Annotated in this window: 48 protein-coding genes, 1 tRNA gene and 4 pseudogenes (1 of these 53 cut by a window edge); 26 read left to right on the forward strand and 27 right to left on the reverse strand. The window is 70.4% G+C overall.

Annotation, left to right across the window (positions count from 1 at the left end; translation table 11 throughout):
• Nucleotides 1-291 carry the final stretch of a sensor histidine kinase gene (locus AB0B76_RS16020; protein ID WP_360375209.1) on the forward strand. The gene continues 912 nt to the left of window position 1, outside the view, so 291 of the gene's 1,203 nt are visible here — the last part of the coding sequence; its start codon lies beyond the left edge, outside the window; the stop codon is at nt 289-291.
• A 1-nt stretch (nt 292) separates the two neighbouring features.
• On the forward strand, nt 293-952 hold the full coding sequence (locus tag AB0B76_RS16025) for a response regulator transcription factor (protein ID WP_360375481.1): 660 nt from the start codon (nt 293-295) through the stop codon (nt 950-952).
• Nucleotides 953-1,221: 269 nt separating this feature from the next.
• Here the strand turns inward: AB0B76_RS16025 and AB0B76_RS16030 are convergent, their stop codons facing one another.
• The 5 genes from AB0B76_RS16030 to AB0B76_RS16050 form a co-directional block, all read right to left on the reverse strand.
• A complete protein-coding gene (locus AB0B76_RS16030) occupies nt 1,222-2,613 on the reverse strand; it encodes an ABC transporter permease (RefSeq protein ID WP_360375211.1) in 1,392 nt (463 codons plus the stop codon).
• Nucleotides 2,610-3,287 carry an ABC transporter ATP-binding protein gene (locus AB0B76_RS16035; protein WP_360375213.1) on the reverse strand — a complete coding sequence of 226 codons (678 nt, stop codon included), beginning with the start codon at nt 3,285-3,287 and terminating at the stop codon, nt 2,610-2,612. Before AB0B76_RS16035 ends, AB0B76_RS16030 begins: the two co-directional genes overlap by 4 nt.
• Nucleotides 3,284-4,237 (reverse strand): efflux RND transporter periplasmic adaptor subunit, encoded by a 954-nt coding sequence (locus tag AB0B76_RS16040; RefSeq protein ID WP_360375215.1) that lies wholly within the window; start codon nt 4,235-4,237, stop codon nt 3,284-3,286. Before AB0B76_RS16040 ends, AB0B76_RS16035 begins: the two co-directional genes overlap by 4 nt.
• Nucleotides 4,238-4,468: 231 nt before the next feature.
• Entirely contained in the window at nt 4,469-6,784 is a 2,316-nt protein-coding gene (locus AB0B76_RS16045) for an AbfB domain-containing protein (protein WP_360375217.1), read from the reverse strand.
• A 121-nt stretch (nt 6,785-6,905) separates the two neighbouring features.
• A complete protein-coding gene (locus tag AB0B76_RS16050; protein WP_360375219.1) occupies nt 6,906-9,734 on the reverse strand; it encodes a PQQ-dependent sugar dehydrogenase in 2,829 nt (942 codons plus the stop codon).
• Between the two features lie 553 nt (nt 9,735-10,287).
• Between AB0B76_RS16050 and AB0B76_RS16055 the strand changes: the two genes are divergently transcribed.
• The 3 genes from AB0B76_RS16055 (at nt 10,288) to AB0B76_RS16065 (ending at nt 13,410) form a co-directional block, all read left to right on the forward strand.
• Nucleotides 10,288-10,932: a DUF6230 family protein gene (locus tag AB0B76_RS16055; RefSeq protein ID WP_360375221.1), complete on the forward strand. Its 645-nt coding sequence runs from the start codon at nt 10,288-10,290 to the stop codon at nt 10,930-10,932.
• A gap of 70 nt (nt 10,933-11,002) precedes the next feature.
• A complete protein-coding gene (locus tag AB0B76_RS16060) occupies nt 11,003-12,568 on the forward strand; it encodes a DUF6114 domain-containing protein (protein WP_360375223.1) in 1,566 nt (521 codons plus the stop codon).
• Between the two features lie 149 nt (nt 12,569-12,717).
• The gene (locus AB0B76_RS16065) at nt 12,718-13,410 is read left to right on the forward strand and encodes a DUF899 family protein (protein ID WP_360375225.1); all 693 of its coding nucleotides are present in this window, start codon (nt 12,718-12,720) and stop codon (nt 13,408-13,410) included.
• Between the two features lie 51 nt (nt 13,411-13,461).
• Here AB0B76_RS16065 and AB0B76_RS16070 read toward each other — a convergent pair whose 3' ends face one another.
• On the reverse strand, nt 13,462-14,148 hold the full coding sequence (locus AB0B76_RS16070) for a hypothetical protein (protein ID WP_360375227.1): 687 nt from the start codon (nt 14,146-14,148) through the stop codon (nt 13,462-13,464).
• A gap of 333 nt (nt 14,149-14,481) precedes the next feature.
• Nucleotides 14,482-14,871 carry a VOC family protein gene (locus AB0B76_RS16075; RefSeq protein ID WP_360375229.1) on the reverse strand — a complete coding sequence of 130 codons (390 nt, stop codon included), beginning with the start codon at nt 14,869-14,871 and terminating at the stop codon, nt 14,482-14,484.
• A gap of 338 nt (nt 14,872-15,209) precedes the next feature.
• On the opposite strand from AB0B76_RS16075, the gene AB0B76_RS16080 reads away from it, so the two are divergent.
• The gene (locus AB0B76_RS16080; RefSeq protein ID WP_360375231.1) at nt 15,210-17,240 is read left to right on the forward strand and encodes a glycosyl hydrolase 53 family protein; all 2,031 of its coding nucleotides are present in this window, start codon (nt 15,210-15,212) and stop codon (nt 17,238-17,240) included.
• A gap of 110 nt (nt 17,241-17,350) precedes the next feature.
• Here AB0B76_RS16080 and AB0B76_RS16085 read toward each other — a convergent pair whose 3' ends face one another.
• Nucleotides 17,351-19,021: a DUF885 domain-containing protein gene (locus tag AB0B76_RS16085; RefSeq protein WP_360375233.1), complete on the reverse strand. Its 1,671-nt coding sequence runs from the start codon at nt 19,019-19,021 to the stop codon at nt 17,351-17,353.
• Between the two features lie 158 nt (nt 19,022-19,179).
• Here AB0B76_RS16085 and AB0B76_RS16090 point away from each other — a divergent pair.
• A pseudogene (locus AB0B76_RS16090) lies at nt 19,180-19,917 on the forward strand (DMT family transporter); the annotation flags it as partial.
• A gap of 72 nt (nt 19,918-19,989) precedes the next feature.
• Here AB0B76_RS16090 and AB0B76_RS16095 read toward each other — a convergent pair.
• A complete protein-coding gene (locus AB0B76_RS16095) occupies nt 19,990-21,033 on the reverse strand; it encodes a PHP domain-containing protein (RefSeq protein WP_360375235.1) in 1,044 nt (347 codons plus the stop codon).
• Nucleotides 21,034-21,123: 90 nt separating this feature from the next.
• Between AB0B76_RS16095 and AB0B76_RS16100 the strand changes: the two genes are divergently transcribed.
• On the forward strand, nt 21,124-21,498 hold the full coding sequence (locus tag AB0B76_RS16100; protein WP_360375237.1) for a hypothetical protein: 375 nt from the start codon (nt 21,124-21,126) through the stop codon (nt 21,496-21,498).
• A gap of 42 nt (nt 21,499-21,540) precedes the next feature.
• Complete coding sequence (locus AB0B76_RS16105) at nt 21,541-22,131, forward strand: winged helix-turn-helix domain-containing protein (protein ID WP_360375239.1); 591 nt, start codon at nt 21,541-21,543, stop codon at nt 22,129-22,131.
• 569 nt (nt 22,132-22,700) lie between these two features.
• Here the strand turns inward: AB0B76_RS16105 and AB0B76_RS16110 are convergent.
• The 6 genes and pseudogenes from AB0B76_RS16110 to AB0B76_RS16135 all read right to left on the reverse strand — a co-directional run.
• The gene (locus AB0B76_RS16110; protein ID WP_360375241.1) at nt 22,701-24,446 is read right to left on the reverse strand and encodes a hypothetical protein; all 1,746 of its coding nucleotides are present in this window, start codon (nt 24,444-24,446) and stop codon (nt 22,701-22,703) included.
• Between the two features lie 271 nt (nt 24,447-24,717).
• Nucleotides 24,718-25,428 carry a UTRA domain-containing protein gene (locus AB0B76_RS16115; RefSeq protein ID WP_360375483.1) on the reverse strand — a complete coding sequence of 237 codons (711 nt, stop codon included), beginning with the start codon at nt 25,426-25,428 and terminating at the stop codon, nt 24,718-24,720.
• Nucleotides 25,429-25,455: 27 nt separating this feature from the next.
• Nucleotides 25,456-25,647, reverse strand: a pseudogene (locus AB0B76_RS16120) (helix-turn-helix transcriptional regulator); the annotation flags it as partial.
• 1 nt (nt 25,648) lies between these two features.
• Entirely contained in the window at nt 25,649-26,557 is a 909-nt protein-coding gene (locus tag AB0B76_RS16125; RefSeq protein ID WP_360375243.1) for a DMT family transporter, read from the reverse strand.
• Between the two features lie 14 nt (nt 26,558-26,571).
• Nucleotides 26,572-27,129 carry a UTRA domain-containing protein gene (locus tag AB0B76_RS16130; RefSeq protein ID WP_360375485.1) on the reverse strand — a complete coding sequence of 186 codons (558 nt, stop codon included), beginning with the start codon at nt 27,127-27,129 and terminating at the stop codon, nt 26,572-26,574.
• Nucleotides 27,130-27,186: 57 nt separating this feature from the next.
• A pseudogene (locus tag AB0B76_RS16135) lies at nt 27,187-27,351 on the reverse strand (winged helix-turn-helix domain-containing protein); the annotation flags it as partial.
• Between the two features lie 90 nt (nt 27,352-27,441).
• On the opposite strand from AB0B76_RS16135, the gene AB0B76_RS16140 reads away from it, so the two are divergent.
• The 10 genes from AB0B76_RS16140 (at nt 27,442) to AB0B76_RS16185 (ending at nt 36,105) form a co-directional block, all read left to right on the forward strand.
• On the forward strand, nt 27,442-27,756 hold the full coding sequence (locus AB0B76_RS16140) for a DUF6284 family protein (protein WP_360375245.1): 315 nt from the start codon (nt 27,442-27,444) through the stop codon (nt 27,754-27,756).
• A complete protein-coding gene (locus AB0B76_RS16145) occupies nt 27,753-28,451 on the forward strand; it encodes an ABC transporter permease (protein WP_360375247.1) in 699 nt (232 codons plus the stop codon). The genes AB0B76_RS16140 and AB0B76_RS16145 overlap by 4 nt, the downstream gene beginning before the upstream one ends.
• Before the next feature lie 18 nt (nt 28,452-28,469).
• Nucleotides 28,470-28,628, forward strand: coding sequence for a hypothetical protein (locus AB0B76_RS16150; protein WP_360375249.1), 159 nt, complete (start codon nt 28,470-28,472; stop codon nt 28,626-28,628).
• A gap of 75 nt (nt 28,629-28,703) precedes the next feature.
• The gene (locus AB0B76_RS16155; RefSeq protein ID WP_360375251.1) at nt 28,704-30,794 is read left to right on the forward strand and encodes a cell division protein FtsK; all 2,091 of its coding nucleotides are present in this window, start codon (nt 28,704-28,706) and stop codon (nt 30,792-30,794) included.
• A 152-nt stretch (nt 30,795-30,946) separates the two neighbouring features.
• On the forward strand, nt 30,947-31,186 hold the full coding sequence (locus AB0B76_RS16160) for a hypothetical protein (RefSeq protein WP_360375253.1): 240 nt from the start codon (nt 30,947-30,949) through the stop codon (nt 31,184-31,186).
• Nucleotides 31,183-31,431, forward strand: coding sequence for a hypothetical protein (locus AB0B76_RS16165; protein ID WP_360375255.1), 249 nt, complete (start codon nt 31,183-31,185; stop codon nt 31,429-31,431). The genes AB0B76_RS16160 and AB0B76_RS16165 overlap by 4 nt, the downstream gene beginning before the upstream one ends.
• Before the next feature lie 29 nt (nt 31,432-31,460).
• A complete protein-coding gene (locus AB0B76_RS16170; RefSeq protein WP_360375257.1) occupies nt 31,461-33,407 on the forward strand; it encodes a DUF3987 domain-containing protein in 1,947 nt (648 codons plus the stop codon).
• 209 nt (nt 33,408-33,616) lie between these two features.
• A complete protein-coding gene (locus tag AB0B76_RS16175) occupies nt 33,617-33,826 on the forward strand; it encodes a helix-turn-helix domain-containing protein (RefSeq protein ID WP_360375259.1) in 210 nt (69 codons plus the stop codon).
• An 11-nt stretch (nt 33,827-33,837) separates the two neighbouring features.
• Nucleotides 33,838-35,058 (forward strand): site-specific integrase, encoded by a 1,221-nt coding sequence (locus AB0B76_RS16180; RefSeq protein WP_360375261.1) that lies wholly within the window; start codon nt 33,838-33,840, stop codon nt 35,056-35,058.
• A gap of 60 nt (nt 35,059-35,118) precedes the next feature.
• Nucleotides 35,119-36,105: a hypothetical protein gene (locus tag AB0B76_RS16185; RefSeq protein WP_360375263.1), complete on the forward strand. Its 987-nt coding sequence runs from the start codon at nt 35,119-35,121 to the stop codon at nt 36,103-36,105.
• Nucleotides 36,106-36,191: 86 nt separating this feature from the next.
• On the opposite strand, the gene AB0B76_RS16190 is transcribed toward AB0B76_RS16185, so the two are convergent.
• Nucleotides 36,192-36,278: transfer RNA gene (locus AB0B76_RS16190), tRNA-Ser, on the reverse strand.
• A gap of 67 nt (nt 36,279-36,345) precedes the next feature.
• Between AB0B76_RS16190 and deoD the strand changes: the two genes are divergently transcribed.
• On the forward strand, nt 36,346-37,053 hold the full coding sequence (deoD, locus tag AB0B76_RS16195; protein WP_360375265.1) for a purine-nucleoside phosphorylase: 708 nt from the start codon (nt 36,346-36,348) through the stop codon (nt 37,051-37,053).
• A 61-nt stretch (nt 37,054-37,114) separates the two neighbouring features.
• Here the strand turns inward: deoD and AB0B76_RS16200 are convergent, their stop codons facing one another.
• The 4 genes from AB0B76_RS16200 to AB0B76_RS16215 are packed head-to-tail and all read right to left on the reverse strand — an operon-like array spanning nt 37,115 to nt 40,438.
• Entirely contained in the window at nt 37,115-38,281 is a 1,167-nt protein-coding gene (locus AB0B76_RS16200; protein WP_360375267.1) for an ABC transporter permease, read from the reverse strand.
• Nucleotides 38,278-38,928, reverse strand: coding sequence for an ABC transporter ATP-binding protein (locus tag AB0B76_RS16205; RefSeq protein WP_360375269.1), 651 nt, complete (start codon nt 38,926-38,928; stop codon nt 38,278-38,280). Before AB0B76_RS16205 ends, AB0B76_RS16200 begins: the two co-directional genes overlap by 4 nt.
• Nucleotides 38,925-39,953 (reverse strand): peptidoglycan-binding domain-containing protein, encoded by a 1,029-nt coding sequence (locus tag AB0B76_RS16210; RefSeq protein WP_360375271.1) that lies wholly within the window; start codon nt 39,951-39,953, stop codon nt 38,925-38,927. Before AB0B76_RS16210 ends, AB0B76_RS16205 begins: the two co-directional genes overlap by 4 nt.
• Nucleotides 39,950-40,438, reverse strand: coding sequence for a hypothetical protein (locus AB0B76_RS16215; protein ID WP_360375273.1), 489 nt, complete (start codon nt 40,436-40,438; stop codon nt 39,950-39,952). The genes AB0B76_RS16210 and AB0B76_RS16215 overlap by 4 nt, the downstream gene beginning before the upstream one ends.
• A gap of 88 nt (nt 40,439-40,526) precedes the next feature.
• Here AB0B76_RS16215 and AB0B76_RS16220 point away from each other — a divergent pair, with 88 nt between their 5' ends.
• The 4 genes from AB0B76_RS16220 to AB0B76_RS16235 are packed head-to-tail and all read left to right on the forward strand — an operon-like array spanning nt 40,527 to nt 43,417.
• A complete protein-coding gene (locus tag AB0B76_RS16220; protein WP_360375275.1) occupies nt 40,527-41,183 on the forward strand; it encodes a response regulator transcription factor in 657 nt (218 codons plus the stop codon).
• On the forward strand, nt 41,180-42,298 hold the full coding sequence (locus AB0B76_RS16225; RefSeq protein WP_360375277.1) for an ATP-binding protein: 1,119 nt from the start codon (nt 41,180-41,182) through the stop codon (nt 42,296-42,298). The genes AB0B76_RS16220 and AB0B76_RS16225 overlap by 4 nt, the downstream gene beginning before the upstream one ends.
• A gap of 43 nt (nt 42,299-42,341) precedes the next feature.
• Nucleotides 42,342-42,971, forward strand: a complete 630-nt coding sequence (locus AB0B76_RS16230) for a TetR/AcrR family transcriptional regulator (RefSeq protein WP_360375279.1) — start codon at nt 42,342-42,344, stop codon at nt 42,969-42,971.
• Nucleotides 42,971-43,417: a thioesterase family protein gene (locus AB0B76_RS16235; protein ID WP_360375281.1), complete on the forward strand. Its 447-nt coding sequence runs from the start codon at nt 42,971-42,973 to the stop codon at nt 43,415-43,417. Before AB0B76_RS16230 ends, AB0B76_RS16235 begins: the two co-directional genes overlap by 1 nt.
• Here AB0B76_RS16235 and AB0B76_RS16240 read toward each other — a convergent pair.
• From AB0B76_RS16240 to AB0B76_RS16260, 5 genes are all read right to left on the reverse strand, one after another.
• The gene (locus AB0B76_RS16240) at nt 43,376-43,822 is read right to left on the reverse strand and encodes a nucleoside deaminase (protein ID WP_360375283.1); all 447 of its coding nucleotides are present in this window, start codon (nt 43,820-43,822) and stop codon (nt 43,376-43,378) included. The genes AB0B76_RS16235 and AB0B76_RS16240 overlap by 42 nt on opposite strands.
• Entirely contained in the window at nt 43,822-44,343 is a 522-nt protein-coding gene (locus AB0B76_RS16245) for a tRNA adenosine deaminase-associated protein (RefSeq protein ID WP_360375285.1), read from the reverse strand. Before AB0B76_RS16245 ends, AB0B76_RS16240 begins: the two co-directional genes overlap by 1 nt.
• A 382-nt stretch (nt 44,344-44,725) precedes the next feature.
• Entirely contained in the window at nt 44,726-44,929 is a 204-nt protein-coding gene (locus AB0B76_RS16250) for a hypothetical protein (RefSeq protein WP_360375287.1), read from the reverse strand.
• 95 nt (nt 44,930-45,024) lie between these two features.
• The gene (locus AB0B76_RS16255; RefSeq protein ID WP_360375289.1) at nt 45,025-45,534 is read right to left on the reverse strand and encodes a hypothetical protein; all 510 of its coding nucleotides are present in this window, start codon (nt 45,532-45,534) and stop codon (nt 45,025-45,027) included.
• A 22-nt stretch (nt 45,535-45,556) separates the two neighbouring features.
• Nucleotides 45,557-46,069: a hypothetical protein gene (locus AB0B76_RS16260; RefSeq protein ID WP_360375291.1), complete on the reverse strand. Its 513-nt coding sequence runs from the start codon at nt 46,067-46,069 to the stop codon at nt 45,557-45,559.
• A gap of 238 nt (nt 46,070-46,307) precedes the next feature.
• Here AB0B76_RS16260 and AB0B76_RS16265 point away from each other — a divergent pair, with 238 nt between their 5' ends.
• Nucleotides 46,308-47,312, forward strand: a complete 1,005-nt coding sequence (locus tag AB0B76_RS16265; RefSeq protein ID WP_360375293.1) for a prephenate dehydrogenase/arogenate dehydrogenase family protein — start codon at nt 46,308-46,310, stop codon at nt 47,310-47,312.
• 111 nt (nt 47,313-47,423) lie between these two features.
• Here AB0B76_RS16265 and mtnA read toward each other — a convergent pair whose 3' ends face one another.
• A complete protein-coding gene (mtnA, locus tag AB0B76_RS16270) occupies nt 47,424-48,389 on the reverse strand; it encodes an S-methyl-5-thioribose-1-phosphate isomerase (RefSeq protein WP_360375295.1) in 966 nt (321 codons plus the stop codon).
• A gap of 111 nt (nt 48,390-48,500) precedes the next feature.
• Here mtnA and AB0B76_RS16275 point away from each other — a divergent pair, with 111 nt between their 5' ends.
• Nucleotides 48,501-48,944, forward strand: coding sequence for a hypothetical protein (locus AB0B76_RS16275; protein WP_360375297.1), 444 nt, complete (start codon nt 48,501-48,503; stop codon nt 48,942-48,944).
• Nucleotides 48,945-49,020: 76 nt separating this feature from the next.
• On the opposite strand, the pseudogene AB0B76_RS16280 reads toward AB0B76_RS16275, so the two are convergent.
• Nucleotides 49,021-49,942, reverse strand: a pseudogene (locus AB0B76_RS16280) (hypothetical protein); the annotation flags it as partial.

The following is a 49,942-nucleotide window of genomic DNA, read 5'->3' on the forward strand; positions in this document are numbered from 1 at the left end:
AAGCACGCGCCGGGGGCGGCGGTCGTGGTGGACCTGCGCTACGAGCCGGCCGCCCTGCGTATCCGGATCGACAACGGGCCCGCGCCTCCGCCGTCCACCGAGGGGGCCGTGGTGCCGGGGCTCGGGCTCCTGGGGATGCGGGAGCGGGTGGTGGCCCTGGGCGGATCCCTCGCGGCCGGGCCGCGACCCGACGGCGGGTATCGCGTCGAGGTCTTGCTGCCGCGCTCGGTCTCGCCGCCGGGGGTGTGGGACTCGGGCGGGTCGTCGGGTTCGGAGGTGGGGCTTGGGTGACGTGATCCGGGTCGTGCTCGCCGATGATCAGGCGCTCATTCGCAGCGGGTTCAAGGTGTTCGTCGAGGCGGCCGCGGACGTGGTCGTCGTGGGGGAGGCGGCCACCGGGCGGCGGGCGGTCGAGCTGGTGCGGGACCTGCGGGCCGATGTCGTGCTCATGGACATCCGGATGCCCGATCTCGACGGGCTCGCGGCCACGCGGCTCATCACCGCCGATCCCGCCCTCGCCGGGGTGCGGGTACTGATTCTGACGACGTTCGAGGTCGACGAGTACGTGTTCGAGGCTCTGCGGGCCGGGGCCAGCGGGTTTCTCGGGAAGGGGGCGGAGCCGGAGGAGCTGCTCGCGGCGATCCGTACCGTGCACCGGGGCGACTCGCTGCTCTCGCCCGCCGCGACGCGCAGCCTCATCGCGCGGTTCCTGGCCGAGCCCGTGCCCAGCGTGGTGCCGCGCGGGGACGGGCGGCTCGTGGGGCTGCTCACCGAGCGGGAGCGGGAGGTGGTCGGGCTGGTCGCGACCGGGATGTCCAACGAGGAGATCGCGGCGCATCTCGTGGTCAGCCCGCATACCGCCAAGACTCACGTGAACCGGGCCATGACCAAGCTGGGGGCGCATGATCGGGCTCAGCTGGTCGTCATCGCGTACGAGTGGGGGCTGCGTTAGGAGTCGAGAATTCGTGACGCCGGAGGTCGGGGGCCTGCGGAGGCCTGACCGCCGGTGTTGTGGGGCGCGCGCGGAGCACCATTTCGCGACGCCAAGGCTGGCGTCGGCTCAGTCACGGCGGCGCGTGCGTTCCGTGGACGCTTGGCTACCGGTGTTGTTACCCGGCAGAGATGGGGGTGCGCAGCGCACTGGGCGGGGCCGGCCTGGTCCAGCGTGCCGTCTCGCGGCGCCGAGGCCGGCCCAGCCAAGGTGGTGCGTGTGCGCCGGGCCTACGCGCGCATCACCGTGGCGATCGGGATCTTGGCCGCTCGCAAGGCCGGGATCGCGCCGCCCAGGATGCCCGCCACCAGGCCCGCGATCACGCCCGCCACGCCGGCCTGCCAGGGGAAGGAGACGTCCTGGAGCTGGGGTATTCGGTCGCCCAGGACCCGCGTGGCCACGCTGACGCCCGCCGCGGCCGTGGCGATAGCGGCGCCCGCGGTCAGGAGGCCCGTCAGCAAGGTTTCGGCCAGGACGATTCCTGCCAGGAGCACGCGCGGTGTGCCTACGGCGCGGCGCAGGGCGAACTCCTCCACCCGCTCGCCCACGGTCGCCAGGCCCACGTTGAGGATGCCGGCCACGCCGATGAGCAGGACCAGGCCGGCCATGCCCAGGAAGATCGCGTTCAGGATCGCCAGCTGCTGCTCGAAGTCCTTGCGGGCGTTGCGCACGTCGACGTTGAGGGCCTCGCGCGGCACGCCCGCGGCGATCAGTTTGCGGATCAGCAGCGCCTCCAGCTCGCCGTTGCCCGGGGCGAAGCTCACCTCCAGCGGCGGGCCGCCCGAAATCATCTTGCGGAACGCCGGGCCGGCGGAGGGTTGGGCGTCGGCGGGGGGTTCGGCGGCGTCCGGCGGGAGGAGCCAGTTGTCGATCTCGTCGGCCCGGGCGTACGCGGTCGGCTGGGAGCTGCCGTCGTCGATCACGCCGATGATGCGCGGGGTCGGGTTGGCCACGGCGCCGTCGAGGCGCATCTCGGCGGGGATCGTGTACTTGGCGAAGCCGACCGCGGCCGCCTTGTTGATCACGAGGCGCGGGGAATAGGACGGCGCGCCCGCGAAGTCGAGGAAGGTGCCCGAGACCGGGCGGAAGGGGCGGAACTGGCGCACGTCGTTGATCAGGGCGACCAGCTGCACCTCGATCGCGGCGCCCTTCGGGGCCGGGGCGGACGCGTTCACCGGCACGGCGCGACAGTTGCCCGCGTCGTCGCACTGCATCTCGAACTTGGTGTCGGGGCCGTACACGGTGCCGTCGCCCATCTCGTCGAGGTGCTCGAACGGCGCCGCGCCCGGGTTGATCGGGCGGACCTTCGGCTCGCCGATGATGGCCTGCAGGCCGTAGTTCGCCGCGACCCCGGGACGGCCCTGGATGGTCTCCTTCGTGACCTTGCCGGCCTCGGCGATCGGCGGGATGTACATGACCCGGGTCCCGTCGCGGCCCTGCTGCAGCTCCACGTCGGCGAGCTGGAGGGTGCGGACGGTCTCGGCGCCCGCCTGCACGGTGACGACGGCGAGCACGCCGAGGAACAGCGAGATCATCGACAGGAACGTGCGCGTCTTGCGGGCCCGGATGCCCTGGAAGCCGATGATGAGCGCGGACCGGAACCGCCCCGAGAGCCGCATCATGCGGCGTCCTGCAGGACGCCGTCGGACAGGCGCAGGACCCGCTGCATCTTGGCCGCGTGCCCCTGGTCGTGCGTGACCAGGATGAGCCCGCAGCCGCGGTCGGTGGCCGCGCGCATCACCTCGATCACGAGGTTGCCGGTCTCGGTGTCCAGTGCGCCGGTCGGCTCGTCGGCCAGGAGCAACCGCGGCTGCCGTACCAGGGCCCGCGCGATCGCCACCCGCTGCTGCTCGCCGCCGGAGAGCTTCGCCGGCCGGCTGCGCGCGAGGTGCGCGACGCCGACCAGGTCGAGGGCCTCCATGGTGCGGGCGCGCCGCTTGCGCCGCGGCAGCCAGCCCTGGCCGTTCACGAGCGCCATGGCCACGTTCTGCGCGGCGGTCAGGTGCTTGAGCAGGAAGAAGCGCTGGAACACGAAGCCGAACTCGGCGCTGCGCAGGGCGGCCGCCTTGCGTTCGGAGATGCGCGCCAGGTTCCGGCCGCCCATGTGGTACGTCCCCGAGTCCGGCCGGTCGAAGAGCCCGATGAGGCTCAGCAGCGTGCTCTTGCCCGAGCCCGAGCGGCCCAGGATCGCCACCGACTCGCCCTCGTCCACGGTCAGGTCGACGCCGGCGAGGATGGTGCGCGGCTGCGACTGCCCCTTGAGCGTCTTCGTGATGCCCGCGAGCTCGATGATCACTTCCCGGCCCCCTGGCCGGCGCCGCCCTTCGCGTCGGGGATGCTCGGCCCCGGCACGGAGACGGTCTCTTCCTCGGTCAGGCCGGTCTTGATCTCGATGACCTTGCCGTCCGTGAGCCCGAGCGTCACCTCGCGGATCTCGCGCGTCTGGTCGGCCTTGACCACCTCGACCTTGCCCTTGCCCTGGGACCCGGCGACCGCCTCGACCGGCAGCACCAGCACCCCGGCCGCCTTCGCGGTGATGATCTCCACCGTGGCGGTCGCGCCGTTGATGAGCTTCACCTCGGCCGGGCCGATGCAGACCAGCCGCATCCCGGTCGCCTCCGAGGGCTGCTGCGGCTGGCCCTGGGTCGGCTGCGCGACCGGCGCCGCGCTCCCGGTCGGGTTGGCCGCCGGCGCCTTGGGCTCGGGGATCGTCCCGCCCGGCAGCGCGGCGAGCGTGCCGAGCACGGCGCACGGGAACGGGCCGGGGCCGCTCTTGATCTGCGCGGTGACCGACTGCAGGGAGTCCGACACCTGGTACGCCTGCGAGCCGTCGATGTCGGCGACGATCCCGTATCCGGCGTGGCGCGCCGAGACGATCGGCATCCCGGCGGTGACCTTGGAGCGGTCGTCGACGAGCCGCCCGGCGAACACGGCGCCGGCCGGGACCTCGACCGCGGTCGCCTTGCCGCCGGCCCAGATGTTGGCGACCTTGGTCGGCTTCGTCGGCGTGCCCGTCGGCGCCTTGACGTCGAGGTAGCGCACCTCGCCGTCGATCGGCGCGACGAGGCCGAAGGTCGGGCCCAGTTGGACCTTGCCGCTCAGGCTCACCTTGTTGGTGAGGTCCTGGCGGGTCGGCTTGGCCGTGGTCACCGCGGTGCCGCGGTCGGCCAGCCCGGGCGGCGGCTGCTGCGCGGCCCCGGTCGCGGTGCAGCCGGCCAGCAGGCCGAGCACTGCCAGTACAGGCATGATCCGTCGCACTCGGGCAACCCCCGGGTTATCGAAGTTGGGCACAGGCTAGCCGCCACTGGTATGACGCCGATGCCCCTTTCGGGGGATGCACGGAAAAAGACGGAAAAGGCCCCGCCCCCGGAAAAGGGGACGGGGCCGTGAGCCTGGGTCAGGCCTTGTAGGCGGTCGCGACGAGCGTGGTGCTGCCGTTCCCCTCCGACCTGGTGAACGGCCGTTGCTACCGGTTCGCTACGGAGCCCACGGCGCGTCGACGGACCACGTGGTGTCCGCGACGAAGGACCCGGCGCCGTCGTACGCCGACGGGCCGCCCGGCGTCGCGAGCCACAGCTCCGCGTTGTAGTGCCGCAGGTACTGACCGGGGAAGTTCCAGGCCGTCAGCCGCACGCCGCCGGAGCCCTGCTGGGCGCACCAGGTCGCGTCGGCCTTGAACAGCGCCGAGTTGTCGCTCGCGTCCTTGCGCACCCGGAACGCCTGGTGCCGCAGGTACTGGCCCGGGTAGTTGCGCGACTCGAACGAGTAGCACGACGAGTCGGCGAGGCCGGGCACCACGCGCCAGGTGGCGTCCTGCTTGAGCAGTGCGGTGCTGTTGGCGTCGACGACCTCGGTGTACCCGAGGCTGTCGCGGTGCCGCACGTACCGGTTGGTGCAGCAGGCCGTCGTCGCGCGCAGCGACTTGTAGACGCCGGTCGGCAGCGTCGCCGAGCCGACCGGGCTCGACGAGGCGCCGATGAGCGCCTGGTTGCTCGCCCGGAGCCGGGCCGCGTCCACCTTCACCACCTGCCGGTCGTAGGTGAGCAGCCCGTTGCTCTCGTTCTCGACGTCGGTGATCTCGGTGTACACCGAGGCGGAGAGCCCCTGCGGCATCCCGCCGGTGCGGATCTGCTCGTAGAGCCCGTTGAGCCGGTCGTCGAGCCGGGCCGCGCTCGCCTGGTCCTCGTAGGAGAAGCCGTTGCCGGGCGACCATTCGTGGCCCGCGACCCGCAGCCCGAGGCCGCCGAACTCGCCGAGCACCGCGGCGCGGGTGCCGGACGGGCGGGTCGCGCCCGGGCCGACGTAGATGTGGTTGTCGAGCACGTCGCCGTTGCCGCCGTCGACCGCGCCGCAGCAGTTGATGCCGCTCATGTTGTCGACCAGCCGCGACGGGTCGTAGGCCTTGACGTCGCCCGCGATACGGGCCTGGTCGTACTGCCCCCAGCCCTCGTTCTCGTCGACCCACATGACCAGCGCGGGGGAGCTGCGGTGCTGGTCGATGACGCGGTGGAACTCGGCCTCCCACTGGGTGCGCGCCGCCGTGTCCGGGTTCTTGCCGGTCGGCATGGCCGGCATGTCCTGCCACACGAGCAGGCCGAGCTGGTCGGCGGCGTAGAACCAGCGCTGCGGCTCCACCTTGATGTGCTTGCGCACCATGTTGAAGCCCAGGCTCTTGTGCTGCTGCAGGTCGGAGCGCAGCGCGGCGTCGGTCGGCGCGGTGTAGATGCCGTCCGGCCAGTACCCCTGGTCGAGGGTCCCGCTCTGGAACACGAACTGCCCGTTGAGCAGGATCCGCAGCTTGCCGTTGACGCTGCCGATCGAGATGGAGCGCATGCCCGCGTAGCTGCCGATCGAGTCGACGACCGTCGAGCCGCTCCTGAGCTCGACCTTGACGTCGTAGAGGAACGGGTCGTCCGGGGTCCACCGGTGCGCGTTCGGGACCGGCACGCTGAATGCGGTACCGACGCTGCCGCTGGAGCTGCCCACGGCCGTGCCGCCCGACGACACGGTGGCGGTCACCGTCTGGCCGGACAGACCCGCGCCGAGCGCGGTCACCGAGAGCGTGTTGTTGCTCAGGTTCGGCACCAGGTCGACCCGGGTGATGCGCGCCGTCGGCGTCGGCTCCAGCCACACGGCCTGCCAGATGCCCGACGCGCCGGTGTAGAAGATGCCGCCGCCGGCGTGCGGCAGGACGTCGTTGCGCCGCTGCTTGCCGACGGCCTGGCTGCCGGCGTCCGTGGGGTCGTACACCCCGACGACGATCGTGTTCGTACCGCCGTTGAGCAGCGGGGTGATGTCGTAGGTGAAGGCGTCGTAGCCGCCGCTGTGCACCGCGCCCGCCTGGGTGCCGTTGACCCAGACCGTGCTCTGCCAGTCGACGGCGCCGAAGTTGAGCTGGACCCGCCGGCCGGCCCAGCCGGCGGGGATCGTGAAGCTGCGGCGGTACCACATCCGGTCGTTCTCGGTGATCCGGCGCTGAATGCCGGACAGCGCCGACTCGACCGGGAACGGGACCCGGATCTGCTCGCCGAACGTGCCCGGCGGAGTCGTCTGGGCACTGTCGGTGACGGCGAAGTCCCAGATGCCGTTGAGGTTCTGCCAGTCCGTGCGGGTCAGCTGCGGCCGGGGGTAGTCCGGCAGCGGGTTGGTCGTGGACACCGAGTTGGTCCACGGCGTCGTCATGGGCGGGGTCTTGGGGGTCCAGGCGCTGGCCGGCTGCGCGGAGGCGACCAGCAGGCCGGTGGTGGCGATGAGCGGGGCGAGCGCGAGCGCGACCCGTCCGGAGAGCTTCATGCGAACACTCCTCGAGGCAACGGTGGCGGCCGTAGCCGGTCCGTGAGGGCCTCCTAGACCCCCACGGACCAACACATCCACTCATATTCCAACGAGAAGTGTCAACATACAGTCGCACGTACTACTGGACGAGTGTGAATTTCTCCCACGGGCCGATGGCCGTCCGGTTGGCGATCAGCGGCTGGGTGCCGCTGTTCTCCGCGGTGACGTACTTGCCGTTGGCCTGGGCCAGGAGGCTCACGGTGCCGTCGGCGTTGCGGACCAGGGTGTACGTCTCCCAGCTGCCCGCGCTCGCCCGGTTGGCGACCAGCGGCTGGGCGCCGCTGTTCTCCGCGCACACGAACTGCCCGTTGGCCTTCGCCTTCAGGGCCACCTTGCCGCCGCCGAGGTCGACGACGTCGAACTGCTGGGCGGGGCCGATCGACGCCGAGTCGGCGATGAGCGGCGTGGTGGCGTCGAGCGCGGTCACGTACTGGTTGTTCGCGCCCGCGCGCAGGCTCGTCCCCGAGCCGGCGAACGTGAACGCGTCGAGGTCGAACAGGTTGCCGGCGCCGCCCTTGAACACCAGGTACAGCGTCGTCGCCGTCGCCGGCGCGCCCGAGATCGCCGCGGTGACGTTGGCGAACGTCTCCCAGCCGCCGGTCGGGGCGACCGCGGCCGAGCCGAGCAGCGTCCCGGTCGGCGAGCCGGCCCGGACCTCGATCGTGCCGCCGGCGCCGGCCGACGACACGCGGGCGGTGAACTGGTTGACGCCGGTGAGCAGGTACGGCGAGAAGGAGACCCAGTCGCCGTTGTCGATGAAGCCGACCGTCGCCCCGCCCTCGGCCGTGCCGTGGGTCGCGACCTGCACCCCGCCCGACTGGGCGCCGAAGTGCTCGCCCTGGCGGTGGCGCGGCTGCAGCGTCGAGACGCCGTGCCCGGTCAGGCCGCCCTTGTCGGTGTAGGACGCGTCGAAGACCCCGAAGATGTTGGCCGCGGCGTCGTGCTCGCCGTCCACCGGCACCGCGATCGAGCCGGTGCAGCCGGTCTTCGAGGTGATCTGGTGGGAGTGGCTGTCGTGGCCGAGGAGGTACGTCACGGTGACCTTCGAGCAGTCGACCGCGCCGTCCTCGGGGTCGGTCACCGTGACCGAGAACGGCACAGTGTCACCGAAGCCGAACAGCTGCCCGTTGCCGGGAAGGTTCAGCCGTACCGTCGGGGCGGTGTTGCCCACCGTGACGACGGTGCTCGCGGTGCCGGTCAGCCCCTGCGGGTCGCGCACCGTGAGCGTCGGCGTCTTGGTGCCGTTCGAGGTGTACGTGAAGGTCGGGTTCGCCGCCGTGGAGTCGGTCGTGCCGTTGCCGTCGAAGTCCCACGCGTACGTGAGCGCGCCGCCCTCGGGGTCGGACGAGCCGGCCGAGGAGAAGGCCACCGTGAGCGGGCTCGGCCCCGACGTCTTGTCGACCCCGATCTTCGCGACCGGGGCCCGGTTGGCGCCGCCGACGTACTCGATGCGGTACAGCGCCTGGTTGTTCGCCCCGGTCCCGTAGTCGAGCACGTAGAGCGCGCCGTCCGGGCCGAACGCCATGTCCATCACCTGCGTGCCCGTCCACGGGAGGGTGGAGATCTCCCCGGGCGAGCCGTCCGCGTTGACCTTCACGGGCTTGATCCAGCGGCGGCCGTACTCCCCGGCGAAGAACATCCCGTCGAGGCTCTGCGGGAACTTGACCGGCGAGGCGAGGCCGGCGTTGTAGCGGTACACGGCGCCGCCCATCGGCGACTCCGACCCGCTCGTGCCGAACTCGGGCGGCGTGCCGGCGTCGCCGCCGTAGCGGATCCAGCTGGGCTTGGCCGCGGGCAGGGTGGCCAGGCCGGTGTTGCGGAAGGAGTTGTTCGCCGGTCCGGCCCCGCAGTTGTACTTCGGGCCGGTCACGTTGGCCGCGAAGTCCCACTCGTTGTAGGTCTCCGCGGTGGTGTTCGTGCCGGTGCAGTACGGCCAGCCGTAGAAGCCCGGCCCGGTGACCCGGTCGAACTCGACCTGCCCGCCGGGGCCCCGGTTCGGGTCGGTCGTGCCGGCGTCGGGCCCGTAGTCGCCGAGGTAGACCACCCCCGTCGGCCTGTCCACGCTCATCCGGAACGGGTTGCGGAAGCCCATCGCGTAGATCTCCGGCCGGGTCTTGGCGGTGCCCGGCGCGAACATGTTGCCGGCCGGGACGGCGTAGGTCCCGTCGGCGTTGGGGTGGATGCGCAGCAGCTTGCCGCGCAGGTCGTTGGAGTTGGCGGCGGAGCGCTGGGCGTCGTACTGCGGGTTGCGGTTGGTCCGCTCGTCGATGGGCGCGTAGGAGGCGGACTCGAACGGGTTGGTGTCGTCGCCGGTGGTCAGGTACAGGTTGCCCTGCGCGTCGAAGTCGATGTCCCCGCCGACGTGGCAGCACAGGCCGCGGTCGTTGTCGACGGTGAGCACGACCTTCTCGCTCGTGAGGTCCAGCGTGTTGTCGGCCTTCAGCGTGAACCGGGACAGGTTCAGATGGCCCTTCCAGGCGTTGAAATCGGCGGCGGTACCGGTGGCGGGCGCGTCGCCGGCGGGCGTCGACAGGGTCGGGGAGTAGTAGAGCCAGACCCAGCGGTTCGAGGCGAAGCCCGGGTCCGCGGCCACGCCCTGGAGCCCCTCCTCGTCGTGGGTGTACACGGCGAGCTTGGCGGCGACCTTGGTGTTGCCCGCGGCGTCGGTGACGCGGACCGTGCCGTCGCGGGCGGTGTGGATCACCGACCGGTCGGGCAGCACCGCCAGGGACATCGGCTCGCCGAGCTCGGCGCTGCCGAGGGCCAGCTGGACCTGCTGATAGTCGCCGGCCGGGATGGGGATGGCGGTGGCGGCCGGGGCATCGGCCACGGCGGCCACGACGGAGCCGCCGAGGGCTAGCGAGGCCGCGGTGAGCAGCCGCCGCCACCGGCGCGAGGATGGTGCCATGTGCGGGTGTCCTTCCTGAGCTGTGGGGTTCAGCCAGGCAAGACGCGCGCCGATCGCGCTTGCGCACTCGTGGACGTGGGGCGCCGACCCTGCGTCCGTTTAGTTATGGGAGCTAACTAACCATCGATGACCCAGGCTGGCAATGCTTAAATTTCGATGCGCCTTCTGAAAAAAGAACCTCGCGAGTTTGTCGTTATGAAACCGTGACAGTTACCAAGATCCGTCACGTGTGGTAGCGATCACAGTGAACGTCTGCCCGATTTGATGGCGTTGGGGGCCCGTAGTCGCCCGGAAACGCTCCCGTAACCGACTACGGAGCGTTGAATTTTGCGGGATTTCGGGGTTACCCGCCGGTAACGACCGGCCTTGTACCCGCGCGGGTGACCCGGCAACATCGTCCGCACGCCCCGACCCGGACTCTGGACCCTCTTGGAACACCCGGCTCCAAGAACCCGCCCGGCAGCCGCCAGAGACCGGTCCCGGACGGCGCGACGCGCGCGCCCGCACCGCAGGAGCGCCGCACCACAGCACCCCGCGACAAGAGGAGCCCTACGTGTCCGTAGCTCAGGGCAGCGCGGTGAAGGGCCGCACGCGATGGAAGCGTTTCGCTACCGTCGTCGTGCCGGCCAGCTTCATCGCCGGCGCCATCGTCTTCGGCCAGGCGACCGGCGCGATCGCCGCGTCGTTCAATGTGTCCGGCAGTCAGTTCAAGGTCTCCGCCGACAAGCTCGAGGGCACCGGCTTCGTGCAGTACGGCGGCATGGCCACGGAGAAGGGCGGCAACCCGCAGAACCCGGCCGACCCGAAAAACCACCCGGTCGCCGTGTCCGGCATCGCCCACGCCAAGCTCTACAACCTCTGCCAGTCGGTGAAGGTGCCCGGCCTGCCGGTGACGATGGTCATCCACGCCGGCAAGGACGCGAAGAACCCGGCCGAGGCCACCGACCTGCTGATCGACCTGACGTCGCTCAAGGGTGACGCCACGTTCGACAACATCCAGATCGGCATCGACGCCTCCGACCTCACCAAGGGCGGCGCGAACGCCAAGGGCCTCCAGGGCGGCTTCGCCCAGCAGGCCGACGGCGTCGTCATCACCAACCTCAAGCAGGTTGCCTGGTCGACCACCGCCGGCACGTTCAAGCTCACCGGCCTCGACCTCGGCATCTCGACGGGCGCCAACGCCGAAGAGTGCTTCTGACCGTTCCGCCAGGGCCCGCGGGTGACACCCGCGGGCTCCCTGTTTGTTGCCGCAGTTCTTGGAGGACCCAGTGACCCCCTCGCACGCTTCGGCCGGCTGGCGTGCCCAGCGACCGTTCTGGGGCGGGCTGTTCTTGCTGCTGTCGGGGCTGGAGCTCTTCGTCAGCGGCAATCTCAAGCTTGCGCTGGAGGTCCACTTCGGGCCGACCGGCTTCCTGTCGTACGTGATCCCGCTGATCATGCTGCTGTGCGGGGGGCTGACCTGGTTCAGCCCGCAGCAGCGGCTCTTCTACGGGATTCTCGGCACGGTCACGGCGCTGTACTCGCTGATCGGCCTCAACCTCGGCGGCTTCTTCCTCGGGACGGTGCTGGGTCTCGTGGGCGGCGGCCTGGCGGTCGCGTGGTCCCCGGCGCCGACGCCGGCTCCGTCTGACGACGATTCGTCTTCGGACTCGTCGGCTCCGGCTTCGGACGCTCCGATGTACTACGAGGACGCGCCGCTCGACGACATGCTGGGCGACGAGACTCGCGAGGTTCCGGCTCCCGCGGCCTGGTCGCGGTCCGGTGACTCCTTCGCCGACGACACGCGCGAGGTCCCGGCTCCCGCGGCCTGGCCGCCGCCGTCCGACGGCTACGACCGGCCGCCGTCCGGGGTGCTGCGCGACGAGATCCCGACGACGAACGTGAGCCCCCTGCACGACCGGCACGAGGGGAGCGGTGCGGGCAGCGCCGATGAGCAGCTCCCCCCATCGTCCGGCCCAGGTGATCTGCCCAAGCGGCGTTACCTGGGCCCGCTCCTGATGGCCATCGCCCTGACCGCCGCCCTGGTGGGCGCGGCCAACCGGGGCGGCTCCGCGTTCGCCGCCCCGGCCGCGTGCCCGACTTCGTCGGCGGCCAAGCCCGCGGGCAGCGCTCCCGCCACCACGGGCGCCCCGGCCCAGACCGAGTCAGCGGCGCCGACCCCGACGCCGACGCCGACCCCCACCGAGGAGAAGCAGGGCCTGCTCGGCTGGCTCGGCGACCTCTTCACCGGCGGCGACGACAAGAACGAGGGGGCAACCGCAGAGGCCTCGGCCGTACCCACCACCAGCGCGCCGGCCCCCCCGCCGGCGACGACCACGCCCGGCACCAAGCCGAGCACGGCCAAGCCGTCGTCGACCCCGGCGTGCGGCCTGACGAGCGCGTCGCCGTCGCCGAACAACAAGAAGGCCCAGGTCGCCGCGGGCCAGCCCTTCGTCGCCGCCAAGCCCTCGATCCTGAAGGCGGACGTGATGACGATGGACGGCCTGACCTACGACGGCGTGGCCGACCTGCCGCGCAAGGACGGCACGACGGTGAAGGTGCTGGCCTTCACCATGAAAAACTCGGTCTCGACCCCGTTCGAGCTGGACACCCCGGGCGGCCCGAAACTGCTCATCACCAAGAGCAGCAAACTGACGGTGGAGGGCGACGTAAAGTTCTACACAACGAGCTTCTCGGCGAACGTGCTGGGCTTGTTGCCGTTGACCTTCACCCCGTCGTTCCCGCCACCGCCGATCCCCTTGCCGGGCTTCTACACGGCGTGCACGATCGAGCTGGTCTTCGTGCAGTCCAACGTGCTGACGGCGCCGGACATGGACATCGCATACGCGAACTGACACCCCTTGGAAAAGAGCCCGGCCGCTTCGGTGGCCGGGCTCTTCTCATAGCCACTCGCCGGCGCCGCAGCTCACACCTGACGACGAGTTTGGCGCGGTGCGGCCGGGGTAGACGAGTGGGTCCGCCCTGACCGCCGTGGAGGTGGAGTGTGACTGTGGAGATGACCCGGTTGGCGAACGAGTCGACCGAGTACCGCGCCGCTCGCGAGGAGTTGCGGCTGGCCGAGATCGACCTGATGCGCCAGCGCGAGCGGGTGGCCGAGTTGCGCCGCGGGCTGCCGGCGGGTTCGGTGGTCGAAGATTATGTTTTCGAGGAAGGCCCGGCCGATCTGGCCGACGGGGACGAGCCGGTCCGTCAGGTCAGGCTGAGCGAGCTGTTCCTCGGGCCCGATCGACCCTTGATCGTCTATCACTTCATGTACGGCAGGTCCCAGCACTCGCCGTGCCCGATGTGCACGATGTGGATCGACGGGTTCAACTCCGCGGTCGACCATCTGTCCCAGAACGCCGACTTCGTTGTCGTGGCCGCGGCCGACGTGCCGACGCTGCGTTTCCATGCCCGGGCTCGAGGGTGGGATCGGCTCCGGCTGCTCAGCGCGGGCCACGGCACGTTCAAGTACGACCTGGCCAGTGAGGACGAGGCGGGAGCCCAGGACTCGACCATCTCGGTCTTCACGCGGCAGGCCGACGGGACGGTAAGGCATTTCTACACTTGCCATCCGTGGATGTCGGACGACATCCGGGAGCGCGGCGTGGACCTGTACAGCCCGGTGTGGCACCTGCTCGACCTGACGCCGGCGGGGCGGGGCGATTGGTACCCCGAGCTGTGCTACGAGTCTTGAAAGAAGCGACGTCGGCGCGCCGGTGGATCCCGTGCGCGCCGACCGATGGTGTCACCGCCAATACGGGGCTTGGGTCGCCGAGGTCAGTCGGTGCGGGGTCGGACCGTTCGGAGCGTCGGGCCATGTGTCGCTCTCGTACGGTTCTGGGGCGTTGGCGTAGGGCTCGGGCACGTTCGCGTGGGGCGCGGGGGCCGTGCGGTACCGGGCGGCCGGCTCTGGTTCGGCATCCCGGTTCGGGTCTCTCAAGCCGAGCCCGTCGATGCCCACCGGGCGATCCTCTGCCGGCGCCTTCTCGGGCGCCGAGCCGGCGGGTCGTGGCCAGCTTCGCCAGCGCTGCCCGCTGACTGCGCCGATGAGCAGCAGCACGCCCAGCACCATGGTGGTACCTGTTCGTATCGGCGCGGCCAGATCGAGGTGCCGGCCTGCCACCCACACATCGTCGCTGAACAAGTCCACCACTCGTGATGGTGCGACGAGCAACATCGTGTAGCTCGATGCGTACAGGACCCCGATCACCGCCGCCCCGAGTGGGGAGAACCGCAGCGTGCCGAGGATGCCCAACAACAGTCCGGCCGCGGCCAGCAGCAGCAACGGCCGCAGGAAATCGTCAGGGCGCAGGGCGCTGCCGTGACTCGTGCCGGCGAACGCGTTGGCCGACCGTTCTTGTCCGAGTGCCAGCAGCACCCAGGCCAGTGGAGCGACGACGATCGCAGCGATCAGGGTTCGAATGTGCCGCATGCCCGGCTCCTACCGCATTCCGAGCGCCGACGCGAGCCGGTCGCTTTCCGTGTGCGACCCGATACAACAACCAACCGGTCGACTGTGGATGAAATCGTTCAACGTCCATGCTCCCCAGGTTGTGAGTTTCTCACTCGTCTAAAGAGCGTTCAACCGCCGCGTACCGTCACACTATTGCCGATTTTGGTCGCCATGAAGCGCTGAGCACTTGTCCGACGACCTGGAGTGACCTCGAGCGCGTGGGGACGGCCGCTGCCAGGCGCGCACCAGCTGGACGGCGGATCGTGGCAGAGCTACTCGCTGCACGCGTCCGCCCCGCCGGCTGATCGTCACTTATCGCCGCCCACAACCGTACGGGCGAGTGAGGATCTCCAGGTTGTGTCCGTCCGGGTCGTCGAAGTACACCCCACGACCGTCGTCGCGGTGGTTGATCTGCCTCGGCTGGTTGTGGTGCGGATCGGCGTAGAAGGCGACCCCCGCCTCCTGGACCCGGCCGAAAATGGCGTCGAACTCGTCCTCCGAGACCAGAAACGCGTAGTGCTGAGCGGTGATGGGCTCGCCGCCGGTGTCCATGAAGTCCAACGTGACGCCGTTGCTCACCTCGACCGGGATGAACGGGCCGAAGCGTGGACCTACCGGCACCCCCAGCATCGTGGCCAGGAACTCGGCGGATGCCTCCTTGTCGCGGGCCGCGACGATCGTGTGGTTGAGCTGTACGGACATCGCAATGCCTCCCAACGCAGGCGCTAATCGAGATGCTGGCTACCCCGCAAATCCCCGGAACATGCCTGATTTGTCATCCCGGGCCGTCCCGTCTCCGCGGCACTCACTGCCACCGGCTCGCGATAGTCGGCGCAAGCGCTCACGAATTCGCAATAGTCAACGCGCGCTCTCAATAATTCGAAACAGTCAACATGAACGCTCACAAGCTTCCAAAGCGCTGCTGGTGATCATCCTCGACGGCCATAAATGCGCGGTTTTGCCTCTGGTGGAGGGCCCGATTCATCGTGCATGATGGCCCGAGTTCCGCCGCGTTCCCACCAGTTCCCGCGCATTCCCCCATGTTCCCGAGTTTTCCCGAACGCAAGGGGTCGACAATGAGTGGTCAGCCAAGACGCTGGATCGTAGCCGCCTGTGCCACGGTCGCCGTCGCCGCCGTTGGCGCGACGGCCACCACCCCGGCCTCGGCGCAGTCGGCCTCCGCAAGCGACACGGGGCAGATTCAGCCCGTTGAGAGCAACATCGCCGGAAAGCCGTGGGTGACGTACACGGCCAGCACAGGGCGGAAGACTGCCTCCCTCGCCGCCGACTCGGACGAGACAACGGCATGGAAGGCCACCGGCCGAACCAACCAGTGGCTCGGTCTCGATCTGGGCGGCGCCTACGACAACCTGCGCAAGGTTCGCGTGGTGTTCCCGACCCCGAAGGCAACGTACCGGTACGTCGTGGAGGCTTCGGCCAACGGCGCCGCGTGGACGACGATCGCGGACCACTCGCACAACGCGACGGCGGGCCCCGGTGAGGACCAGTTCACCCGCCCCGGGATTCGCTTCTTGAGAGTGAAGATCACAGGTGCGTCCGCGGGCGCGGAGATCGGCATCTCCGAATTCAAGATCTACAACTACCTTCGTCCGGACCTCGTCGCCGGCGCGGACATCTCCTATGCCGACCAGGACGACAACCAGGACCATCTGACCTACTACGTCGACGACCCGGCCACGGCGACGGATGTGCTCACGTCCGCGCGTAACGCCGGCATGCGCTACGTCCGCCTGCGCGTGTTCAACACTCCACGCGACGAGAAGACCGGCAACTACCTCAACCCGGCCTACCAGGGGCCCGATCGCACGCTGGACGTTGCCAAGCAGGTGAAGAACCTGGGTATGGGCCTCGGTATCGACCTGCACTACTCGGACTCCTGGGCCGACCCGAGCAAGCAAGCCAAGCCGGCGGAATGGGCGTCGCTGCCGTTCGACCAGCTCGTGACGGCGGTCCACGACTACACGCGCGACTACATCGAGCGGCTCGTGGCGCAAGGCACCGTTCCTGACAAGGTCGCGGTCGGCAACGAGCTGATCAAGGGATTCCTGTGGGGATCCGAGCGTGCCGAGCCATGGTTCACCGACCCGGCCGACTGGTGCTACGACTGTTACTTCAACCACGACCCCACGTTCGTCTCCAAGCCCGGCGGCGGCATCGACTGGGACGACTGGAAGTCCACCGACCCCGCGAGGCGAGCCGCCTACGAGGCCTCGTGGGACAGGTTCACCACCCTGCAGGCGGCCGGCATCCGGGCCGTCCATGAGGTCGCCGCCGCCAACCACGTGCACATCGGCATCGAGACTCACGTCATCATCGACAACGGCCAGTTCGAGAGGACCCAGGAGTTCTGGAACCAGTTCCTGCGCCGCCTCGGGGCCAAGGGCCAGAACATCGACGTCATGGGCTTCTCGTACTACTCGGAGTGGCACGGCACACCGGACGTCTTCGAGTCGGAACTCCAGACGCTTGCCGCGCAACACCCCGGCTACAAGATTGATATCGCGGAGACCGCGCACCCGTCCGCTTTCACGGACCCCATCCCGAACTCGCCGTACCCCGTTTCCGTGCAGGGCCAGGCGGACGCACTGCTACGGGTCTTCCAGATGGTGAACGACTTGCCCGACAATCGCGGCCTCGGCGCACTTGTCTGGGAGCCGGCGCATTTCCAGTCGATGGTCAATTGGGGAACATCGGCCTGGCCCTTGATCCAGTGGAACGCGTCGATAAAGGTCTACGGCGTCGTTCCCCCGTCTGCTCCGACATCGGTCAAGGTGAAGCCGGGTGATGGCCGGCTCGCCGTCACGTTCCGGCCACCCCTCGCCGGGGACCCCGCACAGCTGACGTACCAGGTGAGCGTGGACGGTGGAATGACCTGGCGGACGCCGACGATATCGACACAAAGCGACGGTGCGCTCGCGGCGACCCTGCAGAACCTGTGCAACGGCGTGCGGTACACCGTGTCGATCCGAGCCGTCAGCCCGACGGGAGGCCCTGGTGCCGCGGCTTCGGCCGGCGTCGTCGTCCTCAACGCACCGCCGCCGGGCGTGTAGGACGCGACGCCGCTCGAATTCAGCTGCAACCAGGGTCTGTTTCCCAACTGGGGTGGGAGCGAGGCGGGATCTGGGCCCGCCGCAGCCCCGCCTCAGTTGGGAAACAGACCCTAGATCCGGGCCAGGGCCGCGCGCAGCGGGTCGAGGCCGAGCGAGCCGAGGTTGAGCGCGTCGCGGTGGAAGGCCCGCAGGTCGAAGTCCGAGCCCTTGCGGGCCTGGGCGTCGGCCCGGGCGGTCAGCCAGGCGCGCTCGCCGAGCTTGTAGGAAGGAGCCTGCCCGGGCCAGCCGAGGTACCGGTTGAGCTCGAACCGCAGGCTCTTCTCCTCCACGCGGCAGTGCGCGCGCAGGAACTCCCAGCCGAGCTCCGGCGTCCAGCGCTCGCCCGGCGCGAAGCCGAACGGGTTGTCGCGCGGGATCGGCAGCTCGAGGTGCATGCCGATGTCGACGATCACGCGGGTCGCGCGGAACGCCTGGCCGTCGAGCATGCCGAGCTTGTCGCCGGGGTCGGCGAGGTACCCGAGCTCGTCCATGAGCCGCTCGGCGTAGAGCGCCCAGCCCTCGCCGTGGCCGGACGACCACGCGAGCACCCGGCGCCAGCGGTTGAGCAGCTCGGCGCGCACGTACGTCTGGGCGATCTGCAGGTGATGGCCTGGTACGCCCTCGTGGTAGACCGTCGTGACCTCGCGCCAGGTCGAGAAGCTGTCCACGCCCTGCGGCACGGCCCACCACATGCGGCCCGGGCGCGTGAAGTCCTCGCTCGGGCCGGTGTAGTAGATGCCGCCGTCCGACGTCGGGGCGAGCATGCACTCGATCGCGCGGACCTGCTCCGGGATGTCGAAGTGCCGGCCGTTGAGCTGCTCCACGGTGGCGTCGGCGAGCTGCTGCATCCAGTCGCGGAACGCCTCCTTGCCCTGGATCACCCGGATCGGGTCGGAGTCGAGGGCCGCGACAGCCTCGTCGACCGAGCCGCCCGGCACGATCTTGTCGGCGACGGTGCGCATCTCCGACTCGAGGCGTGCGAGCTCGTCGAAGCCCCAGGCGTACGCCTCGTCGAGGTCGACCGTCGCGCCGAGGAAGTAGCGGGAGGCGAGCTGGTACCGCTCCCGCCCGGCGGCCTCCTTGGGCCGGCCGAGCGGGGCGAGCTCGCGGCGCAGGAACTCGCCCGTCTCCACGGTGGCGGCCCGCGCGGCCTCGGCCCGGGCCGCGAGCTCGCCGGCCACGGCCGGGTTCTCGGCGCCGATGCGGGCGGCCAGGTCGGGGTAGAAGTTGTCGCCCTCGAGGTCGGCCCAGACCTCGCACTGCTTGGCGACCTCGACGATCTGCTTGGACGGGGCGATGTTGCCGCGCTGGGCCTCGTGCATGAGGGTCTGACGCCACTGGGCGAGCGCCTTCGGTACCCCACCCAGCCGGGCGAGAACGTTGGCGACGGCCTCCTCGCCGCTGGTCGGCATGAGGTCGAACGAGCTCCGCACCCCGTGCAGCGGGCTGGAGATCACGTTGACGTCGCTTGTCAGGTCGCCGGCCTCGTAGCGCTCCAGGGCCAGCCCGAGGCGCTCCTGCATGGCCTCCTTCGCGACCCGCTCGGTCTCGCTCGCCGGCGTCTCGGCCCCGAGCGCGGTGAGGGCGGCGCGGTCGAGGTCGGCGAGCGCGGCGAAGCCGTCCGGGGAGAGGTCGGTCAACTCATGGTCGTGGCCGGCCACGCCGACGAAGGTCGCCCCGATCGGGTCCAGGGGCGCCCACTGCTCGACATAGCGGTTGGCGATGTCATCGATAGAACCCACGGGCCGACCCTACAGGCCAATTCGCAACCCGTGGCTGGGGCCGGGCGACAGTCTTTCCGCTTTAGGGCAGAGTAAGGGCCATGACGAGTCCCACCCCTGACAGCAAGCGCTGGCTGCCCGCCTTTGCCGCCGTCGCCCTGATCTGGGGCACGAGCTTCATGTTCATCAAGGACGCGCTCACGGGACTCCCGCCGGTCTACATCGCGCTCTACCGCATCGCCCTGGGCGCGCTCGCCCTGCTGGTGTTCCTGGCGGTCCGCCGGCTGCCGCTGCCCCGCGGGGCCCGGCTGTGGGGCCATCTGTTCCTCTTTTCGCTGTTCGCGGCGACGGTACCTTTCACTCTCTTCGGCTACGCCGAGCAGCGCGTGCCATCGGTGCTCGCGGGCATCTGGAACGGCACCGCGCCCCTCACCACCCTGCTGGTGACCCTGGTCGCGGTCCGGTCCCAGCGCCCGAGCCGGCGCCAGATCGGCGGCCTCCTGACTGGCTTTTCAGGTGTACTCGTAGTGCTCGGCGTGTGGGAAGGAGTCGGCGGCAGCTCACTGTCCGGCCAGCTCATGCTGCTGGCAGCGGTCGTCTGCTACGGGATCGCGTTCAACTACACGCGCTGGCTGATGCAGCACTTCGACATCTCGCCGTTCCAGCTCTCGACCGGGCAGCTCATCATGTCGACGCTGCACCTGGTCATCGCGGCCCCGCTCATCGCCGGGCTCCCGCCCTCGCCGCTCTCGCTGACGCCGCGGGTGTGGCTGGGCGTGTTCGCGCTGGGCGTGTTCGGCACCGGCATCGCCTTCGGCCTCAACTACTACGTCGTGCAGACGGCGGGCGTGACGACGGGTTCGATGGTGACGTACTTCCCGCCGTTCGTGGCCGCCATCGCCGGCACGGTGTTCCTCGGCGAGCACCTGACCTGGCACCAGCCGGTGGGCGGCCTGATTGTGCTGTGCGGCGTCGGGATCTCCCAGGGCCTACTTGTGCGACGCCGTCCACGCAAGCAGCTCGTCGACGGGCAGCGTGTTGAGGATCCGGTCCGCGGGCACGCCGCAGGCGACGGCGCGGGCGCACCCGTTGGCGAGCCAGTCGAGCTGCCCGGGGGCGTGCGCGTCGGTGTCGATGGTGAACCGGCAGCCGGCCTCCAGCGCTACCCGTAGCAGCCGCTTGGGCGGGTCGAGCCGCTCGGGCCGCGAGTTGATCTCGATCGCCTTGTCGTGCTCGACCGCCGCCGCGAACACCTTCTCGGCGTCGAACCGGCTTTCGGCCCGCGTACCCCGCCCGCCCGTGATGAGCCGCCCGGTGCAGTGCCCGAGGATGTCCATGCGCGGATTCGCGAGCGCGTTGACCATCCGCCGCGTCATGACCTCGGGCTCGTCCTTGAGGCTGCTGTGCACGGACGCGACCACGACGTCGAGCCGGTCGAGCAGCTCGTCGGTCTGGTCGAGCGAGCCGTCCGCCAGGATGTCGACCTCGATCCCGGTGAGCAGCCGGAACGACATGCCGAGATTGCCGAACCCGGCGTTGACGTCGGCGACCACGTCCAGCTGCTCGGCGAGCCGCTCGGCCGACAGCCCCCGCGCCACAGTGAGCCGGGGCGAGTGGTCGGTGAGCACGAGGTACTCGTGCCCGAGCTGCGCCGCGGCCATGGCCATCTCGTCGATCGGCGACCCGCCGTCGCTCCAGTCGGAGTGCGCGTGGCAGTCCCCGCGCAGCGCCCGCAGCAGCCCCGCCGTCTCGTCGTCGAGGTCCTGCCCGGCCGTAGCCTCCAGCCGGCGCAGGTAGACCGGCTCCTCCCCGTTGAGCGACTCGACGACACACCGGGCCGTGACATCGCCGATGCCCGCGATCTCGGTGAGCGTGCCCGCCGCGGCCCGAGCGGCGAGCTCCCCTTCGGGCAGCTTGAGCAGCTTGGTCGCGGCCCCGCGAAACGCGCGCACGCGATAGGTCTTCTCATGGGCGCGCTCGAGCAGAAACGCGATGCGCCGCAGATCGGCAATCGGATCACGCGCTGACGGCATAGGCCCACGCTACTTGGAGTGGGCCTGGCCCCACCCACACCGGGGCCCAGACGGATTCTGCGCGACCGCGGTTCTTCCTAGCTTCTAGACATGACTTCGACGCCGCTCCGCCTGCTGCAGCTGTTCACCGCCCTCTCCGCCGCCCTCCTGGCCGCGACCGCAATCCTGTCCGCGACGGACCCGGCCGCCGTGAACGGCGTGGTCTGGATCCGGGCGGCGGGCATCCTGCTCCTGTCCCTGCTCGCCCTGCGCTGGGCATCCCAGCTGCGCACCGGCCACCGACGCGCGTACCGGCGGCTCCTGTGGGTCTCGATCGCGGGCTCCGTGGGGATCGCCGCGCTGGCCCTGCTGCCGGACAGCCCGTTCCCGCTGTGGTTCCGCATCGAGCAATCGATCCAGGGCCTGGTACTGCTGACCCTGGCCGCAACCCTGCTACGCCCAAGCGTGCGAGCCGCCGTCCGTTGAGTTCCGGCGACACTTCACTTAACTGGGATATATATTCCATTAATGCGCAGTGAAGCCCCGAGCCTGCTGCCCCTCTTCCGCTCGCAGCATCAGGCCGAGCTGCTGACCTGGCTCTACTTGCACCCACGGGACGAATACCAGGCCACCGAGCTTGCCGGTCGCCTGGGCGTTCCGCTCTCCACCTTCCACCGCGAGGCGCAACGACTGGTGACCGCCGGCTTGATCCATGACCGCCGGGTCGGCCGGACGCGACTGCTGAGGGCGGCGACCGACCATCCCGTCGCAAAGGCCCTGAGCCACCTGCTGTTGCTGACGTTCGGTCCGCAGACCGTGGTCGGCGAGGCGTTCGCGGACGTGCACGGTGTACGACGCGTCTACATCTACGGCTCCTGGGCGGCCCGGCACGAGGGTGAGCCGGGTGCACTGCCCAACGACGTGGACGTACTGGTGATCGGCACCTCTGCGCGCGCCGCGGTGTACGAGGCGGCAGACGCGGCCCAGGATCGTCTGGGACTGCCGGTCAACCCAACGGTGCGATCGCCGCAGCAGTGGCAGGATGCTTCAGACGCCCTGGTCCAGCAGATCAGGGCGTCACCGCTGGTAACAGTCATCGACCGTGACACCGCCGACTAGCCCACGACGGCCCAGTTCCAGGACCACTTCCGTCGCTTCGGCGCGCTCCGAAGAAGGCGCAACGAGCTCGAGTACCCCTCGGCGCAAGAGATCGGCACCACCCCGGCCGAGGCTGTCGAGGCGCACGACGAGTCCCGATCGATCATCGAGGCGGCCGGGAAGCTCCTGCCCCATCTGAGCTTCTTCTGAGCCGGCCGCCAGCGTGCGGCTCGGGAAAGCCGAACGCCCGGTCGCTCTGTGCGAGCGCCGGGCGTTTTGGCTGGTCTTGCTGGCGGTGGCGCGGGGATTCGAACCCCGGGAGGGCTTGCACCCTCACACGCTTTCGAGGTCTGCCCTCCTGTGTCCACGCGTGATCTGTAGGGTCCGTGAGCAGGTCCGGCAGAGCAGATATGAACGCTGAACGACGGTTGCGGACGTCGGCGAACGAGACTACAAGTGAGACGGACACCGTCGGCTTCAGGATACGTACGGTCGGCCGATGGACCTCTACGCAGCGCGCGGCGCGCCCGCGGATCTGCCAGAGCGGCGCAGTCTCGACTGCCATATTCGACCGCAGGCATACTGATGTGCTATGTGACTGACGTGAAGGCGGAGAAATCAAAATCATTATCCCCCAGGGTCGCGTCTTTTTTGGATAGTCCTCGCATAAGCAGTCGCTCGATATCGTCCTCGTGGTCTGCGGCGTCCAGCAGAGTTACGGCCTGCCTGAAGCACTGTGCAAGGTCGGTAGACGCTTCCTCAAACCTCGCGGCAATTTCGTGAGCCAATAGATAAGCCGCCGAGTCCAAAGCATGCCCGCGAGCCGTAAATTCAGACTGCCCGTCTTCGGATGGTTGAAGTTCAGTAAGAATTTTTCTTGCGCCTGACCACTTGGAGTTTGGCGAAACATGTGCAAACTCTCCCAATGCTCGCGACAAGACGGAGATTCGCTTCCATCCAGCCGCTTCAACCCAACGCGCGGGAGATGCCACGCCCCCCGCAGACTCTGCTCGGCTAGCGCGGTTCGGCTTGACTCTCCATGCCCGTGCTCGGCAGGTCTGTTCAAGAACTACGCGCACGCACGACATTGCTTGATCTGTGTCCTCCAGCCAGAGCCAATATGCAGAGCGAAGGGCTGCTGCAGCAGATGCAAGAGCTGTGCGTTCAACGCCGACCACCCAGCGGCTCGCAATAATGGAAGCTTCGCTGATGGCTATATAGCGAAAAAGTCGAGCCATCAGCCAGCCTAATTCGAGCTTGCCCAGAGCATCATACTCGTGCTGGTACGCCACTCGCTCGCGTTCGACCGCTCTTGCTCGGCGCTCGATCAGGGCGTCGATGGCTAGTTTTTGCGATAGACCCTTCTTCATCGATTCACGCACGACGCTGGAAGAAACGGCGTAACGGTAGCGCAAGCCGACTTGCCGCAGCTCTTCGCCGGTCTCACCCAAACTGATGACAGGCTCTGCGGGTCCAAGCAGCTTGATGATCCAATCATCTTCGGGGAGCTCCTCGACTTGGTAGCCGCGCTGTAGAGCTGAACCAAAACCGTGTTGCCCGGTCTCCTCTGCAAGGACGTGTGCCGCGCCGCGAACCTGCCGGAATACCACTTCGATTACCGTGCAAACCTTGTGGTAGATCGCCATGGCGCTGCTGGGCGCCGTTACGCTATTCGGTGCGCTGAGATCGGAAAGCATCCAATCTAGCTCCAGCGCCTCTTGAATCCCGCCCCTGCCGTGAAGCCATTCCGACATTTGCAACCATGCTTCTGCCATATCAATTTCAGCGCTGATCCGCGGATACGTATCCCATGCGCGCTTAATTAGTGCGCCGGTTGGCTCTTCGTCGCTGAATCCCAGCTTATGGTGGTGCGCGATGTTCAGGGTCCAGCGTTCCAGTTGTGCGCGAGCGACAGATATCGCACCAATGATGTTGCCTGTTCGGACGAGTCTGCAGACGTCGATAACCTGATCCACGCCCCACAGGATCTGCTCCGGCCAACCGTGACGACCGAATACGTCGGGTGCAGTGGTCCAGGTGGCGCCTGCCTTAATCACGACCGAATCAACCACGGGTGCAGCTGCTAGAGCGCGCCACGCACCCTCATTGAGGAGTGATTTGTTGTCCTGGAGACGCTTTAAGCGGGTGATGTACCTGCCCATGAGCAGTGTTCCGAAGAACATTTTGCCTCGGCTGCCCCGGGATAGGATCGCACGCTCAAGCGACTCTGCTTCAAGTGAGATCTTTTTAGCCCGGGCGAATTCCTGATCATGGCAGATGCGGCGACGGCGTGCCTTGTCCTGTCGTCGTCGTTCCGATGCACCGTGCGTACCCACGGAAGAAGGATGGCCCCTGGACCAGATTTCGTCATTGGGTTTATCGGCCAACTTGAACGATTCGGACGGCTCTAGATCGTGGGGGTGCGGCGCCGGCGCCGCATGGGGACGTTGCAGCCGGCGCCGCACTTGGAGCGCGACCAGTCCAGTTGACGCGCTCGGTCCGGTGAGCTTGGGCGATCGCTTGCTTCTCTTCCGGTACCGATGAGGTTGCCTGTACGCCGACCGGCTGGCGAAGTGTCTCGATGTCAGCCCATGCGCGGGCTGACGGTCAGTCCTCGATGCTGATCTCGTAGTCCAGGGCGCCGAGGTCGGCGCGGACTACGAATCGCGTCACCTCGAACGGGCGTTCGTGACTGTCGTAGCTGGTGTGCAGAACATCGAGGACCGGCACGCCTGGCGGAAGGCACAGTGCCGCCGCTTCCTCGGGCGACGGCATGCGCGCGTGCACCTCCTCACGCATGTGGTGCATCGGGTAGCCGAGGTCTTCGAGCCGGCGGTACAGGCCGCCAGCGCCGAGCCGTTGCGCGCTGGCCACGTCCGACATGTCGGCGATTTCGAGCGGGATGTACGTGATGCCGGCCTGCATCGGTTCGCTGTCGGTGAAGTACCAGTTCTCGCGCCGGATGACGGCCTGGTCCTCCTTAACGCCCAGCCGTTCCGCGACGGCGGCCGGCGCGGGTGCTCGTTTCACCGATCGGCATTCGGTCCTTGGCTGCCTGCCGTGTCGTGCCGCTTCCAGCCGGAATGGTGTCAGGCCGGTCTGTGCTCGGGCGCTGCGGGAGTATCGCTGCGAGCCGAGCCGTACGAATCGCGGCCGGCGACGTACGAACGAGTCGTAGAGCCAGCTCGCAAGCTGCGCCCACTGTGCCGCCGCCGCGCTTCCAGGGGCGCTCGCGACCGTCTCGGCGGCGCGGGCGAGCTGCTCGCGCAGGCCTTTGAGCTGATCGGGCGTCAAGGGCAGCCGAGGCGCCGCTACCACGGTCCCGACCTCGGCGAGAAGAGCGACGAGCTCGCCGGCGCCGCCGAGGGCAGCGTCAAGAGCGCCGGCCGTAGCGCGAGTCGGATGCTTTCGACCGACCTCAAGCTCCCAGAGGTACGTGTGGGAGTAGTTGACCTGGCGGGCAAGTGTGCGAAGCGACAGGCCGCGCTGCTGTCGGAGCTCACGGAGTAGGGCAGGGAACCGCGAGTCGGCGCCCACCTCAGCGGCGGCTCTCGGCTGGTTCGGGCTCGGTCGGCTGCGGAACCTGGCGCTTGACGAGCGCGACGCCGGCGAGCACGAGCACCGTGCCGGCGATCATCGGCCACGTCACCCGCTCGTGGACGACCAGGAAGCCCAGGATCACGGCAACGACGGGCAACAGGTACGTAGTCACGGACGCGACGGTCGGCCCGAGATCCTCGATCAGCCGGTAGTTGAGCACGTACGCGACGCCCGTACCGAGCGCGCCAAGGATCAGCAGCGCGCCCACCGCGTCCCACCGCCACGTGGGCGCGACCAGGCCGCCGAGCGGTAGCGCGAGCACCATGAGGACGCTCCCGGCCGCGAGCTGTGACGCCGACAGCATGATCGGTGCGATCCCGCGCCCGGTCAGGAACTTCCCCATGTAGACGTACGAGATGCCGTAGCTGGCGGACGCGGCCAGGCACGCCAGGCCGCCCCACGAGGCGATCTCGCCGGCGGACTCCCACGGCGTGAAGATGAGCACCGTGCCGGCGAACCCCACGGCGATGCCGGCGCCCTTCCAGGCGTTGACGTTGCGGTCGGTACCGGCGAGGAACGCGATCAGCACCGTCCACAGCGGCGTTGTGGCGTTGATGACGCCGGCTACGTTCGAGCCGACGGTCTTCTCGCCGATGCCGAACAGCGTGTAGGGCAGCGCGTTGGCGACGAATGCGGCCACGAACAGGTGACCCCAGATGCGGCGATCGGTTGGGAACCGTAGGCCGCGGGCGAGGGCGATCGGCGCCAGGACGAGCACGCCCAGGGCGAGCCGGATGAGCACGATCTGCACCGGCGGGAAGCCGCGCAGCGCCAACTTGATCCACAGGAAGCCCGATCCCCACAAAAGGGCGAGCAAGGCCAGCCGTGCCAGGCTGCCACGACTCATGGGTTCAAATCCCCTCAGTCCTCGACGGGCATCTCGTAGTCCAGGCCGTTTCGGTCGGCGCGCATGACGAAGCGCGTGACCTCGAACGGCCGGTGTTGCGGGTCGAAGCTCGTGTGCAGGACTTCGATGACCGGCACGCCGGGCGGCATCGCGAGGCCGGTCACCTCCTCCGGCGTCGGCATGCGGGCCGAGATCTCCTCGCGGATCCGGGTGATCGGGAAGCCGAGGTCCTCGAAGCGGGCGTAGATGCTGCCCTTGCCGAGGGTCTTCTCCGAGGCCAGCGGCGAAGTGCCGGCGACGTCGAGCGGGATGTACGTGACGCCCACCTGCATGGGTTCGTCATCGGCGAAGTACCAGTTCTCGCGCCGTACCACCGCGTCGGTCGGCGGGACTCCGAGCCGGTCCGCGACATCTGCCGGCGGCGCCTCCTTGGTGACCGAGCGGCACTCAGCCCGGGGCGTGCGGCCCTGCTTGGTGACCTCGATGCGGAACGGCGACAGGCCGGTTTCGTTGCGGAGGCGACGCGAGTAGCGGTTGGCGCCGAGGCGCATGAGCGGGGTCCGGTGACGCACGAAGACGCCTCGGCCGTGCTGCGCGATGACCAGGCCCTCGCGTTGGAGCAGGCTGATTGCTTCGCGCGCCGTGTTGCGCGCGGTCTGGTATCGCTCGGCCAGGTCGCGTTCGGACGGCAGTTTGTCACCCGCCGCGAGTTCGCCGCGCTGGATGGAGTCGCGCAGGTCATCGGCTATGCGGCGACTCGGAAGTCGCTTGTCGGGGTCGGGTTGTTGGGTCATCGCGGCCTGCCTGTCATGCGTCTGTTCGGAGCCCCTGAACGGCAGCGTACCGCAACTGGCTCAAGCCAGCTCTTGGCGACCATCACATCGATGTCCCAAACTGGCTCAAGCCAGTTACTGGCTCAAGCCAGTAGTCCGAGTTTGAGGCGGGAGTTTGCTGTGCGCACCGACCCGTACGACCAGGAACCCACACCCGATGAGCTGGGCGCGATCGAGCGTGAGTGGCCGCTGATCGATGCCGAGCTGGCCCTGCTGGACGCCGAGATCCGGTGCCTGTCAGCAAATGGCGGACCGTCGCCGCTGGACTGGCGCCGCGTTCGCCGCGCCGAGTCCCGCGTCATGCGGGAGCTGATCAAGTTCGCGTTCGCCCCCGTTGCCGCCGCCCAGAAGGGAGCCGCCGCATGACCACTGCCACCGCTCCGAGCGCATACCCGGTCGCCGTCGCCGAGTTGCTGCCCGTCGCCCGGGACTTGGCCGAGAAGCTCGGCGAGGTGCCCTCGCGGAACCGGCTCATGCGCGAGCTGAACATCGGCGCGCCGAAGGCCAGTGCGCTCCGCGAAGCGCTCGCCTCAGACCCGGAGCCGTCGGCCGAGGACGTGACGTCCGAGGAGTCGCCGGCCGAGGAGGCGTCTGCGCTGCCCACGGGTGACGGACACCCGGAGCCGGAGGCGGTACGGCGGCCGGTTGCCTGGCCCGTGTTGCTGCTCGCGCTGCCAGCGTTCGTGGCGATCTGGTCCGGCTGGGTGGAGCTGGGGGAGCTGTCTGGGTTCGGTGTCGTGCACCCGCTGCCCGGGATCGTCGACCAGTTCCGGCTCAACAGTGCCATCACGCTCCCGATCGGCGTAGAGACCTACGCGGCGTACGCCCTCTGGGTCTGGCTCTCGGGCCAGGTCACCGGTGCGGCTCGGCGCTTCGCGAAGTGGTCGGCGATCGCGTCGCTCATCGTCGGTGCGGCCGGACAGGTCGCGTACCACCTCATGGCCGCCTACGGCGTCCACGTCGCGCCCTGGTGGATCACCACGCTCGTCGCCAGCCTGCCCGTGGCCGTGCTCGGCATGGGGGCGGCGCTGGCCCACCTCGTTCACGCCAACCACCACTGACGGAAGGAAAGGAGCGCCATGCGCAGCAAGGTGATCGCCTGGCTGATCGTCGCTCTGCTCGTCTACTACGCCGTCTCGGCGCCGACCGACGCCGCCGCGACCGGCAAGAGCGTGTTGTCGGGCGCGAAGAGCGCCGGCGATGCGTTCATCACGCTCTTCAAGGCCCTGGCCAAGTAACTCCGCCCGGTGCGCGGCCTCACGGCCTAGGAACCTCGGCCGCGCACCGGCCCCTCACGTGGAGGAACCCCCATCATGTCTGGCGAACCGAACGAGTTCGACTGGAACCGCTACGAGACTGAGCTGACCGACGACGCCGCTCCTGCCGATGACGGCCCGGTGCTCGTCGACAGCATCGAGGCGCAGCGCCGGCCACGGTTCTCCCTGGCCGGTCTGCGCGAGGGTGAGCGCCGGCCGATCCTGCCCGCGTGGCTGCGCTCGCGGGCCGAGGCCGTCGCCTCGGCCGCGTGGGTCGCCGGCGTGCTCGGCCACACGGCCGGATACCACTCGCTCCGGTTGCCCGCGTACGCGGCGCGGCTCGCATGGCGGGCGCCGGTCGGTGGCTGGCGCACCGTCGTGCGGTACCTCCGCTGGCTCACCGACGCCGAGGGCGAGCGGGTGCGCCAGTCCTCGGCCGATCGGGACGACGCCGAGGTGTACCTCAAGCTCTCCCGGCAGCGTGACCGGCGCGTGCGGTGGCGCGGCATCATCAGCGTTCCGCTGGCTGCGCTGGCGCTCTTCGTCCTCGCCGTGGTGCTGGCCGCGCCGTCCTGGGCGCAGCTCGTCGCCGGTGCCGTGGTCGTCGGCCTGCTCGGCCTGGCCGGCATGCCGAAGGACAAGCCCCTGTTGACGACGGCCGTTGTGCGGGCAGCGGTACCGGTACTCACCTCGGACGAGGTGGTGCGCGCCCTGGCGGCGCTGCGCATCGTCGGCATCGATCGCGCGCTGCGGGCCGGCGACCCGGGCCGCGGCTGGTTCCCGGCGCCGATCACGAGGGAGAACAACGCCGGCTGGCGGGCCGAGGTCGAGTTGCCGCGCGGCGTGACGGCGGCCGAGGTCACGGAGAAGCGCGCCGAGCTCGCGTCGGCCCTGGCGCGTCCGCTCGGCTGCGTGTGGCCGAAGGTCAACGCCGAGGTACACCCGGGGCGTCTCGTCCTGTTCGTCGCCGACCGCGACATGTCGCAGGCGCAGCAGAAGCCGTGGCCGCTGCTCAAGTCGGGAACCGTCGACCTGTTCAAGCCCTTCCCGTTCGGTACCGATCCGCGCGGTCGGCTCGTGACGCTCACGCTCATGTTCGCGTCGATGGTGGTCGGCTCGATCCCGCGCATGGGCAAGACGTTCTCACTGCGTCTCGCCCTGCTCGGTGCCTGCCTGGACGCGCGAGCATGGGTGCTGGCGTTCGACCTCAAAGGCACCGGTGATCTCGCCCCGCTGGCGAAGGTCGCGCACCGGTACCGCGCCGGCGACGACGAGGAAGACATCGAGTACGCGATCGTCGCCATGCGCGAGATGCGGGCGGAGCTGCGTCGCCGTACCAAGGTGATCCGTGATCTGCCGGTCGACGTGTGCCCGGAGAACAAGGTCACGCCCGAGCTGGCGTCGCGCAAGGCGCTCGGCCTGCACCCAATCGTCATCGGCGCCGACGAGTGCCAGGTGTGGTTCGAGCACCCGAAGTACGGCGACGAGTTCGAGGAGATCTGCACCGATCTGGTGAAGCGCGGGCCGGCCGCCGGAATCACGCTGATCCTGGCGACGCAGCGCCCGGACGCCAAGAGCCTGCCGACCGGCATCTCGGCGAATGCGGTACTGCGGTTCTGCCTCAAGGTCATGGGTCACACCGAAAACGACATGGTGCTCGGCACGGGCGCCCGCCGCGCTGGCATGCGCGCGACGATGTTCAGCCGGCGCGACCGGGGCATCGGCTACCTTGCGGGTGAGGGTGACGATCCCCAGATCGCCCGGACGTTCTACATCGACGGTCCGACCGCGACGGCCATCATCGTCCGGGCTCGGGCCGCGCGGGAGGCGGCCGGCACGTTGTCCGGCTACGCGACCGGCGAGACGGTCGACACGACCGCTGTTCGGCGAGACACGCTCCTCGATGACCTGGCCGCCATCCTCACGGACGCCGAGCCGAAGCAGTGGTCCGAGGTGGTATGCGAGCGCCTCGCCGCACTACGCCCGGCCGCGTACGCCGGCATCACGCGCGACCAGCTGACTGCCGCGCTCAAGCCGCACGGCCTCGCGACCGGACAGGTGTGGGGCACCTATCCGGGCACCGGCAAGGGAGCCAACCGGCGCGGCCTCGACCGGGCCGAGGGTGCTCAAGGCGCTCGCCGAGCGTAACCGGCGCAAGAGCGGCTGATCGCTGCTAGGTCTAGCAGCCATCCCTGCTAGACCTAGCACCCCCGCTAGCAACCCAAACAATCCCTGGCCAGCGCCCTAGCACCTAGCGGTGCCAGCCCGTCGCACCCCGAAACGGCCTGCGGAGGTACTTCGTGAACCCCCTCGACCTGCTAGCCAGCCCGCTCGGCATCGCCGTCGTTGCTTACGCAGCGTGGTACGCGCTCAAGTGCGCCGTGACCCCGTGGGGACGCTGCCGGCGCTGCCACGGCACCCGAACGACCGGCCGCGTCCTGCGCCAGCCGTGCCCGCGCTGCGACGGAACCGGCATCCGCGTGCGGCTCGGTCGGCGGCTCTACCGCTACATCCTCAGCGAGTACCGGTCGGGCCGATGAGCGCGCACACGGACTGGTGCGCCGGCGGGCACCGCTGCCAGCTTGGCGAGCACCGCGCCGACCCGCTGACCGTGGACATCCCCGGCGCCGGCCGCGTCGTCCTCACCCGTGTTCGCGCTGCTGCCGGACGGGAGTACGCGGAGGTACGCGCCACTGTCTCGCTCGCCGGCACCGACCCGGCCGCGCGACGCCAGCTCAGCTCCCTGATCACCAGCGTCGCCACCGCACTGCGCCGCGCTGCCTGACCGCCGACCGACGAAAGGGGCCGCCGCCCGTGAACCGCGTACCGCCACACGACCTGGCCGCAGAGCAAGCCGTCATCGGCGCTGTGCTCCTCGCGCCGGAAGTGCTGGATGACCTCACCGAAACCGTTGCGGCGCAGGACTTCTATCGCCCGGCGCACGCGATGCTGTGGCACACGCTAACGGCTCTCCGCGCGGCCGGTGAGCCTACCGACGCCGTGACCGTCGCTGCCCACCTGGCCGAGGCTGGCACCCTCGGCCGGATCGGGGGCGCGGGGTATCTGCACACGCTCGTCGCTTCCGTCCCGATGGTCGCCAACGCCGGCCACTACGCCGGCATCGTCGCCGAACGCGCTCGCCGCCGAGCCGTGGTCGACCTCGGCGACCGGCTCGCCCGGCTGGCTCAGTCGGACGGCGACACTACGGAAGTCCTCGCCGCCGGCCGGGCGCTGCTGGCGGAAACCAACGCACCGGCGTGGCCGGCGCCGATCCCGCTCACCGCCCGCTATGCGCCGCCGCCGTACCCGGTCGACGCCCTGCCCGGCTGGCTTGCCGAGATGGTCGCGGCGGTCGCCGAGTTCACGCAGACCCCGGCCGACCTCGCCGGCTGCATCGCTCTCGCCGCACTGTCGACCGCTGCCGGCGGCCGCGCCGAGGTGGAGATCCGAGGCGGCTGGCGCGAGCCTTGCAACCTCTTCACGGTTGTCGTATTGCCGCCCGGCTCGCGGAAGTCGGCCGTCTTCGCCACGATGACCGGCCCGTTGCTCGCGGCCGAGCGCGCCCTCATCGAGCGGGTGAAGCCCGCGATCGTTGAGGCCGAGCTGGCGCAGCGCGTGGCCGGCAAGTCGGCCGAGCGCGCCGCGAACGCTGCCGCCAACGCCGACGTGGCCGCCCGCGACCGGTTGCTCGCAGAGGCCGCAGCGGCAGCGATGAGCGCCGACGCTATCGCCATCCCGGTGATGCCCCGGCTCATCGCCGACGACGTGACGAGCGAACAGGCGGCATCGCTGCTCGCCGAGCAGGGCGGCCGGCTCGCGGTCCTGTCGCCGGAGGGCGGCATCTTCGCCACGCTCGCCGGCCGGTACAGCGGCGCACCGAACTTGGAGGTCTTCCTCAAGGGGCACGCCGGCGACATGCTGCGCGTCGACCGGCGCTCCCGGCCGGCCGAGCACGTCGACCGGCCCGCGTTGACGCTCGGCCTGGCGGTACAGCCGGAGGTGCTGCGGGACATCGCGCAAATGCCGGGCTTCCGAGGCAAAGGGCTGCTCGCGCGGATCCTGTTCGCGGTGCCGGAGAACACGGTGGGCCGCCGGCGCATCGGCACCGATCCGGTGCCGGAGGCGGTGAGCCGCGCGTACGCCGACAACCTCGGCGCCCTGGTCGTCGCCCTCGACGGTTGGACCGATCCGGCGGTGATGCCGCTGGCCGCCGAGGCGAACGCCCGTGTGCTCGACATCGAGCGGGAGGTCGAACCGCGACTCGGCCCGGGCGGCGTATGGGCGCACATCATCGACTGGGGTAGCAAGTACACCGGCGCCGTCGTCCGCATCGCCGGCCTGCTCCACCTCGCTCAGCACCTCGGCGCCGGCTGCACGCGACCCATCCCAGCCGCCACCATCGACCAGGCCGCCGCGCTCGGCCGCTACTTCGCCGAGCACGCGCTCACGGCGTTCGACGACATGGGCGCCGATCCGGTCGTCGACGACGCGCGTCACGTGCTGGCGTGGATCGAGCGGACGGCGTGCGAGCGCTTCACCAAACGCGAGCTGTTCACGGCGATGTCGCGCGGCCGGTTCCGCAAGGCGGCCGACCTCGACCCGGCGCTCAACCTCCTCCAGGCGCACGGGTACCTCCACCCCGAGCCGCAGCCCGAGCGCGCCGGCGCCGGCCGCCCACCGTCGCCGACCTGGCCCACGCACCCCGACCTCACGCGGCCGGCCGCGAGCCTGCACCCGATCAGCGAGGCGGTAGCCGGATGAGCCGTCCGCACAATCCGCAGAATCCGCGAAATCCCGCGCCGCCCCGCCTTTCTGCGGATTGTGCGGATTCTGCGGAGCCGTCACCGCCCGTCCGCGGCCCGCGTGAGGCCGCCTCCTTCGACCTGGCCGAGCGACCCGAGAGGCGAACCCCCTTGCAGTTCAACCGCCCACTTGTACCGCCGAACGACGCAACGAACGGGGAGGAAGTCGTGCCCAGCGCCGACAAGCGTGTCGTCCTGACCATCGAGGAAGCCGCCCAGTGGCTCGGCATCGGCCGAACCACCATGTACGCGCTCGTCATGAGCGGCGAGGTCCGTTCCGTCACCATCGGCCGCCTGCGCCGCGTGCCGGTGCAGTGCTTGGAGGAGTACGTGCAGTCGTTGCTTGCCAGCGTCCCGACCGTCGCCCCGGCCGCCTGAGGAGACACGACATGGGACGCAAGCCGAACGGCGCATCGAGCATCTACAAGGGCAGTGACGGCTACTGGCACGGCCGCGTGACGGTCGGCCTGCGGGACGACGGCGAGCCTGACCGCCGGCACGTACAGGCCAAGACCGAGCGGGAAGTCATCGCCAGGGTCCGCAAGCTGGAGCGCGACCGCGACAACGCCACCGTACGCAAGCCGGGACAACGCTGGACCGTCGAGAAGTGGCTCACGCACTGGGTGGAGAACATCGCCGCGCCGGCCGTTCGGGAGAACACCATCGCCGGCTACCGCGTAGCGGTGAACCGCCACCTGATCCCCGGCCTCGGAGCGCACAGGCTCGACCGGTTGGAGCCGGAACACCTGGAGAAGCTCTACGCGGCCATGGTCCGGCGCGGCAGCAAGCCGGCCACGGCTCACCAGGTGCACCGGACGCTCCGCACGGCGCTCAACGAGGCGGTACGCCGTGGCCACATCATGCGGAATCCCGCCACGTTCGCGAAGACTCCGCGCGTGTCCGACGAGGAGATCGAGCCGTACACCGTGGAGGAAGTGCGCAAGCTCCTCGACCAGGCCGCCGCGCGCCGGAACAGCGCCCGTTGGGCCATCGCCCTGTCACTCGGGCTGCGCCAGAATGAAGCCCTGGGGTTGAAGTGGTCCGACGTGAACCTCGATGAGGGCACGCTGACCGTGCGGCGCGGCCGGCTACGGCCGCGCTGGGACCACGGGTGCGCAGGTGACTGCGGCAAGCGGTTCGCCGGCTACTGCCCCAAGCGCCGGCCACAGCGAGCGGACACCACTGAGACGAAGTCGCGGGCTGGCCGACGCAGCATCGGCCTGCCGGATGAGCTAGTGCAGTTGCTGCGGGAGCACGCTGTGCGTCAGCAAGCCGAGAGGGAGCAGGCCGCGCAGTTGTGGCGCGAGGGCGATTGGCTGTTTGCCACGGCGACCGGCGAGGCTGTGAACCCGCGTACCGACTACGCCGAGTGGAAGCGACTGCTCAAGCTCGCCGGCCTGCGAGACGGTCGGCTGCACGACGCGCGCCATACGGCCGCCACGGTGCTCCTGGTGCTCGGCGTCGCGGAACGGGCCGTGATGGGCATCATGGGGTGGTCCAACTCGTCCATGGCGACCCGCTACCAACACATCACCAGGCAGGTGCAGTTGAATGTTGCGCGACAAGTGGGCGCCCTGATTTGGAACTCGACCAAGGTCAACGAAAACTGACATGAGCGAGCACCTCCTCGCTGCTAAACTCGTTGACCGTAATCTCTCGGAGGAGTCGAGATGCGTTCGATTGCCGGCAGTGGCTCGGCATCAAAGGTGCGGCAACTGGAAGTTCGTGCACTTGACGGCAAAAATCCAGTCTTTGTCCAGAGTAGCGATAGGCGGGAAGAGGTTCCGCCGGTTGGCCAGTGCCGCCTTTGCCTCAACGAACGCACCCTCTGTCTAAGTCACATTGTGCCGAAGTGGGCGTTTCATTGGATGAAGAAGGAGGGTGGGGTACTGGGAACTTCCGAGAACGGGCGGATCACGTTTCGTGAGCAGGATGGATCGAAGCACTACATGCTATGTAGCGACTGCGAGCACCACCTCGGCGAGGCGGAAGACTACTTGGCTCATCTAGCCCGCGGTCGGAGGGTGGACCTCAGTAAGGTCCGCGTCTCCATTCGACCAGGTCCCACCCTCCATAATGTCAACTTCGAGCTCGTCATGCGTGGCCTGCTTGGCATTCTATTTAAGTTGAACTTTGCGACGGCGGTGCCGTATGACAGGATCTCCTTCGATCGAAGGTTCGTGGACCGCCTACGGCAGCGAATCCAGAACGACGACTACCCGACGCACTCGTTGTTTGTGGTCGCCACAAAATGGATTTCCGTATACGAGCCCGAAATCAATCCGAAGTCGATGGTCGTTGCCGAACCGCTTCAGCGGCGCAGGTTCGATCTGCTTATGGGTGGCTGGTCGTGGACGTTGTTGATGTCCAGTTCGACGCGAGTCCTGAATGAGGACGCTGGAGGTCTAGTTCTCCGGCGTGACGAGCCCTGGCAAGTCCTCGTCGGCGAGACGCTCCGGCACCGGCGGTTCGAGATCGTCGAGGACGTACTGAGCCGCGCCTTTGAGGATCGGCTGGACGGCGCAGGCGTCGGCGGGATCTGGGACACGATCGATCCAGACTCTGATTGTCCGTGTGGACTGGGCCGAGCGGCGTACCGCGCGTGCTGCGCCGAGGGCTGGACTACGCCGGCTTGGCGGGCAGCTCAGGACAACTGAGACGACAACTGAGACTACTGATCTTGAAATGCCGAAACGCCCGGTCTCGTCCTCGTGGACGGCCGGGCGTTTCTGCTGGCCGAGTGCGGTGGCGCGGGGATTCGAACCCCGGGAGGGCTTGCACCCTCACACGCTTTCGAGGCGTGCTCCTTAGGCCACTCGGACACGCCACCGCCGAAGAGGTTACCTGACTCCACCCGGGCGTCCGCGCGGGGGCTCGTCGTTTGGCAGGATCAACCTATGAGCACGCACATCGGCGCTGAGCCGGGTCAGATTGCTGAGCGGGTCCTGATGCCGGGAGACCCCCTCCGGGCGAAGTGGATCGCCGAGACGTACCTCAAGGATGCCCGCTGCTACTCCACCGTCCGCAACATGCTCGGGTTCACCGGGACGTTCGAGGGCGTTGCGGTCTCCGTGCAGGGGTCGGGCATGGGCATGCCGTCCGCGAGTATCTACGCGCACGAGCTGATCAACGACTACGGGGTCAAGGCGCTCATCCGCGTCGGCAGTTGCGGGGCGATCCGCGAGGAGCTCAAGCTGCGGGACGTCGTTGCCGCCATCGGGTCCAGTACCGACTCCAACATGAACCGTGCGCGGTTCGACGGGCTCATCGACTACGCGCCCGTGGCCGACTTCGGGCTGTTGCGCACGGCCGTTGACGTTGCGGCCGAGCAAGGGGTTCAGATGCGGGTCGGGCCGATCCTCGCCGCGGACGCGTTCTACACCGACCGGCCCGACCTCTACGACCGTCTCGCCGACTACGGGGTGCTCGCCGTGGAGATGGAGTCGGCGGCGCTGTACACCATCGCCGCTCGGTTCAATGCTCGCGCGCTCACGCTGCTCACGGTGTCGGACCACATCAAGACGGGCGAGCGTACGACGGCGCAGGAGCGGGAGCAGACGTTCTCGCAGATGGTTGAGATCGCGCTCAAGACGATCATCAAGTAGGACCGGAAATAAGGTATAAATCCGATATGTCGGGCCGCGCGGCGCCCGACATATCGGACGGCTAAGCCGCCAAAGCCGTCGTCGGAGACAAGCGCGCGGCCCGCATCGCCGGATAGAGGCCCGCCACCACGCCGATCACCAGCGTTGCCCCGAACGCGCCGAGCAGTGACCACCACGGCAGCACCACCGGCCATGAGCGCCAAGCGGCATACGACGACGTCACGAGCAGCCCCAGCAGCACCCCGACCGCGCCGCCCAAGCCGGCCAGCAGCAGCGACTCCGCGAGGAACTGCAGCCGCACGTGCGAACGCGTCGCCCCCAAGGCGCGCCGCAAGCCGATCTCCGGGCGGCGCTCCAGCACCGAGATGACCATCGTGTTCGCCACGCCCACGCCGCCGACCAGCAGGGCCACCGCGCCCAGGCCCAGGAGCAGGCCCGTGTACGCCTGGTCGGTCGCGGCCTTCGCGGCGAGTGCGTCGGAGGGGCGGGACACCTGCACCTCGTTCGGCGCCTCCGGGTTCGCGGTCGCGGCCAGCACCGCGGCCACCGCGGGCACGGCGTCGTCGCGCGCGCGGCTGTAGATGGTGGTTGCGTACCCGTCGAAGTCGAGCACCGACGTCGCGACCGGCCAGCCGATGAGGGCCGCGGAGTCCAGTTCGGGCGCCAGCGGTACCGGATCCAGGATTCCCACCACCGTGAACCAATGGTCGCCGAGCCACACGTTCAGGCCCAGGCCGTCGTCGGTCAGTCCCAGGATCGTGGCCGCCCGCGCGCCCAGCACGACCGTCGGGTAGGTCGGCGCCGTCAGCCAGGTGCCGGCGTGAACCGTCGCGCCGACCGTGCCCGGCAGTGTCGGGCGGGCCGCCAGCACCGCGATGCCGCCGGACTCCGCGGCCGGGATGCGATCGGTGCGGTACACGTGCGCCGTGGGCAGCCGCCCGGTCGCCGACACGGTGGTGACCGGGCCGATGCGCGCGACCATGGCCTCGGCGTCCTCCGGCAGGTGGGAGGCGTCGCCGAAGAAGGACTTGCCGGGGCCGGCGGTGAGCAGGTTGGTGCCGAGCGCGGCCAGGCGGCGGTCGACCTCGGCGCGGCTGGAGGAGGAGATGCCCACGACCGCGACCATCGCGGCGATGCCGATGGCGATGCCGAGCGCGGAGAGCACGACGCGCAGCGGCCGGGTCCGCAGCCCGATGCCGCCGAGGCGCAAGATGTCCGCGGTTTTCATGACAGCCGCCCGTCCAGCAGCGAGATCCGCCGCGGCAGCGACGCGGCGATGTCGCGGTCGTGCGTGATGACGACGACCGTCGTTCCGGCCTCCCGGAGCGAGCGCAGCAGCGCCATGACCCCGGCCCCGGCGGCGCTGTCGAGGTTGCCCGTCGGCTCGTCGGCCAGCAGCAGCGGCGGGTCGCCGAGCACGGCCCGGGCGATCGCCACCCGCTGCCGCTCGCCGCCCGAGAGCTGGTGGGGCCGGTGCGCGAGCCGGTGCCCGAGACCGACGCGCTCCAGCGCCGCCGCGGCCCGGCGCCGGCGTTCGGTGCGGCCCACGCCCGCGTACAGCAGGCCGTCCGCCACGTTGTCCAGGGCCGGCACCCCGGGCGCGAGGTGGAACTGCTGGAAGACGAACCCGATGGTCGTCGCGCGCAGCCGGGACAGGCCGGTGTCGGAGAGCGCGGAGACGTCCCGGCCGTCGATGCGCACGGTACCGCTCGTCGGCACGTCCAGCGCCCCGATCAGGTGCAGGAGGGTCGACTTGCCCGAGCCCGACGGGCCGACGATCGCGACCAGCGCGCCCGCCTCGACCGTGAGCGAGACGTCGTCGAGGGCGACCACGCCGCCCGGGTACACCTTCCGGACCTTCTCCAGGGCGATCATCCCGCGACCCCGACCGTCAGGCCCGGGGCGAGGTCGGGGCCGGAGACCTCGACGCGCCCGGAGGCGAAGAGGCCGGTCTTGACGGCAACGGTTCTGGTTGTACCGCCGGAGACGAGCTGCAGCCCATAGCCGCCCTCGGCCAGTGCCACCAGCGCGTTGACCGGCACGATCAGCACATCCTGGCGCTGCTGCGACACCAGGGTCACCCGCACCGGCGCGGCGTCATAGGTGCCGAGCCGGGTCTGGTCGGCGACGGTCACGGTGACGTCGACGGTCACCTTGGTCTGGTTGTTCTGCACCGATGCCGTGGCCACCGCTCCGATCGCGGAGATCTTCCCCGGTACCTCGCGGTCGTCCGGCAGCTTCACGGTGGCGTCGGCCCCGACCGCGGCGAGGCGCTGCTCGGTGACGTCGAGCTGGACGGTGACCAGGCGGGTCGAGCCGGTCCACTGCAGGATCGGGCCGGCCGCGTTGTCGCCCGCGTGCGCCTTGACCTCGCCCACGCGCACGGCGTCCGGCGCGACGACGATCCGGCCGAGCTCGACGGTGCCGGTCTCGGGCAGCCCGAGGTCCTCCTGCCAGTCGCGCACGGCGTCGGCGGTGGCGCCGGTGTACGAGTCGTCGGCGGTGAAGCCCTTGTACCCCAGCGCCGCGAGGTTGGCCTCGAAGGCGCGCACGTCCTCGCCCTCGGCGCCCGGCTGCAGCGCGCGGTAGAAGGGCGCGGTGGCGTAGAACAGCACGATGGGGCGGCCGTCGGCGCGGTACATGGCCTCGCCGCGGTGGATCGTCGAACCCTCGGCCGGCAGGGCGGTGACGATGCCGGGCAGGCGGCCGTTGACCGTGACCGGGTCGCCGAAGCCGAGCGTGCCGTCGACGGTTTCGGTCGCCGTCAGCGTGCCCCTGGTGATGAGCGCGGTCTTACGAGGTGCGGTGGCGGCGGCCGGCGGAGCATCGCCACCAACTTCGACATATCCGATAAGTGCGGCGACAGCGGCGACCGGAAGGAGCCAGAGCAAGCGTTTCACCGTTGCACCAGCGCCTTGCACGCGTCGGCCGCGGCCTTGAACGTGGGCGAGTTGAAGTCGATCCCGCTGTTGAGAATCGCCGACACGCCCGTGTTCGGGTCCGGGTCCGGCATGTCGACCCCGTGCTCGCGCATGCACTTGGCGAAGGCCCGCGCCTGCTCGAGCTGGTCCGGGGAGAGGTTCTCGAGGGTGCCGCCGTTGGGGAGGTACTGCTGGCAGGCCGACGCCGCCGCGACCGCCCGGTTGCGATCCTGCGCGGCGTTCGGGTCGAACTGGATGTTCCCGTCGGGCCCCGGGTCCGGCACGTCGACCCCGTGCTCGCGCATGCACTGCGCGAACCGGCGGTTGGCCTCGGCCTTGTCCACCGCGGCGGAGGCCGAGGGCGTGGCGGTGCCGTTGCCGGCCGAGGCCACGGACGGGCCCTTGGACGGCGACGAGCACCCGAACAGCAGCAGGCAACTGAGGACGACCAGCAGCTTCTTCATGCGGCCCAGTCAAGGCGCGCGCCGCTAAGCCGGGCATCAGCACCGGCGCTTATCCCCGGCTTACGCGGCGGCACGGCACCATGGGGACATGCGAGTGCTGGTGGTCGAGGACGAGCAGTTGCTGGCCGACGCGGTCGCCGAGGGGCTGCGCCGCGAGTCGTTCGCGGTCGACGTGGCCTACGACGGCGCGGGCGCGCTGGAGCGGCTCGGCGTCAACGAGTACGACGTGCTGATCCTCGACCGCGACCTGCCCGCGGTCGCCGGCGACGAGGTCTGCCGCCAGGTCAGCGCGCGCCTGCCCGACACCCGGATCCTCATGCTCACCGCGGCCTCGGCCGTGGCCGAGCGGGTCGCCGGGCTGTCCCTCGGCGCCGACGACTACCTGGGCAAGCCGTTCGCGTTCACCGAGCTCGTGGCCCGGGTCCGGGCCCTGGGCCGGCGCGCCCGCGCGGCCGCCCCGCCGGTGCTGGAGCGCGGCGACCTGCGGCTGGACCCGAACCGGCGCGAGGTGTTCCGGGACGGGCACTACGTGGCGCTGACCCGCAAGGAGTTCGCGGTGCTGGAGGAGCTGCTGCGGGCCGCGGGCGGGGTCGTCTCGGCCGAGCAGCTGCTGGAGCGGGCCTGGGACGAGCACATCGACCCCTTCACCAACGTGCTGCGGGTGACCGTGATGACGCTGCGCCGCAAGCTCGGCGATCCGCCCGTCATCGAGACCGTCGCCGGAGTGGGGTACCAGATCCCGTGAGACACCTGCGCATCCGCGTCCGCCTGACCGTGCTGTTCGGCGCGCTGTTCCTCGCCGGGGGAGCGCTGCTGCTCGGGGTGACGTACCTGCTGGTCGAGCAGAACATCCACCAGCGCAACTCGCCCGTGAAGCTCGACGACCTGCCGCCGGAGGCCCTCGGCCTGCTCGGCGCCGACCAGCAGCGGTTCCTGGACATCGTGCGGCAGCTGCAGGAGCGTCAGGACCAGATCGAGCAGTCCACCCTGCACGCCCTGATCACCCAGGGCTCGATCGCGCTCGGCCTGGTGACCGTGATCGGCGTCGGCTTCGGCTGGCTGATCGCGGAGCGCGCGTTGCGGCCGGTCGGGCGGATCACCGAGACGGCCCGCCGGGTGGCCGGCGGCAGCCTGCACGAGCGGATCGCGCTGAACGGGCCGCGGGACGAGATCAAGGAGCTCGCGGACACCTTCGACTCGATGCTGGAGCGGCTCGACCAGGCCTTCGACGGGCAGCGCCGGTTCGCCGCCAACGCCTCGCACGAGCTGCGCACGCCGCTGACCATCAACCGCACGCTCATCGAGGTGGCGCTCGGCCGGCCCGACCCGCCCCCGGAGCTGGTGCAGCTGGGGGAGACACTCCTGGCCGTCAACGCGCGGCACGAGCGGCTCATCGACGGGCTGCTCACGCTCGTCGCCTCCGAGCAGGAGCTGACCGTGCACGACCGGGTCGACCTCGCCGAGGTGGCCCGGCACGTGGTCGCGGACGCGGACGTCGTGGCCGACCTCGGGCCGGCGCCGGTCACCGGCGACCCGGTGCTGCTGGAGCGGGTCGTGCAGAACCTCGTGGACAACGCGCTGGCGTACAACGTGCCGGACGGCGCGGTCTGGGTCACGACCACGCTGGCCGGGGACTGCGCGCGGCTCGTCGTGGAGAACACCGGAGCCGTCATCCCCGGGTACGAGATCCCGGGCCTTTTCGAGCCCTTCCGCCGGCTGCGGTCCCGGACCGGCTCCGCCCGCGGCACCGGGCTGGGGCTGTCGATCGTGCGCTCGGTGGCGGTCGCGCACGGCGGGACGGCCGAGGCCGAGCCGCGGGCCGGCGGCGGGCTGCGGGTGACGGTGACCCTGCCCACATAAAACAATCCGACCGATCGCACTTATTTGTTGGTACCGTCTGAGCATGATTGACGGCCGATTGGCGCGCGGCGAGCGGTCCCGCGCCGCCGCCCTCGACGCGGCGGTCGTGCTGGCCACCGAGTCCGGCCTCGACGGGCTGTCGTTCAACCAGCTCGCCGAGCGCCTCGGGGTCAGCAAGTCCGGGCTCTTCGCGCACTGGCGCACCAAGGAGGAGCTGCAGCTCGCCGCGGCCGACCACGCCGAGGCCCGCTTCACCGAGGTGATCGTGCGCCCGGCGCTGCACCAGCCGCGGGGCGTGCGCCGGCTCTGGGCGCTGCACGAGCAACGGCTGGCCGACATCGCCTCCGGTGAGCTGCCCGGCGGGTGCTTCTTCTGCCTCGCCCAGTTCGAGTTCGTGGCCCGGCCCGGGCCCGTGCACGCGCGGCTGGCCGGGGCGCTGGAGCGCTGGCACGTGCTGCTGGAGCGGCTCGTCACCGAGGCCGTCGAGCTGGGCGAGCTGCGCGCCGACACCGACCCTCAGCAGCTGTCGTTCGAGCTCAACGCGCACGGGACCGCGGCCGTCTACGAGTCGCGCCTGCTGCCCGCGAGCAAGGTCTACGCACACGCGCGCACCGCCGCCCTCGTGCGGCTGCGCGGCCTCAGTCCCCGACCCGAACTTCTTCCGGAGGCGTGATGTCCGGCCACGTGGAACCGTTCACCGTTCACTTCGACGACCTCGACCCCATGGGGATCGTGCACAACTCGCGGTACGCCGTCTTTCTGGAGCGCGCGCTCTCGCAGTGGTGGGGCGAGCGCGGCGTCTCGTTCGCCGGCGGCCGGCCGTCGTCGCCCGATGCCATGCACGCCGTGGCCGAGTACTCGATCTCCTACCGCACCCCGGTCCGCGGCACCGGCGACATCGGTGTGCACTTCTGGATCGAGACCCTCGGGGAGAGCAGCGCGGTGTACCGCTTCCGCATCCTCTCCGCCGACGGCGCGACGGTCCACGCCGAGGGCCGCCGGGTCAACGTGAAGCTCGACCCGGGCACGCTGCGCCCGGCGCCGTGGACCGAGGACGCCCGGCGCACGGCGGAGCCGCTACTGGCGGTGCGTACGGAAGAAGTCGCGCAGCAGCGCTGAGGACTCGGCCTCGAGCACGCCGCCGATCACCTCGGGGCGGTGGGTGAGCCGCCGGTCGCGCAGCACGTCCCACAGCGAGCCGGCGGCGCCCGTCTTGGGCTCCCACGCCCCGAACACGACCCGCCCGACCCGGGCCAGCACGATCGCGCCCGCGCACATGGTGCACGGCTCGACGGTGACGACGAGCGTGCAGTCCTCGAGCCGCCAGCCGCTCGCACCGGCGGACCGGCGCAGGGCCAGCATCTCGGCGTGCGCGGTGGGGTCGCCGGTGAGCTCGCGCTCGTTGTGCGCGGCGCCGAGCTCGGTGCCGTCCGGCGCGAGCAGGACGGCCCCGATCGGCACGTCGGCCCCGGCCTGCGCGGCGACCTCGAGGGCCCGGCGCATCGCGCCCTCCCAGTGCCGCATCAGGCCTCGCGGAGTTCCTCGATCTCGTCGCCGGCCCCGATGGCCTGGCCGATCTCGGCGGTGACGTCGGCCGGGAGCATGCCCTCCTGGGCGCACAGCTCGATGAGCCGTCCGCCGGACATGCCGAGGTCGGCCAGCAGCTCCGGGTCGCCGACGGGCTCGACGTCGGGCTCGGCGGCGGGCCGTTCCTCCTCCTCGTCCTCCTCGGCCTCCTCCTCGTCGACGCCGGCGATCTCGGGCAGTTGCTCCTCGATGTCGCCCAGGAGGATCGCGCCCAGCCGCGACTCCTCGGCGAACACCTGATCCGAGCCGAAGACCCGCAGATCCTCGCCCTCGTCGAGGCGGAGGATCACGAGGTACTCGTCGTCGGACTCGACGAACAGCAGCGAGATGGACGCCTCGGGATCGGCGTCACGAAGGCGATCGGTGATCTCTTCGATGTCGGCGACGCCGCTGAGGTCCAGCTCGGCTGCGGCCCAGCCCTCAGCGCCGCGCGTGACAGCGGCAGCGAAGTGCGACACGGTCCCCCCGGTCGGTGCTCGTCGGTACGCGTGAACACTATTCGAGCGGCTTGCCGCTTGCGGGCAAAGGGCCCCGGAGTCCGTCTCGGCGAGTCGTCTTATCCTTACGCCCGACCGGGCCTCCTCCGGTCGGTCCGCCGCGCGCGGCTCGGCATTCGGGGCTCCGCCGGCCGTTCGTCGGGCTCGGCTCGCGGCTCGCCGGCTCGGCCCGCGATTCGCGCGACGTGGCTCGCCCCGGCGGTTCGCCCGAGGCGGCTCGCCGGCTCGGCCCGCGATTCGCGCGACGTGGCTCGCCGGCGGTTCGCCCGAGGCGGCTCGCCGGCTCGGCCCGCGATTCGCGCGACGTGGCTCGCCGGCGGTTCGCGCGACGCGGCTCGAGGGCTCAGCCGGCGATTCGGCGCCGGTTGGCGATGAGCTCGCGCAGGCGGTCGGCGCGCAATCGGCGTGGATGGAGCCGCTCGCGGAGCGCCTTGGCATCCGCGAGTTCGACCAGCAGCGCGAGCCGCCGGCGTCGCCGCTCGGGATCGAGCCGCTGCAGCCTCAAAGCCATGGTGCTGAGGGTGATCCTCGGCGCAATCGGCGTCAAGAGAAGCATTGGGTTTTCGCGATTTTCGAAGCTTGGTCCGCCGTACCGCAACAGTCAGTCGCGGCGTTCACCACGCAGCGCATTTCGCACGCGGCTCACCACAGGAGCCAGTCGCCACCGGCGAGGCGGTAGGCGACGAGGATGCCCGCGATCGCCACCGCCACGCCACTCGCGGCCGCCACCCCCACCGCGGCCCCCCGGTCGCCGAAGCGGGCCAGGATCGCGGCCGCGCCCCAGGCGAGGAAGCCGGCGACGAGGGACGTCCACACGTAGGAGCGGGCCGAGCCGTTCATGAGCAGCCCGAACAGCAGCATCCAGGCCGCGCCCGCGGCACCGCCGATGGCGACCGACTGGCCGCGGACGGGCAGGGGCTCGCGGTAGGTCGGGCGGGGCTGGCTGACCTTGAACATCGGCGGCCGCAGCGCGCCCTGCCAGGCGCCGTAGGCCGCGGCGGGGGTCGGCGGCCGCGCGGTCGGCGTCTGGGCGCTCAGCCGCGGCGGCGGGCCGACGACCGGCCGTCCGGTGGCCCCCGGCCAGGGGCCGGGCTGGGCGGTCGCCGCGGCGGGACCGCCCGGCTCCTTCCACTGCGACTCGCTCACTGCCACATTTGCAGCTTAGCCCGGCGCGTCAGCCGAAGACCGCGAGCCGTTTCCAGCTCGCCCCGGCGACCATGGTGAACTCGCCGCCGGCCACCAGCCGGCGCAGTGGCTCGCTGGCGGTGAGCGTGCGCACCCCGACGATGTCGTTGGCCTGTGGCGCCCAGTCCAGCAGGCGGCCGGCCCCGTCGACCGCGGCGAGCTTCACGCGCGGGGGCGAACCATCGGTGCAGGCGCCCTGGTTGCCGTTCTTGGCGGTCTTGCCGGCGCGGTCGAAGTGCCCGCCGATGTACGCCACGCCGCCCAGCGCCGTCACGGCCTGTACGTCGCCGTCGAAGACCCGGATCCAGCGCTGGTGTCCGTCGGGCCCGTAGGCCGCGGCCCGGCCGCCCTGCCCGCCCATGCCGGTGGCCAGGGCGCGCACGGTCGCGTCCGCGCTCGGGGCCCGGTCGAGCAGGGCCCCGGTGCGCGCGTTGAACGCCGCCAGGCGGGCCCGCGGGATGTTGCGGCCGTTCACGATCGCGTTGCCGAAGGAGCCGCCCACGTAGACGGTTTCACCCAGGTAGGCGGCGGCGTAGACGGTCCCGTCGAACTGCGGGGTCCAGCGGGCTCCGCCGGACCCCGGCCGCGCTCGCGATGCCCTCGGAGAGGACGGCGACGGCCGCGACGGCAGCCCGCCACAAAAGGGATAAGTCGCATGGAAGCACGGTAACTGGACGTAATCTCGTCCGGCGGGCGTCCCGAGCCGAACGGGTGATCGGGCGGTGTGCGACAGTTCCGCAGTGCGGGTTGCGACGTTGAACGTGGCGGTGATCGGCCTCGGGCTGATCGGCGGGTCGGTCCTGCGGGCGCTCGCGGCGCACGGGCACCGGGTGAGCGGGTACGACGCGGATCCGGCGACGCGCGCCACCGCGCGCACGGCCGCGGCCAAGGCGCCGGCGAACGCGCGCTGGCACGTGTCCGGCTCGATCGCCGACGCCGTGCGCGACGCCGAGCTGGCCGTGGTCGCGGTGCCGCTGCCGGCCGTGGGGTCGGTCTTCGACGAGCTGGCGTCCCTCGGGTACGTCGGCGTCGTCACCGACGTCACCTCGGTCAAGGGCCCGGTGCGCGACCTGGCCGCCGACCGTCTGCGCACCGGCGGGCAGGCGCTTGCCACGTTCATCGGCGGGCACCCGATGGCCGGCCGCGAGACGTCGGGCTTCACCGCCGCCGACACCCGGCTGTTCCAGGGCTGCGCCTGGGTGCTGTGCCTGACCGAGGACGGCGCCCACCTGCGCGACTGGGTCGACCTCGCGGCCCTCGTCACCGGCCTCGGGGCCCGGGTCGTGCCGGCCACCGCCGACGAGCACGACGCCGCCACGGCCGCGATCTCGCACGTGCCGCACCTCGTCGCGGCCGCGGTCGCCGCGCTCATCTCCAACGATCCGCTCGCCGGGACGCTGGGGGCCGGGTCGTTCCGCGACGGTACGCGCGTGGCCGCCTCCCGCCCCGAGCTCACCGCGGCAATGTGCGGGGGCAACGCGCCCGCGGTCGGGCGGGCCCTCGACGCCGTGCTGGCCGACCTCGCGGCGGCCCGGGCCGCGCTGGACGGGGCCGACCCGATCGGCGCGCTCACCGCCTGGCTCACCCCCGGCCACACCGCGCGGGTCGCCTGGCCGCCGGAGCCGGGCGAGTCCGCCGACCTGCCCGCGCGCGCCGATGTCCTGCTGCGCCTGGGCCGCGTCGGCGGCTGGATCGAGTCGGTCTCGGCCGATCGCAAGACCGTCCGGGCCGTACGCCCGGCGTGACCTGCTCGGTGGCCGGCGTCCGCCCGGCGTGACCTTGCTCGGTGGCCGGCGTCCGCCCGGCGGGACCTTGCTCGGTGGCCGGTGTACGCCCGGCGTGACCCTGCTCGGTGGTTAAGCGTCCGCCCGGCCCGAGAACGCCCTTCGGTCGGTGACCACCGCGGTCACCAGCTCGGCCGGCGTGACGTCGAACGCCGGGTTGACCGCGTCCGTGCCCTCGGGCGCCGTCGCCCCCGCGACCTCGGCCGCGCCCCGGTCCTCGATCTCCACGTCCGCTCCCGACGCCGTGGCCAGGTCCACCGTGGACTCCGGCGCCACACAGATGAACGGGATGCCGGCCGCGCGGGCGCCGAGCGCGTGCGCGTACGAACCGATCTTGTTCACCACGTCGCCGTTCGCGCAGATGCGGTCCGCACCCAGGATCACCGCGCCGACCTCGCCGCGCGCCATGAGGAAAGGCCCGGCCGAGTCGACCGCGAGCCGGTGCGGAATGTTCGCCCTGCGCAGCTCCCACGTGGTCAGGCGCGCGCCCTGCAGCAGCGGCCGGGTCTCGCTGGCGATCACCCCGCCGAGCGCCCCGCGGCGGTGCAGCTCGAAGACGACCGCGAGCGCCGTACCGTCCACGACCGTGGCGAGCCCGCCCGTATTGCAGTGCGTCAGCAGCGTCGGCGCCGCCCCGCAGAGACTCTGGACCAGGTCCGCCCCGCGCTCGGCCATGCTCCGGGAGTTGGCGATCTCCTCGTCCCGGACGCGCAGCGCCTCCGTCAGCACCGCGTTGAACGACGGCAGCAACGCCGCCGCCCGTTCCACGCCGCGGGCCAGGTTGACCGCCGTCGGCCGGGCAGTGCGCAGCAGGTGTACCGCCTGATCCCGCTCCCGCCCCGCCTCGAACTGCTTCGCCGCGAGTGCCACCCCGAGCGCCCCCGCGACCCCGAGCGCCGGCGCCCCGCGCACACGCAGCCGCCGAATCGCCTCGACGAGCCCGTCGACGGTCGCCAGCCGCAGGTACACCTCTTCCCCGGGCAACCGGGTCTGATCCACCAACACCACGGCGCCGTCAATCCAGTCAATCGTGTACATCAATGCCAACTGCCTTCCGTCGCCCGATGGAATTCGTCCGTTCGGATCCACGCCACGCCGGTTTGTCTAAAGCTCCGACAGCGGACGTCGATGGGCGTACATTCGGTTTTCATGAGCTCCGTACTGGTGCTCGCGGCGGTCCCGATTGTGCTGGCCGCGGGTTTGCTAGCGTTGATGAAGGTCCCGACCAATCTTCAGCTGACCGTGACCGACAGCGCCCTCGTCATCGAACCGCAGGGCCTGGACCGCCTCTGGACCAGGCGCGACCGCGTAGAACTTTCGCTGGCCGCGGTCTCCTCCATTCGCATTGCGCCCCGCTCCGAGGCCCCGCCCCTGCCGCCGCGCCGCAATGCGCTGCACCTGCCGGGAATCATCACGGCGGGCGCGCACGGCAATACGTTCTGGGACGCCCGCCGAGGCGACCAGCTCCTCATCATCCAATGCCTGCCGGGCGCGGAGTTCGGCACACTGGTGCTGCAGTTCGCCAACCCTTTCGCGACGCTGACCCGCACGCGAACGGTACTCGCCCCGCACCCCCACCGCGCCGCCACCTGACAGTCTTTCCGCACCACTGAATCGGCCCCGGCACCGCGTTTCAACCGTGGTCGCCGCGCGCTTTTCACGACCGCGGTCAGGTGCTGATTTCGCTGATCTTCTCGGCGCCGAGCGTCTCCATCAGCAGCCGTACCGCGGCCTCTTCGCTCGTCTCCCGCACCTCGGACGCGTCGTCGAGCAGTTCGTCACCCGGATCGAGACCGGGGAACCGGGGATCGGCGACGGGCGAGTCGTACTCGGGGTCGAAGGGCGGCTCTTCCGCGCCCACACCCTCCCAGGCCGACTCGCCGCCGGCGCGGGCCGGTGCACGCCCCGGGGCGGCAGCGGGACCGGCGTTGCGACGACCTCCCCCTGCCGCGGAGGCCGCGGCACGGCTGGCCGCCTCGCGGGCCTTCTCCACCGCGCTCGAGCCGCCTTGGCGCGCCCGGCCGCCGTTGGTTGCCGGAGCCGAGGCGCTATTTCCGGCAAATGCGGACGAACTGGACGGGGCGGCACCCGCGGGAGACGCCGTGGCCCCTCCGGCGGACGGTGGGGCGGCGAATTGTCCGGCGGCGGCGGCCGCGGACTGCGCGGCCGCGTAGGCGGCGGACTGCGCGGAGGCGGTGCCCGGCTGGCCGGGATGGGCGTGGACGGTGCCGGCGGCGGGATGGGAGGCGGCGGTGCCAGCGTGGGCGGACTGCGCGGAGGCGGTGCCGGCGGCGGGCTGTGCGGAGAGGGTGGCCGTGGACTGGGCGGTTGCGCCGGTTGCGCCGGCTCCGTGAGTGGCGGCAACCGCGTGGGTGCCGGCGGGCGAGTTGGCGGCCGATGGATCGGTGGCGGATGAGTGCGCGGCGATGGGGGGCGCGGCTGGGCCGCCGAACTGTGCCCCGCCTGGGCCGCCCGGCAGTGCCCCGCCCGGGCTGCCGAACTGTGCCCCGCCTGGGCCGCCCGGCAGTGCCCCGCCCGGGCTGCCGAACTGTGCCCCGCCTGGGCCGCCCGGCAGTGCCCCGCCCGGGCAC

This window comes from Dactylosporangium sp. NPDC049140 (assembly GCF_040648435.1).

Bases quoted from the DNA above. Each gene is read 5' to 3' on its own strand.
- AB0B76_RS16275 (WP_360375297.1), top strand. From the start codon at position 48,501: ATGAGCTCCGTACTGGTGCTCGCGGCGGTCCCGATTGTGCTGGCCGCG.
- AB0B76_RS16080 (WP_360375231.1), top strand. From the start codon at position 15,210: ATGTTCCCGAGTTTTCCCGAACGCAAGGGGTCGACAATGAGTGGTCAG.
- AB0B76_RS16105 (WP_360375239.1), top strand. From the start codon at position 21,541: ATGCGCAGTGAAGCCCCGAGCCTGCTGCCCCTCTTCCGCTCGCAGCAT.
- AB0B76_RS16100 (WP_360375237.1), top strand. From the start codon at position 21,124: ATGACTTCGACGCCGCTCCGCCTGCTGCAGCTGTTCACCGCCCTCTCC.
- AB0B76_RS16240 (WP_360375283.1), bottom strand. From the start codon at position 43,822: ATGCGGCACTGGGAGGGCGCGATGCGCCGGGCCCTCGAGGTCGCCGCG.
- deoD (WP_360375265.1), top strand. From the start codon at position 36,346: ATGAGCACGCACATCGGCGCTGAGCCGGGTCAGATTGCTGAGCGGGTC.
- AB0B76_RS16095 (WP_360375235.1), bottom strand. From the start codon at position 21,033: ATGCCGTCAGCGCGTGATCCGATTGCCGATCTGCGGCGCATCGCGTTT.
- AB0B76_RS16200 (WP_360375267.1), bottom strand. From the start codon at position 38,281: ATGAAAACCGCGGACATCTTGCGCCTCGGCGGCATCGGGCTGCGGACC.
- AB0B76_RS16125 (WP_360375243.1), bottom strand. From the start codon at position 26,557: ATGAGTCGTGGCAGCCTGGCACGGCTGGCCTTGCTCGCCCTTTTGTGG.
- AB0B76_RS16030 (WP_360375211.1), bottom strand. From the start codon at position 2,613: ATGATGCGGCTCTCGGGGCGGTTCCGGTCCGCGCTCATCATCGGCTTC.
- AB0B76_RS16140 (WP_360375245.1), top strand. From the start codon at position 27,442: ATGTCCCAAACTGGCTCAAGCCAGTTACTGGCTCAAGCCAGTAGTCCG.
- AB0B76_RS16040 (WP_360375215.1), bottom strand. From the start codon at position 4,237: ATGCCTGTACTGGCAGTGCTCGGCCTGCTGGCCGGCTGCACCGCGACC.
- AB0B76_RS16185 (WP_360375263.1), top strand. From the start codon at position 35,119: ATGCGTTCGATTGCCGGCAGTGGCTCGGCATCAAAGGTGCGGCAACTG.
- AB0B76_RS16070 (WP_360375227.1), bottom strand. From the start codon at position 14,148: ATGCGGCACATTCGAACCCTGATCGCTGCGATCGTCGTCGCTCCACTG.
- AB0B76_RS16180 (WP_360375261.1), top strand. From the start codon at position 33,838: ATGGGACGCAAGCCGAACGGCGCATCGAGCATCTACAAGGGCAGTGAC.
- AB0B76_RS16235 (WP_360375281.1), top strand. From the start codon at position 42,971: ATGTCCGGCCACGTGGAACCGTTCACCGTTCACTTCGACGACCTCGAC.
- AB0B76_RS16155 (WP_360375251.1), top strand. From the start codon at position 28,704: ATGTCTGGCGAACCGAACGAGTTCGACTGGAACCGCTACGAGACTGAG.
- AB0B76_RS16215 (WP_360375273.1), bottom strand. From the start codon at position 40,438: ATGAAGAAGCTGCTGGTCGTCCTCAGTTGCCTGCTGCTGTTCGGGTGC.
- AB0B76_RS16205 (WP_360375269.1), bottom strand. From the start codon at position 38,928: ATGATCGCCCTGGAGAAGGTCCGGAAGGTGTACCCGGGCGGCGTGGTC.
- AB0B76_RS16075 (WP_360375229.1), bottom strand. From the start codon at position 14,871: ATGTCCGTACAGCTCAACCACACGATCGTCGCGGCCCGCGACAAGGAG.
- AB0B76_RS16165 (WP_360375255.1), top strand. From the start codon at position 31,183: ATGAGCGCGCACACGGACTGGTGCGCCGGCGGGCACCGCTGCCAGCTT.
- AB0B76_RS16045 (WP_360375217.1), bottom strand. From the start codon at position 6,784: ATGAAGCTCTCCGGACGGGTCGCGCTCGCGCTCGCCCCGCTCATCGCC.
- AB0B76_RS16050 (WP_360375219.1), bottom strand. From the start codon at position 9,734: ATGGCACCATCCTCGCGCCGGTGGCGGCGGCTGCTCACCGCGGCCTCG.
- mtnA (WP_360375295.1), bottom strand. From the start codon at position 48,389: ATGTACACGATTGACTGGATTGACGGCGCCGTGGTGTTGGTGGATCAG.
- AB0B76_RS16230 (WP_360375279.1), top strand. From the start codon at position 42,342: ATGATTGACGGCCGATTGGCGCGCGGCGAGCGGTCCCGCGCCGCCGCC.
- AB0B76_RS16150 (WP_360375249.1), top strand. From the start codon at position 28,470: ATGCGCAGCAAGGTGATCGCCTGGCTGATCGTCGCTCTGCTCGTCTAC.
- AB0B76_RS16220 (WP_360375275.1), top strand. From the start codon at position 40,527: ATGCGAGTGCTGGTGGTCGAGGACGAGCAGTTGCTGGCCGACGCGGTC.
- AB0B76_RS16145 (WP_360375247.1), top strand. From the start codon at position 27,753: ATGACCACTGCCACCGCTCCGAGCGCATACCCGGTCGCCGTCGCCGAG.